The sequence below is a fragment of the Halobacterium sp. GSL-19 genome (assembly GCF_016917855.1).
GTDB classification, from domain to species: Archaea; Halobacteriota; Halobacteria; order Halobacteriales; family Halobacteriaceae; genus Halobacterium; species Halobacterium salinarum.
In genome coordinates this window covers 1940037-1987132 of record NZ_CP070377.1, presented here as the reverse complement: position 1 = coordinate 1987132, position 47096 = coordinate 1940037, and the positions used below count along the sequence as shown (strand labels likewise).

The 47096-nt window shown below is 66.9% G+C and carries 43 protein-coding genes and 2 tRNA genes; 29 read left to right on the top strand and 16 right to left on the bottom strand.

Annotation, left to right across the window (positions count from 1 at the left end; genetic code table 11):
• A complete protein-coding gene (gene csg, locus JT689_RS12280; protein WP_205251321.1) occupies positions 1–2559 on the bottom strand; it encodes an HVO_2072 family ArtA-dependent S-layer glycoprotein in 2559 nt (852 codons plus the stop codon).
• Between the two features lie 295 nt (positions 2560–2854).
• Here csg and JT689_RS12275 point away from each other — a divergent pair, with 295 nt between their 5' ends.
• The gene (locus JT689_RS12275) at positions 2855–4519 is read left to right on the top strand and encodes a hypothetical protein (protein ID WP_229373382.1); all 1665 of its coding nucleotides are present in this window, start codon (positions 2855–2857) and stop codon (positions 4517–4519) included.
• Positions 4520–4528: 9 nt separating this feature from the next.
• Here JT689_RS12275 and JT689_RS12270 read toward each other — a convergent pair whose 3' ends face one another.
• Entirely contained in the window at positions 4529–6385 is a 1857-nt protein-coding gene (locus JT689_RS12270; RefSeq protein WP_205251319.1) for a BGTF surface domain-containing protein, read from the bottom strand.
• Between the two features lie 296 nt (positions 6386–6681).
• Here JT689_RS12270 and JT689_RS12265 point away from each other — a divergent pair, with 296 nt between their 5' ends.
• Together JT689_RS12265 and JT689_RS12260 are read left to right on the top strand one after the other, a co-directional pair.
• On the top strand, positions 6682–7305 hold the full coding sequence (locus tag JT689_RS12265; protein WP_205251318.1) for a TetR/AcrR family transcriptional regulator: 624 nt from the start codon (positions 6682–6684) through the stop codon (positions 7303–7305).
• Positions 7306–7368: 63 nt separating this feature from the next.
• On the top strand, positions 7369–7779 hold the full coding sequence (locus JT689_RS12260) for a hypothetical protein (protein WP_205251317.1): 411 nt from the start codon (positions 7369–7371) through the stop codon (positions 7777–7779).
• A gap of 39 nt (positions 7780–7818) precedes the next feature.
• On the opposite strand, the gene JT689_RS12255 is transcribed toward JT689_RS12260, so the two are convergent.
• On the bottom strand, positions 7819–9048 hold the full coding sequence (locus JT689_RS12255; RefSeq protein WP_205251316.1) for a hypothetical protein: 1230 nt from the start codon (positions 9046–9048) through the stop codon (positions 7819–7821).
• Positions 9049–9295: 247 nt separating this feature from the next.
• On the opposite strand from JT689_RS12255, the gene artA reads away from it, so the two are divergent.
• Positions 9296–10216: an archaeosortase A gene (artA, locus tag JT689_RS12250; protein WP_205251315.1), complete on the top strand. Its 921-nt coding sequence runs from the start codon at positions 9296–9298 to the stop codon at positions 10214–10216.
• An 88-nt stretch (positions 10217–10304) separates the two neighbouring features.
• On the opposite strand, the gene JT689_RS12245 is transcribed toward artA, so the two are convergent.
• Positions 10305–10377: transfer RNA gene (locus JT689_RS12245), tRNA-Asp, on the bottom strand.
• A gap of 179 nt (positions 10378–10556) precedes the next feature.
• Between JT689_RS12245 and JT689_RS12240 the strand changes: the two genes are divergently transcribed.
• The 8 genes from JT689_RS12240 to JT689_RS12205 all read left to right on the top strand — a co-directional run bounded on the left by JT689_RS12240 (position 10557) and on the right by JT689_RS12205 (position 19932).
• Positions 10557–10784 carry a DNA-directed RNA polymerase subunit H gene (locus tag JT689_RS12240; RefSeq protein ID WP_010903999.1) on the top strand — a complete coding sequence of 76 codons (228 nt, stop codon included), beginning with the start codon at positions 10557–10559 and terminating at the stop codon, positions 10782–10784.
• On the top strand, positions 10785–12356 hold the full coding sequence (locus JT689_RS12235; RefSeq protein WP_010903998.1) for a DNA-directed RNA polymerase subunit B'': 1572 nt from the start codon (positions 10785–10787) through the stop codon (positions 12354–12356). It begins immediately after the preceding gene.
• Position 12357: 1 nt separating this feature from the next.
• Positions 12358–14184: a DNA-directed RNA polymerase subunit B gene (gene rpoB, locus JT689_RS12230; RefSeq protein WP_136361012.1), complete on the top strand. Its 1827-nt coding sequence runs from the start codon at positions 12358–12360 to the stop codon at positions 14182–14184.
• Entirely contained in the window at positions 14184–17099 is a 2916-nt protein-coding gene (locus tag JT689_RS12225) for a DNA-directed RNA polymerase subunit A' (RefSeq protein WP_205251314.1), read from the top strand. Before rpoB ends, JT689_RS12225 begins: the two co-directional genes overlap by 1 nt.
• Positions 17092–18285: a DNA-directed RNA polymerase subunit A'' gene (rpoA2, locus tag JT689_RS12220; RefSeq protein ID WP_136361011.1), complete on the top strand. Its 1194-nt coding sequence runs from the start codon at positions 17092–17094 to the stop codon at positions 18283–18285. The genes JT689_RS12225 and rpoA2 overlap by 8 nt, the downstream gene beginning before the upstream one ends.
• Complete coding sequence (locus JT689_RS12215; protein ID WP_010903994.1) at positions 18285–18704, top strand: NusA-like transcription termination signal-binding factor; 420 nt, start codon at positions 18285–18287, stop codon at positions 18702–18704. Before rpoA2 ends, JT689_RS12215 begins: the two co-directional genes overlap by 1 nt.
• A gap of 163 nt (positions 18705–18867) precedes the next feature.
• The gene (locus tag JT689_RS12210; protein WP_010903993.1) at positions 18868–19296 is read left to right on the top strand and encodes a 30S ribosomal protein S12; all 429 of its coding nucleotides are present in this window, start codon (positions 18868–18870) and stop codon (positions 19294–19296) included.
• Positions 19297–19299: 3 nt separating this feature from the next.
• Positions 19300–19932 carry a 30S ribosomal protein S7 gene (locus JT689_RS12205; RefSeq protein WP_010903992.1) on the top strand — a complete coding sequence of 211 codons (633 nt, stop codon included), beginning with the start codon at positions 19300–19302 and terminating at the stop codon, positions 19930–19932.
• A gap of 74 nt (positions 19933–20006) precedes the next feature.
• Here JT689_RS12205 and JT689_RS12200 read toward each other — a convergent pair whose 3' ends face one another.
• Entirely contained in the window at positions 20007–20771 is a 765-nt protein-coding gene (locus tag JT689_RS12200; protein WP_205251313.1) for a DUF5781 family protein, read from the bottom strand.
• 192 nt (positions 20772–20963) lie between these two features.
• Here JT689_RS12200 and JT689_RS12195 point away from each other — a divergent pair, with 192 nt between their 5' ends.
• From JT689_RS12195 to JT689_RS12170, 6 genes are all read left to right on the top strand, one after another.
• Positions 20964–23150, top strand: a complete 2187-nt coding sequence (locus JT689_RS12195; RefSeq protein WP_010903990.1) for an elongation factor EF-2 — start codon at positions 20964–20966, stop codon at positions 23148–23150.
• A gap of 233 nt (positions 23151–23383) precedes the next feature.
• Positions 23384–23908, top strand: coding sequence for an ACT domain-containing protein (locus JT689_RS12190; protein WP_205251312.1), 525 nt, complete (start codon positions 23384–23386; stop codon positions 23906–23908).
• Positions 23905–24858, top strand: coding sequence for a homoserine dehydrogenase (locus tag JT689_RS12185; RefSeq protein WP_205251311.1), 954 nt, complete (start codon positions 23905–23907; stop codon positions 24856–24858). Before JT689_RS12190 ends, JT689_RS12185 begins: the two co-directional genes overlap by 4 nt.
• Before the next feature lie 154 nt (positions 24859–25012).
• Positions 25013–26278, top strand: coding sequence for a translation elongation factor EF-1 subunit alpha (gene tuf / locus JT689_RS12180; RefSeq protein ID WP_010903986.1), 1266 nt, complete (start codon positions 25013–25015; stop codon positions 26276–26278).
• Between the two features lie 3 nt (positions 26279–26281).
• Positions 26282–26590 (top strand): 30S ribosomal protein S10, encoded by a 309-nt coding sequence (gene rpsJ / locus JT689_RS12175; RefSeq protein ID WP_010903985.1) that lies wholly within the window; start codon positions 26282–26284, stop codon positions 26588–26590.
• Positions 26591–26678: 88 nt separating this feature from the next.
• Positions 26679–26750 (top strand) — tRNA-Ala (locus JT689_RS12170).
• A gap of 119 nt (positions 26751–26869) precedes the next feature.
• Here the strand turns inward: JT689_RS12170 and JT689_RS12165 are convergent.
• Together JT689_RS12165 and JT689_RS12160 are read right to left on the bottom strand one after the other, a co-directional pair.
• Positions 26870–28159, bottom strand: a complete 1290-nt coding sequence (locus JT689_RS12165) for a ribonuclease R family protein (RefSeq protein WP_010903984.1) — start codon at positions 28157–28159, stop codon at positions 26870–26872.
• 42 nt (positions 28160–28201) lie between these two features.
• Entirely contained in the window at positions 28202–28477 is a 276-nt protein-coding gene (locus JT689_RS12160) for a hypothetical protein (RefSeq protein WP_010903983.1), read from the bottom strand.
• Positions 28478–28559: 82 nt separating this feature from the next.
• On the opposite strand from JT689_RS12160, the gene JT689_RS12155 reads away from it, so the two are divergent.
• Positions 28560–29039, top strand: a complete 480-nt coding sequence (locus tag JT689_RS12155; RefSeq protein ID WP_010903982.1) for an RNA-binding protein — start codon at positions 28560–28562, stop codon at positions 29037–29039.
• Between the two features lie 22 nt (positions 29040–29061).
• Here JT689_RS12155 and JT689_RS12150 read toward each other — a convergent pair whose 3' ends face one another.
• The gene (locus JT689_RS12150) at positions 29062–29790 is read right to left on the bottom strand and encodes a DUF1028 domain-containing protein (RefSeq protein ID WP_205251310.1); all 729 of its coding nucleotides are present in this window, start codon (positions 29788–29790) and stop codon (positions 29062–29064) included.
• A 152-nt stretch (positions 29791–29942) separates the two neighbouring features.
• Here JT689_RS12150 and sepF point away from each other — a divergent pair, with 152 nt between their 5' ends.
• Entirely contained in the window at positions 29943–30299 is a 357-nt protein-coding gene (gene sepF, locus JT689_RS12145; RefSeq protein WP_010903980.1) for a cell division protein SepF, read from the top strand.
• Between the two features lie 108 nt (positions 30300–30407).
• On the opposite strand, the gene JT689_RS12140 is transcribed toward sepF, so the two are convergent.
• Together JT689_RS12140 and JT689_RS12135 are read right to left on the bottom strand one after the other, a co-directional pair.
• Positions 30408–30800, bottom strand: coding sequence for a DUF5611 family protein (locus JT689_RS12140; RefSeq protein ID WP_010903979.1), 393 nt, complete (start codon positions 30798–30800; stop codon positions 30408–30410).
• A 44-nt stretch (positions 30801–30844) separates the two neighbouring features.
• Complete coding sequence (locus JT689_RS12135) at positions 30845–31786, bottom strand: hypothetical protein (protein ID WP_205251309.1); 942 nt, start codon at positions 31784–31786, stop codon at positions 30845–30847.
• An 81-nt stretch (positions 31787–31867) separates the two neighbouring features.
• Here JT689_RS12135 and JT689_RS12130 point away from each other — a divergent pair, with 81 nt between their 5' ends.
• From JT689_RS12130 to JT689_RS12120, 3 genes are all read left to right on the top strand, one after another.
• A complete protein-coding gene (locus JT689_RS12130; protein ID WP_010903977.1) occupies positions 31868–32167 on the top strand; it encodes a DUF6432 family protein in 300 nt (99 codons plus the stop codon).
• A 44-nt stretch (positions 32168–32211) separates the two neighbouring features.
• Positions 32212–33246 (top strand): aminomethyltransferase family protein, encoded by a 1035-nt coding sequence (locus JT689_RS12125; protein WP_205251308.1) that lies wholly within the window; start codon positions 32212–32214, stop codon positions 33244–33246.
• A 68-nt stretch (positions 33247–33314) separates the two neighbouring features.
• Positions 33315–34688, top strand: coding sequence for a UDP-N-acetylglucosamine 2-epimerase (locus JT689_RS12120; protein ID WP_205251307.1), 1374 nt, complete (start codon positions 33315–33317; stop codon positions 34686–34688).
• A 7-nt stretch (positions 34689–34695) separates the two neighbouring features.
• On the opposite strand, the gene JT689_RS12115 is transcribed toward JT689_RS12120, so the two are convergent.
• The 3 genes from JT689_RS12115 to uvrA form a co-directional block, all read right to left on the bottom strand.
• The gene (locus JT689_RS12115) at positions 34696–35775 is read right to left on the bottom strand and encodes a geranylgeranyl reductase family protein (RefSeq protein ID WP_205251306.1); all 1080 of its coding nucleotides are present in this window, start codon (positions 35773–35775) and stop codon (positions 34696–34698) included.
• A gap of 66 nt (positions 35776–35841) precedes the next feature.
• Positions 35842–36759: a hypothetical protein gene (locus tag JT689_RS12110; RefSeq protein ID WP_205251305.1), complete on the bottom strand. Its 918-nt coding sequence runs from the start codon at positions 36757–36759 to the stop codon at positions 35842–35844.
• 71 nt (positions 36760–36830) lie between these two features.
• Positions 36831–39779, bottom strand: coding sequence for an excinuclease ABC subunit UvrA (gene uvrA / locus JT689_RS12105; RefSeq protein WP_205251304.1), 2949 nt, complete (start codon positions 39777–39779; stop codon positions 36831–36833).
• An 89-nt stretch (positions 39780–39868) separates the two neighbouring features.
• On the opposite strand from uvrA, the gene JT689_RS12100 reads away from it, so the two are divergent.
• Positions 39869–40441: a hypothetical protein gene (locus tag JT689_RS12100; RefSeq protein WP_136361002.1), complete on the top strand. Its 573-nt coding sequence runs from the start codon at positions 39869–39871 to the stop codon at positions 40439–40441.
• Positions 40442–40495: 54 nt separating this feature from the next.
• A complete protein-coding gene (locus tag JT689_RS12095) occupies positions 40496–40693 on the top strand; it encodes a hypothetical protein (RefSeq protein WP_010903970.1) in 198 nt (65 codons plus the stop codon).
• Between the two features lie 15 nt (positions 40694–40708).
• On the opposite strand, the gene JT689_RS12090 is transcribed toward JT689_RS12095, so the two are convergent.
• Positions 40709–41449: an SDR family oxidoreductase gene (locus JT689_RS12090; RefSeq protein WP_136361001.1), complete on the bottom strand. Its 741-nt coding sequence runs from the start codon at positions 41447–41449 to the stop codon at positions 40709–40711.
• Between the two features lie 113 nt (positions 41450–41562).
• On the opposite strand from JT689_RS12090, the gene JT689_RS12085 reads away from it, so the two are divergent.
• From JT689_RS12085 to JT689_RS12075, 3 genes are all read left to right on the top strand, one after another.
• Positions 41563–42168 carry an AIM24 family protein gene (locus JT689_RS12085; RefSeq protein ID WP_010903968.1) on the top strand — a complete coding sequence of 202 codons (606 nt, stop codon included), beginning with the start codon at positions 41563–41565 and terminating at the stop codon, positions 42166–42168.
• 66 nt (positions 42169–42234) lie between these two features.
• Entirely contained in the window at positions 42235–43215 is a 981-nt protein-coding gene (locus JT689_RS12080) for an ROK family protein (protein WP_136361000.1), read from the top strand.
• Positions 43216–43292: 77 nt separating this feature from the next.
• Positions 43293–43664 (top strand): NifU family protein, encoded by a 372-nt coding sequence (locus JT689_RS12075; protein WP_010903966.1) that lies wholly within the window; start codon positions 43293–43295, stop codon positions 43662–43664.
• An 8-nt stretch (positions 43665–43672) separates the two neighbouring features.
• Here JT689_RS12075 and JT689_RS12070 read toward each other — a convergent pair whose 3' ends face one another.
• Complete coding sequence (locus tag JT689_RS12070) at positions 43673–45088, bottom strand: ribonuclease E/G (protein ID WP_205251303.1); 1416 nt, start codon at positions 45086–45088, stop codon at positions 43673–43675.
• 279 nt (positions 45089–45367) lie between these two features.
• On the opposite strand from JT689_RS12070, the gene JT689_RS12065 reads away from it, so the two are divergent.
• Positions 45368–46507 (top strand): PrsW family intramembrane metalloprotease, encoded by a 1140-nt coding sequence (locus tag JT689_RS12065; protein WP_168731176.1) that lies wholly within the window; start codon positions 45368–45370, stop codon positions 46505–46507.
• Here the strand turns inward: JT689_RS12065 and JT689_RS12060 are convergent.
• On the bottom strand, positions 46456–47091 hold the full coding sequence (locus JT689_RS12060; RefSeq protein ID WP_168731194.1) for a riboflavin synthase: 636 nt from the start codon (positions 47089–47091) through the stop codon (positions 46456–46458). The two genes, JT689_RS12065 and JT689_RS12060, sit on opposite strands and share 52 nt — an antisense overlap.
• Positions 47092–47096: the final 5 nt, after the last annotated feature.

The following is a 47096-nucleotide window of genomic DNA, read 5'->3' as shown; positions in this document are numbered from 1 at the left end:
TCAGTTCTGGCGGAGTGCCAGCAGCGCCGCACCGAGGACCGCGACGAGCGCAACACCGACACCGAAGCCGGGGATGCTGCCGCCTGACTCGCCATCGGAAGTGCCCTCCGAGCCGTTCTCGGTGGTGTCCTCCTGCGTGGTAGTCATCTCGGTGGTCGTCTCGGTGGTCGTCTCGGTCATCGTCGTCGTCATCGTCTGGTTGTCCTCGGGCTGATCGACGGTCGTCTGATCAGGCTCCTCGAGTTCCTCGACGATTTCGACGTTCTGACGGTCGGTGTTGTCACCGTCGTCAGCTTCGACCGTGTAGTTGCCCGGCTCGACGTTCGAGAGCGGGACATCAACCGACCACTGGCCGTCGCTGTTCCACTCCTCAGTGCTGTTGATCTCGACGGACGTGTCTCCCTGAAGGAGTTCAACCGTGATGGTGTTGTCGTCGGCCTTCCGGTTGGTGTCCCCCATGATGGTGAGCGTGCCGCCCGCTTCGCCACCCTCAATGGATTCGATCGTGGTCAGTCCGTCAACGAGACGGAACTCCTGCGTGACCATGAGGTCGTCGCTGGCGGTGTCGTCGACCGTGTTCGCGAGGATGCGGTCGCGGATCTGGTTGCCAGTCGGCGAACCCTGCTTGTACTTTTCGATTTTGTCCTCAAGCTTGGTCATCCCACCGAGGTCCTCGCCGAAGGTACCGTCACGGCCGGATGAGAGGATGTGCGCGGAGGCAGTTCCCTGATTGAGCTCGCCGAGGGGGATGTCTTCTTCGTCGAACGTGCCGTCGCTGTCAACGGACACTTTCTTGAATTCGACCTGTCCACGGCTGCCGACAAAGATAGCGGCAACGTTGTCCTTGCCGGGGGCGGTCCCCTCCACGTCGATCTGTTCGTCTTCCTGGGCGATCTGCCCGTTGTACGTCTCGAAGGACGCGGTAAGATCCGTTTCAGTCACACGGATCGAGGACGTGCTGCTGACGCCCTGGTTGAAATCGGACGTGTCGATCTTCTCTTGGATCTTCCCCTCAGAGTTGACGGCGTCGCGCTTGTCGATGATGCCGAGGCGGTACGTACCGGGGAGACCAAGGATGTCGTCACCGCCCTTGTCGCCCGCGGAGAGCGTGATGTCTTCCTCCTCGAACGTGTCGTCGCTATCGACTTCGATCGATTTCTCGTCGTCGATGGTGACGAGTTCGAAGTCGTTGTTGTCGCGAGCGTACAGCACGACGTCGTCGGTCCCCTCGTTGGCGGTTCCGTTGATGTCGACTTCCGAGCCGACAACGTACGCGCCGGTCGGGCTGTCGAGGGTGATGTCGCCCTGCGTGACGTCGAAGTCAGTGTCGTCGTCGGTCGACAGATTGTTCAGAGCGTCGACGCCGTCTGTCCCGTCGAGTGATTCGCTGTTGACGTAGTTCTCGCCGTCAGTTCCGGATGCGGGGTAAAGATCGAGATCGGCGCTGGAGTCATCGAGGTACTGCGTCTCGATGGATCCGACGCCGTTTCCGTCGTCGATCTCGACGATGGCGTACGCGTAGTCGACGTCCGAGATCGAGGTGTTTTCATAGTCGGTTGCAACGTCGTTGGTACTGCTGTTGTCGACGACGAGACCGCTGTCGACAGTGTCACCAACGCTGCGCATGACCTTCGCGGCTTCCTCGGAGTTGATGTTGTCGCGGAAGTCGCTGCTGTCGATGGTGACAGCGTGATAGTTGCCTTCCGGACTGTTCTCGATGGTGTACTTGAGGTTCGATCCCTGCACGACTTCGTCCTCGGCGAGGTTCAGCGATGCCTTGTTCGAGGAGGAAATCGTCACGGAGACGGACTCGGTGGCGTCACCGAAGTCCAGGTCCTCGACACCTTCAACCGAGAACGTGTAGTCGCCCGCGTCAACGTTGTTCGGGTCGATGTCGAAGCGAAGCGTGTTGGGCCCGTTGTTTCCGGTGCCATCTTCGTACGCGCCGCCCGACTGGTCGGCAGCGAGGATCTCGTCCGTAACGTCGAGACCGTCCTCGTCTTCGACGGTCAGCTCGAGGTCCTCGGCAGCGTAGTAGTTGTAGTCAACGGCGATCGAGGACTCGTCCTGCTGTGTGTTCAGGACACCGCCGGTGACGTCGTTGTCCGCGTTGTTGCGGACTTCGAGCATCGTCACCGATGGACTCTGGACCGTAACGCCGAAGTCAGCCTCGGCGTTGTCTGGACCATTGCTATCGTAGGAACCGGTCGACTGGTCCTCGGGGATCGGAATCTGGAGAGGAACGCCCTCGTCAGACCCGCCAGTGCGGGAGAGGGTCGCCGGACTGACCTCTTTCTCGTTGTCCAGCTTCCGGAAGGTAACGTCCTCTTCGCCCTGGAAGATGGTCGCGCCACTGGCGACACTTCCTTCGGTTTTACCGTCTTCTGAGGCGGTACTATACGTGTAGTTTGTATTTTCGTTGAACCGCTGATAATCGTTCAGGTCGCTTGCATTCGCCGCAGCAGCCCCGCCCGTGAACGCGACGCCGGCTCCGATTACGGAACCGACCATCAGCGCCGTCAGGAGGACTGCGCGGAGTTTGCCTGTTGTGTCTGTCATTTTTACTGAGTGACTGAGCTACGGTGTCAGTCCAACCAGACGACCGCATCCACCTGATTCCGCCGAAACGGTGAATCGTGGGTTTCTGCAGCCGCCATTTCGGGTAGGGGTGCTCCAGACTATACCCGGCCACTGGTAAATGCTTTCTGCCTTTTCGCGCGTCAGCCGCCGTCAGAACACCGATTTGGGTGTGTATTGCTCACATGAAACGTGGATGGCGGAGCGGCGACATCACGCACGGTGCCGTCCGGCGAAAACGGGGGTTAAAGATGCCCCAGTTCGAACCGAAGCCGCAATGAGCGGGAGTGGGCCACGGAAGTGCCTCGTCGTCGGCGTCTGTGTTCTCATCGCCGGGCTCGTCGTACCAGCGGGCGGGCCAGCCGTCGCGGCGAGCGACGGCGCGGGTAACAACATCCATGCGGGGGCTCCGTTCGCCACCGATCAGGCGCTGAACCTCACCACGAACCTCACTGTTGCGGGCACACCGCTGCCCGATGGTGGATCGGTGACGACTGCCGACAACCCCCGGCTGGCGATGAACGTGATCAGCAACGCCACCATCGAGGTGATCTCGGTGCGCATCAACGACAACACGCGGCGGTCGTACGTCCCGAACGCCACTGCGTTCAACGAATCCACGAGGCTGGACCTGGATGCGGGAACGCACGACCTGACCACGGTCGTCAGGACTGCGAACGGGACCACGACGTACACCGGGACGATCACCGAAGACCCGAACGCGCCACTCGTCACGTTCGAGGCCCCGATGTCGGCCGGGTTCGTCGGCCCGGACAACGAGTACGAGCCCCTCGGTAACAACTACACCGTCAATCAGGCCACCGTCACCCTAGAGGGGACGATCCAGGACCAGTCGGCCGTGGAGTACATGGAGATCACGCGGTACTACAACTACCGCCCGGGGGGAAGATACCGACCGGACGCGGAGGCGGACGCCAAGCGCGAGATCGAGATTCGAGATCCGGGGGACTCGTTCTCCCAGGAGCTGCGCCTCGGACCGGGGCGTCCGAGCGTCGGCAGCGGCGCCAACCGGCTTCAGATCGAAGTCGCAGACGAATACGGGAACGTCAGGCAGTACCACACCCAGATCACGGTCAACGATACGGCCGCACCCGAGATCAACGTCTTGGATCGGCGGCCAGTCGCAACGCGCTCGGCGGTGGAGGTCACCGCTGAGGTGACCGACAGCGTGGGAATCTCAACGATTGGCGTTCGTGACGGCCCGGTAACTGGTGCCGGCCAGGATTTCCTGTTCACGCAACGCCAGCCGTTGCAGCGCCCGTTCTCGAAGACGGTGACGACGACCGTCCCGATCCTCGACGGTACGAAGGCGATCACACTCATCGCCACCGACCAGGCCAACCACAGGACCACCCGCGAGCTCGCGGTGAACTACAGCGAGCTGGTCACGCCGGCGATCCAGTTCGACAACTCACTCACCGGAACGGCGGGGGCGCAGCGCGTCCAGGCGGTCGGGCGAGTCTACGACGGGCAGATCTCACGCGTGCGCGTTGAGTCGCTCACGCCGGACGGTGAAACGATCGACATCAACTCGGTGTACAGCGGTGGTGTCACCGAGAACGTCAGCTTCCAGGAGTTGCTGGATGCAGAGGCGTACCCGGCCGCCGTGCGCGTGCGCGTGCTTGACGTGACGGGGACCGAGCACACGAAGACCATCGAGTTGTCCCAGTCAGAACCGGTCGACGAAGTGGTGGTGGAAGGAGCGGGAACGGAAACCGAAACGGCCGGTGGCGAGGGCGATCAGGCCGACAGGACAACGCTCAGGAACATCGAATCCAGTCCGGCGGTGTCGCCGGGCACCGCCGATCAGTCGGGGCCGTTGGGAACGCTGACCGGGTTGGTGAGCGAGTACGCGCTCCCGATCGTGGGGCTGCTGTTGGTCGTGATTCTCTTGTTGGTCGTCCAGCAACGCCGCGGGTAGCGGGCAACGTTACTCGCGGCGGCGCAGGCCCACACCAGCGAACACGATGACAACCGCCACGAGTGCGCCCACGGCCGTGAACCCCGGCGTTGGACCGCCGGTTTCGCGCGACGTGGTCGTCGTTTCGGACTGCGTCTCGGGCGTCGTCGTGGCTGCCGTGGTCGTGCGTGTCGGGTCGGTGACCGTCGCCGTCGTGTGCGCAACCGTATCGTCGGCAACGAACATCGTCAGTGTCACCGTCTCCCCGACGGTTGGAACCGGGAGATCGACAGTGCCGGTAAACGTGCCGTTGGCGGCCACGGTCGCAGTGGACCGCTGAATGTAGCCGAACGATCCGTTCGATTCGGCGAACGAGACGCGAACCGTCGCCTCGGTTCCCGGCGCGAGGTTCGTCACACCCGAGACGCGTGTCGGCTGTGCGCGTGTGAGCAGCCGCCCGTCACCACTGTCGGCTCGGAGATCGAAGCGCGTGCGTGGCGTCACGACCTGGAAGTCGTCGCTGGCGGTCTCGTTGGTGCCGGGAGCCAGATACGGGAACGCCGGGATCGTTATGTCTCCGCCAGCGCCACCCAGGAGGCTGCGGTAATACGTCTGGATGTTGTTGTCCCCACGGTCGAACTGGAACGCGTCGGCGGGGTCGGTCTCGTAGGTGAGCGACGCCGAGAGGCTCTGGAAGTCGGTCCCGCTGGATGGTTGGAAGTCAGCAACCGCCTGTGGATCGACAACGACGTACAGTCGCCCGCGTGACGCGTTGGCGTACACTGAGGCCGCGGCCGGATCCGCACTAGACAGGTCGAGGATTTCGAGCGGGGACTCGATGCCGGGCGGTGAGTCCGGGCCCTTGACCACAGGGCTGTTGGTGGCCTCGACCGCGAACTGGACGCCTTCGCCGGTTCGGGCTTCGAGTGTGGAGAGGGTACTCGGGGCGACACCCGAGGCGAGCGCGTCCGGCCCGCCCGCGATGGCCGCCAGATGGCCGTAGATCCCGGTCGCGTTGGCCGCGATCACAACCCGATCGGTCGTCGTGGGCGGTCGCTGGTCGGTCATCGACGCCGCGAGCGCGGTCGCGTTCGGAGCCGCGTCTGCCGCGCCGGCGGGGGCCGTGTTCACCGTGATGTTGTGGACGCCCGGGGTTGTCAGTGAGACCGTCGCGGTGTCGAATCCGCCGTCGGCCGGTGACGACGTGAGTGCGGTCGTCGCGCCGTCGGTGCGTGCCTGCGCGCTGATGGTTCGGTTGGTGGTCGCCGTCACGGTGTACGTGCCGGGCTGGAGGGGGCGAGTGAGTTGGGCTGTCGGCCGCTCGCGGTCGGCGCTCCGGATCAGCCCCACCGCGGCCAGGTAGTCGGCGAATCCGTCGACCTGGGTGCCGTCGGGGCCGACGAACCGCGGCCCGGGATCGCCGTCGAGGCGTCCGTGAACGCCGCTTGTGACGGTGTCACCACCGCTGTAATAGACGTTCTCGGTGTTCGTCGGGCTGAGACTCGTACTGGTCCCGAGCGTCCTGGTGTTGATTCCGAGGGTGATCGTGCCGTCGGCGTCAGTGTCGACGGCGCGAACGACATCAAGGAAACCGGCATCGGCGCCGCCGACGTGAATATAGACGGGGTGATCGTTGGGAATGCGGTCGGGCAGTGTCAGTGAGAGCGAAACGATGTCTCCCGCGGGCCGTGTGTGCTCGGTGTGTTGCCAGCCAGCGTCGTCGGTGCTGTTCGAAGGCGATTCCGGGGGCGCGCCGGCGGCCGCTGTCGGGGCGTGATCCGTGGCCGCAGCCACTGTCACAGCGGCCGGCGTGCAGACGACAGCCACGACGAGAATGGAAACGGCGGTCGCGCGCAGTGTCGTCGTGAGCGAGGGAGTGCGTGTCATGGATGAGAGCGTCTCCAGGTGCGCCACCCGATCTAGTGCGGTGGTTCGCGGCCCTGTTATTTGATCGTGTCCATCTGTGGAGCCGCAGCGGACGGGCGCAGTCGTCCGTGAGAGGGGATATCTAGAGGACGCAGTCGGGTGGGTAAATACTTTGGGCGCCCGGAACCCCGCCGACAGTCGGCCACAACGACCGGACGGCAACCCGACAGAGAACAGGCCTGACAGCGACGAGGGCAGGAGCGAACGTGGGGGTCGGTAATCAGCACCTTCAAAATACTACTCTCGTAACTATCAGTATGAACGGCGATAGTCCCTTTGCGGGGCCTCCAGAAGGCACACGCGAGGAGATCCTCCGGGCGGCGTTTCTCGTGCTCCAGCGGGACGGCTACGCTGGGCTGTCGATGAATCGGATCGCCGAGGAGGTCGGCCTGCAGAAGGCGTCGGTCTACCATCACTACGCGGAGAAAGACACGCTGTTGCTCGCGCTCGTCGATTACGTCGTCGAGGAGCTTCGGTACCGGATCGTTCAGTCCGACGACGAGGACCCCCGCCAGCAGCTGCGACGGTTCATCGACGAGGTGGTGTTCGGACACCACGCCGGATCGGACGCCACGGCGTTGTCGCCGCCGACGGATGGGACGATCCGGGCGTTCATTCAGATCCGCGCGCAGGCAGTCCACGACGACGACTACCGCGAACAGATCACGACGATCGACCGGATCCAACAGGAGCACATCGCGGAGATCATCCAGCGTGGCGTGGACGCGGGAGAGTTCCGCGACGTCGATCCGACGCAAGTGGCGTCGTTCATCTCGACGCTGTTGACCGGCGTGTTCACACGCCGAGTCACGATGACGACTGACCTGACGCCGGTGCGGGAAGCGACCCACGCGTATCTCGAAGCGGTGTTAGTGGCGTAACCCTGCTCGTGCGTGCTACGTGGCGCACAAACTATTACATAGAACGGGCAACACGTTGTGGGTATGTCACAGCAATCACGCACGGCGAGCCGGGAGGCGGCGTCGATCATCGCACTCCCGACACACGCGGTCGGCTACCTCGCACTGCTGGCGGCGATCGTCACAGGGGTCATCCATCTCCAGTTGGGCAATCAGATCGCTGGGTTGAACCAGCAGTTGGCGATCCTGTTCGTGTTGAACGGCGTCGGGTTCCTGGCTGGCGGCGCCGTCTACGTGAGCAGCTACTGGCGCGAGGCGCTGTATCTCGTGGCGGCGGCGTACGCGCTCACCACGATCGTCTCGTTGTTCGTGTTCCAGGGGTTCAGCGTGGACGCCTTCTACATGGGCAACACACTCAATACGACGGCCGTGATTTCGAAGGTAGCCGAAGCTGTGCTGGCGGCGTGTGCCGTGTTCTTGTACGCGACGGAGTAGCGGGACACGGAACAGGACGGCAGAAAACAGGAGGAGCGGTTATTCGCCGTCGCGGAACCGGCGGAACCCGATCACGCCAAGCCCGCCCAGCGACCCCAACACGAGAAGCGCGGCGACAGAGCCGGACAGCGAAGTGATGGAGCCGGGCGTCAGCGAGAACTGCTGTGCCGACTGGTTCGGCTGGGTCGTGGCTGGTGCGACCGACATCGAGGAGCTGGAGACCTGGACGGACTGCGAGCTGTCGTAGGACTCCCCGCCGACCTGGTACTCAGTGTGAAGCGAGAGCGTGGTGTCGGCGTCCAGCGTAGTGGGAACAGTCACCGTCTGTGAGTGGGCGGCGTCGACGGTCCCGAACGCGGCCGCGGGTGCCGGACCGACGTCGTCGGTGCCGACCGTGGTCACGTCGTTGACGGCTGCGTTACCGAGGTTGATGAGGCGATACTGGAGGAACTTCGAGTCGTTCTCTTCGATGACTGTTGCGTCGACGCGGACGTCGGTTCGGAGCGCATCGACGTCGATGGATTTCGACGTGTTGACTGCGGCGTCGCTGGTTTCAAGCGATGCCTTGAGGTCGATCGTCCCGGTGCGTTCGGGCCGGATATCGAATTCGAACTGGGTGATGTTCTCGGTGCCGAGCACCGGCTTCAGGCGCGTCTCAGTGTCGAGGTTCTGGTTGGTCGCTTCGAGGTCGAGCGACAGGTCCGTGAGCGGGTCCTCTTCGCCGTTCGAGACCGTGACGGTGACCGGCGTGTCGGTGCCCGCGACCGCGGACTGCGCGTCGATCTGGAGGCGAGGTTCGGGTGGTGACGACGAGGACGGCTCCGAGACCGAGACGTACACGGGGTACTCGACGGAATCGATGCTGCGGGTGATCCCGTCACTGTCGGTCTGGACACCGCGAACGGTGACTGTGAGTTCTTTGTCACCAGCTGAGTCGAAGGACGTGCGAAGCGGCACGTCGATCGACTCGCCGCCGGCGATCGTTCCCAAATCGCTGACCTTTGCCAGGTTCCCGCCGTCACCGGAGAGGGTCACTTGCGTGATCTCGAACGATCCGTCGCTGGAACTGGAGTGGCGCACGGTCGGCGTGACGGTGATGGTGTCACCGGTCGTCGGTTCGTCGTCGGAGACGGCAACGTCTGAAACGGTGACTTTCAGACCGTTGTCTGCGGACACGACGCCAGCAGCCGCGACGGCCGACAGGCAGACGACGGCGGTCATAATTAACGCTTTCAGCGCGCGGGAATCCATGTGGTTGTTTCCCATCATAATCCCGGACAACAACCTAACAATATATAAAGATTTGCTTTATTGAGTTTATTTTAGCTTGGAATTATCGAGGGTTCCTCGTGATCGCCTAGCAGAAGTCGTATCACCGAGATATGAACGCCTGTAGAAAAAGCCATATATCAGCCGTATGCTGTCGATGGCCAACACCGAGACGACCGCAGCGACTGGCCACCCACAGACACCAACACGCCTATGGACGGGGCGTGTTTCGCTCGGACCAGCAACCATGACTGCAGCGACAGACGCGCTCGCATGGGTTGTCGTCGCGGCGTTCGCAACGAGCGCCCTGATCGACGCGGCCAGCGATGACCACGAGGCGTTGCGGCGGTACGCCGCCGTCGGCGCGTGGGCCGTGTTCGGGCTGTTCTGGGGCCTGCTCATCGAACACTTCCTGTTCGTGCAGCAGTCACTCATCGAGGGCGCACTCGCTGCAGCGGCCGTGCCCGCGTGCCTCTACACGGCGTACCTCGTGGCCAGCGGCCGGAAGTCGCTGGCGACACTGACCCGCGCGATCGCGGTCATGGGGCTGCTCTACATTCCGTTCCAGACGATCGAGCCGCTGCGGCGGTGGGCGATCCTCACGACGACACACCACGCCGCGTGGATCATGGGCCAGCTCGGCTACCACCCGGCGATCGAGGTCGCCACGAGCTACCACGGCTACCCTGCGAAGTTCGCGTTCCACGGGACGAGCGTCGTGACCGGCGAACCCTGGGGGTTCCCGACGACGGTGCTACTGGCGTGTACGGGGATCGGAAGCATGAGCATCGTCGGCGGGCTCGTGGCGGCCGTCGACGCGCCGATGCGGCGCAGGCTGCGCGCACTGGGGGTGGCGATTCCGCTGATCTACGGGATGAACCTGGTGCGTGTCGTGTTCATCGCGATCGCACACGGCAACCAGTGGTTCGGCGGGGATGTTATCGAAGGCGTGGTGTTTGCGTTGTTCCCGACGGACAACCCCAACCGGGTGTCGTATCTGTTCGCGGATCGCGTGCTTGCGCAGTCGCTGTCTGTCGTGGTGCTCGTCGTGTTGACGCTGGCGCTGCTGCGTATCGTGCCGGAGCTGGGCGGCGTCATCGAGGACGTGGCGTTCGTTCTCACCGGCAACGAATACGATATCACGGGCCGGTTCGCCGGCGACCGCTAGCCCGGCCTGGTCCCGTCGGTTGGCGTGGATCGAGACAGGAGGCGTTGGGAACGGACGCGGCGCTGTTCGAGTAGCGGAACGGAGAAAGCGCCCGGAGCGGGATTTGAACCCGCGTCACAACCGTGACAGGGTTGTATGATGGGCCACTACACCATCCGGGCTGGCTGCACTCATTCGTATCCGGGGTATAGTATTAAGACTTTCCAATCGCGGGCTGTGTGTGTATCGCTGTCGTGTCGCCGTTCGCGCGCCCCGTGGTTGACAAGGCTTAAATGCTGTGGGCAGCAACTGGCCTGTAGTATCTCGTGAGAGTCAGTTCTCCCCCCACGCAGGTGCACCCATGGTAGACGTAAGCCAACACGAACTCGTACCCGAGCACACCGTTCTCGATGAGGAGACACTCGACGGAGTGCTTGCGGACTACGACATCGACCGCACGGAGCTTCCGAAGATCAAATACAAGGATCCAGCGCTGCCCGACAACGCCGAAATCGGGGACGTCGTGGAGATCGTTCGGGACTCGCGAACCACAGACGAAGCCGTCGTGTACCGACTGGTGATCGAATAGATGCTACAGGAAGACAAACGCGAACTGTCCGAATCGTACTTCTCGAAAGAACGCCTCGCCGAACACCACTTCCGCTCGTACAACGCGTTCCTCGAACACGGCATGCAGGATGTCGTCACCGAGAAAGAACGCATCGAGACGGACATCGGCGACAAAGAGGACGAAGAGCCGGTGTGGGTTGAGCTCGGTGACGTTCGAGCCGTCACGCCCCGCGTCAGGGAGGCCGACGGCAGCGAGGAGCTGCTGTACCCACAGGAAGCGCGGCTGCGGAACATCACGTACTCGGCGCCCGTGTTCATGGAGATGAGCATCGTGCGTGGTGGCGAAGAAGAAGAGGAGCGTGTCCTCGACACGACCGAAACGAAGGTCGGTCGGATGCCCATCATGGTGGGCTCGGACAAATGCAACATTTCCGGGTTCAGCGACGAGGAACTCATCGAGATCGGTGAGGACCCGGCCGACCCCGGGGGGTATTTCATCATCAACGGCAGCGAGCGCGTGTTGATGACCAGCGAGGACCTCGCGCCGAACAAGATCCTCGCCGAGTACGACTCCAAGTACGGCGACGAAATTCAGGTGGCGAAGACGTTCAGCCAGCGCCGCGGTTACCGCGCGCTCGTGCTCGTCGAGCGCAACCGCGAGGGGCTGCTTGAGGTGTCGTTCCCGTCGGTCTCCGGGTCGATCAGCTTCGTAACGCTCGTGCGCGCGCTCGGGTTGGAGTCCGACGAGGAGATCGTGCACCGGGTCAGCGAGGACCCCGAGATCGTGAAGTTCATGCTGGAGAACCTGGAGGAAGCCGACGTCCAGACCCAGGAGGAAGCCATCGAGGACCTGGGCCAGCGCGTCGCCTCCGGGCAGGGCAAGAACTACCAGCTCAAGCGCGCGAACTACGTCATCGACCGCTATCTCCTCCCACACCTCCACGAGGACGGCGTCGAGGAAGAGGAGACACGCATCAACAAGGCGTACTACCTCTGCCGGATGGCCGAAGCGTGCTTCGAGTTGGCGCTCGGCCGCCGCGAGGCCGACGACAAGGACCACTACGCGAACAAGCGCCTGAAGGTCTCCGGAGACCTGATGAAAGACCTGTTCCGAACGGCGCTGAACAAGCTCGCGCGTGACGTGAAATACCAGTTGGAGCGCGCGAACATGCGGAACCGCGAACTCACGGTGAACACGGTGGTTCGGTCCGACGTGTTGACCGAGCGCCTCGAACACCCGATCGCGACCGGGAACTGGGTTGGTGGGCGGTCCGGCGTGAGTCAGCTCGTCGACCGCACCGACTTCATGGGTGTGCTCAGCCACCTGCGCCGCCTGCGCAGTCCGCTCAGCCGCTCCCAGCCGCACTTCGAAGCGCGGGACCTACACGCCACCCAGTGGGGGCGCATCTGTCCGTCCGAGACGCCGGAAGGCCCGAACTGTGGGCTGGTGAAGAACTTCGCGCAGGCGATGGAGCTCTCACAGGACGTCGACGACGAGCGGGACCTCAAACAGGAGCTGTCCTCGATGGGTGTGGAGGGAATCCCCGGCATCAGCATGGAAACGACATCGACGACGTCCGCGGACGACTAACATGAGTACGGAACGCGAAGCCAAAGTCTACGTCAACGGGAGTCTGGTTGGAACACACGAGAACCCCGAAGAGTTAGCAGAACAGATCCGGGAGGCGCGCCGCCGCGGTGAGGTCTCCGAGATGGTGAACGTCTCGGTCAGGGACCGCACCGGTGAGGTCATCGTGAACGCGGACGCTGGCCGGGCGCGCCGGCCGCTGCTGGTCGTGGAGAACGGCGAGCCGGTGGTCACCCAGGAGGAAGTGGAGGCCGTCAAGAACGGCGACATCGACTTCGAGGACCTCGTTGAGGCGGGGAAAGTCGAGTTCATCGACGCCGAGGAGGAAGAGGACATCCTCGTGGGCGTCGAGGAGGAAGAGCTCACGGCCGACCACACGCACCTCGAAATCGACCCGCAGCTCATCTTCGGGATCGGTGCGGGGATGATCCCGTACCCCGAGCACAACGCCAGCCCCCGGATTACGATGGGGGCGGGGATGATGAAACAGAGTCTGGGGCTGCCGGCGGCGAACTACCGCATCCGGCCGGACACCCGCCAACACCTCCTGCATTACCCGCAGAAGGCGATGGTGAACACCCAGACGACCGAGCAGATCGGCTACGACGACCGGCCGGCGGGCCAGAACTTCGTCGTCGCCGTGATGTCCTACGAGGGGTTCAACATCGAGGACGCCCTGGTCATGAACAAGGGGTCCGTGGAGCGCGCGCTCTCCCGGTCGCATTTCTTCCGCACGTACGAGGGCGAGGAGCGGCGCTACCCTGGCGGCCAGGAAGACCGCTTCGAGATCCCCGGCGACGACGTGCGGGGCGCACGCGGTGAGGACGCGTACACGCACCTCGACGACGACGGCCTGGTGAACCCCGAGACGAAAGTCGACGATTCGTCGGTGCTGTTGGGGAAGACGAGTCCGCCGCGGTTCCTCGAAGAACCCGAGGACATGGGCGGGCTGAGCCCGCAGAAGCGCCGCGAGACGTCGGTGACGATGCGGTCGGGCGAGGACGGCGTCGTCGACACGGTGACGCTGATGGAGGGCGAGGACGGCTCGAAGCTCGCGAAAGTCTCCGTGCGCGACGAGCGCATCCCGGAACTCGGCGACAAGTTCGCGAGCCGACACGGCCAGAAGGGCGTCGTCGGCCACCTCGCGCCCCAGGAGGACATGCCGTTCACGCAGGAAGGCGTGGTGCCGGACCTCGTGTTGAACCCCCACGCGTTGCCGTCGCGGATGACGGTCGGCCACGTGCTGGAGATGCTCGGCGGGAAGGCGGGGTCGCTGGACGGGCGGTCCGTCGACGGCACGCCGTTCACTGGCGAGGGCGAGGACGAGATCCGTGGCACGCTCGAAGACCGCGGCTTCAAATCCTCCGGCAAGGAGGTCATGTACTCCGGGGTGTCCGGGGAGAAAATCGAGGCCGAGATCTTCGTGGGGACGATCTTCTACCACAAGCTCTACCACATGGTGTCGAACAAGCTCCACGCCCGGTCGAAGGGGCCGGTGCAGGTGCTGACCCGACAACCCACCGAGGGTCGCGCCCGCGAGGGCGGACTGCGGGTCGGTGAGATGGAGCGTGACACCGTCATCGGGCACGGCGCGGCGATGGTGCTCAAAGAGCGCCTGCTCGATTCCTCGGACCGCGAGGAGATCCACGTGTGTGGGAACTGCGGCATGACGGCCGTGGAGAACTACGAGCAGCGCCGGGTGTACTGTCCGAACTGCGAGGAGGAGACCGACGTACACAGCATCGAGATGAGTTACGCATTCAAGCTTCTACTCGACGAGATGAAGGCGCTCGGCATCGCGCCGCGCCTGGAACTGGAGGAGGCAGTGTAATGAGTGCAGGACAAGCCCCCAAGGAAATCGGCGAAATCAGCTTCGGGCTGATGGACCCGGAGGAGTACCGCGACATGTCCGCCACGAAGGTCATCACGGCGGACACGTACGACGACGACGGCTTCCCGATCGACATGGGGCTGATGGACCCCCGGCTGGGCGTCATCGATCCGGGCCTGGAGTGCAAGACGTGTGGGCAGCGCTCGGGCGGCTGCAACGGCCACTTCGGCCACATCGAGCTCGCGGCCCCGGTGATTCACGTGGGGTTCTCGAAGCTCATCCGCCGGCTCCTGCGTGGGACGTGTCGGGAGTGCGCGAGCCTGCTGCTCACCGAGGAGGAGAAAGACGAGTACCGGGAGAACCTCGATCGGACGCGGAGCCTCCGCCAGGACGTCTCTGACGTGATGACGGCGGCGATCCGTGAGGCCCGCAAGAAAGACCACTGCCCGCACTGCGGGGAGGTCCAGTACGACGTCAAACACGAGAAGCCGACGACGTACTACGAGGTCCAGCAGGTGTTGGCGTCGGATTACAGCGAGCGCATCGCGGCGTCGATGCAGCCCGACGAGGAGGAGGACGACGCTGGCGTGAGCCCCCAGGAGCTCGCCGAGCAGACCGACATCGACATCAGCCGGATCAACGAGATCCTCTCCGGGGAGTTCCGGCCGCGCCGCGAGGACCGTGAGGCCATCGAGACGGCCATCGGCGCGGACCTCACCACCGAGGACATGAACAAGCTGATGCCGTCGGACATCCGGGACTGGTTCGAGGACATCCCCGGCGAGGACCTCGAAGCGCTGGGCGTGAACTCGGACCGCAGTCGGCCCGAGTGGATGATCCTGACGGTGCTACCGGTGCCGCCGGTGACGGCGCGACCGTCGATCACGCTTGACAACGGCCAGCGCAGCGAGGACGACCTCACGCACAAGCTGGTGGACATCATCCGCATCAACCAGCGGTTCATGGAGAACCGCGAGGCGGGTGCGCCACAGCTCATCATCGAGGACCTCTGGGAGCTGTTGCAGTACCACGTCACGACGTTCATGGACAACGAGATCAGCGGGACGCCGCCGGCGCGACACCGGTCCGGCCGCCCGCTGAAGACGCTATCCCAGCGCCTCAAGGGCAAAGAGGGGCGGTTCCGCGGCAGCCTCTCGGGGAAACGCGTGAACTTCTCCGCCCGGACCGTCATCTCGCCGGACCCCACGCTGTCGCTGAACGAGGTCGGGGTGCCGGATCGGGTGGCGACGGAGATGACACAGACGATGGTCGTCAACGAGCAGAACCTCGAGCGCGCCCGACGCTACGTCCGGAACGGCCCCGAGGGGCATCCGGGCGCGAACTACGTCACCCGGCCCGACGGCCGTCGCGTGCGCGTCACCGAGAAGGTGTGTGAGGAGCTCGCCGAGCGCGTCGAGCCCGGCTGGGAGGTCCAGCGCCACCTCATCGACGGCGACATCATCATCTTCAACCGGCAGCCGTCGCTGCACCGGATGTCGATCATGGCCCACGAGGTCGTGGTGATGCCGTACAAGACGTTCCGCCTGAATACGGTCGTCTGTCCGCCGTACAACGCCGACTTCGACGGCGACGAGATGAACATGCACGCCCTCCAGAACGAGGAGGCGCGGGCCGAGGCGCGCGTGCTGATGCGCGTCCAAGAGCAGATCCTCTCCCCGCGGTTCGGGGAGAACATCATCGGCGCGATCCAGGACCACATCTCCGGGACGTACCTGCTCACGAACGACAATCCGCGGTTCAACGAGACGCAGGCGTCGGACCTGCTCCGGCAGACCCGGATCGACGAGCTGCCGGCGGCCGCCGGCACCGACGAGGACGGCGACCAGTACTGGACCGGCCACCAGATCTTCTCGGAGTTGCTGCCCGACGACCTCTCGCTTGAGTTCACCGGCACGACCGGTGACACGGTCGTCATCGAGGACGGCCAGCTCTTGGAGGGCACCATCGCCGACGACGAGGTCGGGGAGTACGGCAGTGAGATCGTGGACACCATCACGAAAGTCCACGGGAACACGCGCGCCCGCATCTTCATCAACGAGGTCGCGTCGCTGGCGATGCGGTCGATCATGCACTTCGGGTTCTCGATCGGCATCGACGACGAGACGGTGTCGACGGAGGCCCGCGAGCGCATCGACGAGGCGATCCAGTCGGCGTACGACCGCGTGCAGGAACTCATCGAGACCTACGAGAACGGGGACCTAGAGAGCCTGCCCGGCCGCACGGTCGACGAGACCCTGGAGATGAAGATCATGCAGACGCTCGGAAAGGCTCGGGACTCCGCGGGGGACGTCGCCGAGGAGAACTTCGACGAGGACAACCCCGCGGTCGTGATGGCGAACTCCGGCGCGCGTGGGTCGATGTTGAACCTCACGCAGATGGCGGGGTGTGTCGGCCAGCAGGCGGTTCGTGGCGAGCGCATCAACCGCGGCTACGAGGACCGCACGCTCTCCCATTTCGCGCCCAACGACCTCTCCAGTGAGGCCCATGGCTTCGTGGAGAACTCCTACACCAGCGGGCTGACCCCGAAGGAGTTCTTCTTCCACGCGATGGGGGGCCGCGAGGGGCTGGTTGACACGGCAGTCCGGACGTCGAAGTCCGGCTACCTGCAGCGCCGGCTGATCAACGCGCTGTCGGAGCTGGAGACGCAGTACGACGGCACCGTGCGGGACACCAGCGACACGATCGTGCAGTTCGAGTTCGGGGAGGACGGCACCAGTCCGGTGCAGGTGTCCTCCAACGAGGAGGTCGACATCGACGTCGAGCACGTCGCCGACCGCATCCTGAACTCGGAGTTCGACAGCGACACCCAGAAGGCCGAGTTCCTGGAGGTCGAGGAGCCGCCGACGAACCTCTCCGAGCACGGCGCCGCCTGGGAGGTGGAATCGGATGACTGAGTTCGACGTGACGGACGGCGTCCACGACGTGATCGAGGACACCGAGTTGCCACGGCGGCTGAAAGACGAGGTGCTCGCGACCGCCGAGGAGCGCGGGGTCACGAAGTCCCAGGCGAACGAGATCGCCACCGCGGTTGAGGCCCAATATTTGGACACGCGCGTCGACCCGCTCGACCCAGTGGGGACGGTGAGCGCGCAGTCCATCGGGGAGCCGGGGACGCAGATGACCATGAACACGTTCCACTACGCGGGCGTCGCGGAGATGGACGTGACACAGGGGCTGCCGCGGCTCATCGAGCTCGTGGACGCCCGGAAGACGCCGGACACGCCGGTGATGGAGGTGTACTTGGAGGACGAGTACGCCGAGGAGCGCGAGCGCGCCCACGAGGTCGTCTGGAAGATCGAGGCTACGAAGATCCTCGCGCTGGGCGACATCTCCACGAACGTCGCGGACATGGTCGTTCGCATCGACCTCAACGAGGACACGCTCCAGGAGCGGTGGCCGCGGGTTGACTCCACGACGCAGATCGCGGGGGAGGTCGCGGAGACGATCGAGGGGAACCTCGGTGTGACGGTGACCCAGGACGGAACGATCCTGGAGTTCGGACCGAGCGAGCCGTCGTACCGGGAGCTCCTGCAGCTGGTCGAGCAGCTCCGGGACATCGTGTTCAAGGGCATCGAGGAGGTGTCCCGGGTCGTGATTCGGCGCGAAGAAACCGACCGCGGCGAGGAGTTCGTCCTCTACACCGAGGGGTCGGCGTTCAAGAAGGCGCTCAAGATCGAGGGCGTCGACGCCACGCGCACGTCGTGTAACAACATCCACGAGGTGCACAAGACCCTCGGCATCGAGGCCGCTCGGGAGGCGATCATCAACGAGACGATGACCACCCTCGAAGAGCAGGGCCTCGACGACGTGAACATCCGCCACCTGATGTTGGTCGCCGACATCATGACCAACGACGGCACCATCGAGTCGATCGGCCGCCACGGCATCTCGGGGAACAAGAACTCCGTGCTCGCGCGGGCCGCCTTCGAGGTGACGGTGAACCACCTCCTGGACGCGGCGATCCACGGCGAGAGCGACGACCTCGACGGCGTCATCGAGAACGTGATCGTCGGGAAGCCGGTTCGGCTCGGAACTGGTGACGTTGACCTCCGGATGGGCGCGACACAGACGTCGGACTGATGACCATCCGGCTCTCAGATGAGGCGCGCCAGCTCATCGCCGTCTTCGAGACGGAGACCGACGCGACGGCCGTCGATTGCCTGCCCGACGACGACCGGGTGGTGTACGTCGTCACTGCGGGCGAGATGGGGGCCGCCATCGGCGACGGCGGGAGCCGCGTCGACGCGCTTGAAGCGACGCTCGGGCGCAGCGTGGTGCTCGTCGAGGATGCCCCGACCGCCGAGGGGTTCGTGGCGAACGCGCTCTCGCCGGCGGCGGTCTACAACGTCACGGTCAGCGAGAACGACACGACGGTCGCGTACGCGGAAGTCGCCCACGAGGACAAGGGCGTCGCGATCGGTGCTGACGGCACGAACATCGAGACCGCCAAGGAGTTGGCCGCCCGCCACTTCGACATCGACGACATCCAGCTGACGTAGTCCCGTTCGCTGCGCTCTCTCGGGCGCTGGCAAGGGCTGCGCTGAAAGCACTCCGCTTTCCTGCCGCTCGCTTCGTCGCCGCCCGTGGACAGACGAGGGAGTAACACGACCGAGCGCAGGGCAAAAGGTCGGGCTTAAGTGCCTCCGCGGGATACTCGGCTGTATGACGAACGGCAAGTACGCCGCTCGCAAACTCAAGAAGGACCGCCAGCAGCGCCGGTGGTCCGATTCTGAGTACGCGCGGCGAGAGCGGGGCCTCGGTAAGAAGTCCGACCCCCTTGAGGGAGCCCCACAGGGGCGTGGCATCGTACTCGAGAAGGTCGGCATCGAAGCGAAGCAGCCGAACTCCGCGATCCGGAAGTGTGTTCGGGTGCAGCTCATCAAGAACGGCAAGCAGGTGACTGCGTTCTGCCCCGGTGACGGTGCGATCTCGTTCATCGACGAGCACGACGAGGTCACCATCGCCGGGATCGGTGGGGCGAAAGGTCGCGCGATGGGCGACCTCTCCGGTGTCAACTACAAGGTCGAGAAGGTCAACGGCGTGAGCCTCATCGAACTGGTTCGCGGGAACGCTGAGAAGCCGGTGCGATAACACATGAGCGACGAGCAACCAGCCGAAGACGAGACAGAGGAGGCAGCCGCCGAATCCGAGGACACCCAGGAGGTCGCGGCGAACGCGAAGCTGTTCGGGAAGTGGGACGTCGCGGAGATCCACTACGAGGACCCGAGCACGCGGCGCTACCTCGCAGTGACGCCGGTCGCGCACACGATGGGGCGACACGCCCAAAAGCAGTTCAAGAAAAGCGAGATCTCCATCGTGGAGCGGCTCGCCAACCGCTTGATGAAGACGGGCGCGAACGCCGGGAAGAAACAGCAGGCACTGAAGATCGTTCGTGACGCGTTCGACATCGTCCACGAGCGAACCGACGAGAACCCCATTCAGGTGCTCGTGAGCGCCGTCGAGAACGCGGCCCCGCGGGAGGAGACCGTGCGCCTGAAGTACGGCGGGATCTCGGTCCCCCAGGCCGTCGACACGGCACCGCAGCGCCGCGTCGATCAGGCACTGAAGTTCCTCGCGGACGGCGCGCATTCGGCGTCGTTCAAGACGCCCACCGACGCCGCGGAGGCGCTTGCCAATCAGCTCGCTGGCGCGGCGGACTACAACGTCCAGACGTACGCCATCGGCCAGAAAAAGGAGAAAGAACGCGTCGCAGCAGCGGCACGCTGACGCGGGCGGGTTTCGATTTTCGCCGAGTCGGGTGATTCCGCTTGGCGCGCTCTCGGGTGGACAGCGACGCGTGGTCAGTCGGCGGCGGGGCCCGTGGTGGTGGTCTGGGCGTCGGCGTACGTGCGGATCGTATCGACGAGGCCGCGCCGGCAGTCGCTCTCGTCGGGGTCGGGGCCGAGCGTGGCGAACCGGCGGCGGAACCCGTCGACGTCGATCTCGGGGGCGTCCTGGCCGGCCGCGTGTGCGAGGTCGTACAGCCGGTGGTCGCCGGGAATGGCGTCGTGGCGTTCCAGGAGTGCGAGTGCGAACGCGGCGTTGACCGCGGTCATCGAGGGGTCGGCGCCGGCGGTGAGTCGGTGGCCGGCCTGCTGGCGGTCGGCCGGCTGGTCGGCGATGGCGGCCGCGAGCTCGGATTCCAGGAACGAGCGGAGTTTGTCGGTGGGGCCGACCGAGAGCGTGATGTCGTCGGCGTAGATGTCTTTGACGTGGTTGGCGATCTGGTAGCAGTGGGTGAGCACGCGCTGTTCGACTTCGCGGCCGGTGAGCGCGAGAAACAGCACTTCGTCCATCGAGAGGGTGTGGCTGGGGTGGCCGCGTTCGTGGCGGTGCATGTGGGCGAACTCGTGGAGCGCGAGCTCGCGGGCCATCACGGAGGTTGCGGCCTGCTGGGAGATGTTGAGAACGTGGTGGTCGTCGTAGTGGCCGGCCCAGGTTCGCTCGTCGGGGTTCGGCCGGATGTGGACGTCGACCGGGAGGTCGAGGTCGTGGCTGGGTTCGAAGACGTCTCGGGCGCTGAAGAAGGGGGCAGCCGGGCCAGCGCCGGACACACGAATCTCCATGGTAATAGTTCACAGCGGAGTGGTGACAAAGACTCTTACGCCCCCAGCAGGCCCCGCGTCCTCCGAAGTCGGTGGTCGGCGGGCAACGACCGCCCGGAACCCGACGCGTTCCGGGGTGACACCACGCGTCTCGGGTGCCATGCGACCGGCAAAGCACTATCCTTTTGAACCCGCTGGCAGTATGAATGTCCAATGGGCCGACGAAAGAAGATTGTCGAACAGTGCGAACGGCTGATGGACAACCCGGAGCAGATCCGGAACATCGCCATCGCCGCGCACGTCGACCACGGAAAAACCACCCTCACTGACAACCTGCTCGCGGGGGCGGGGATGATCTCGGAGGACACCGCCGGCCAGCAGCTGGCGATGGACACCGAGGAGGACGAACAGGAACGGGGCATCACCATCGACGCCGCAAACGTCTCGATGACCCACGAGTACGAGGGCGACGACCACCTCATCAACCTCATCGACACGCCGGGCCACGTCGACTTCGGCGGTGACGTGACCCGCGCGATGCGCGCCGTCGACGGCGCGCTCGTCGTCGTGGACGCCGTCGAGGGCGCGATGCCCCAGACGGAGACAGTCGTTCGGCAGGCGCTCCGCGAGGGCGTCAAGCCGACGCTGTTCATCAACAAAGTCGATCGCCTCATCTCGGAGCTCCAGGAGGGCCCCGAGGAGATGCAGGAGCGCCTGCTCTCGGTGATCGGCGACGTCAACGAGCTCATCCGCGGGATGACCGAGGAGAAAGACGACATCGAGGACTGGACGGTGTCCGTCGAGGACGGCACCGTGGCGTTCGGGTCCGCGCTCTACAAGTGGGGCGTTTCGATGCCGTCGATGCAGCGCACCGGCATGGACTTCGGGGATATCATCGACCTGGAGCGCTCGGACAAGCGCGAGGAGCTGCACGAGCAGACGCCGCTGGCCGACGTCGTGCTCGACATGGTCGCCGAGCACTTCCCGAACCCCATCGACGCGCAGCCCCGCCGTATTCCGACCGTCTGGCGTGGTGACGCCGACTCCGAGATCGCGGAGTCGATGCGCCTCGTCGACGAGGACGGCGAAGTCGTCCTGATGGTGACCGACATCGGCGTCGACCCGCACGCCGGCGAGATTGCGGCTGGGCGCGTGTTCTCCGGCACCCTCGAGAAGGGCCAGGAGCTGTACGTGTCCGGGACGGCCGGCAAGAACCGCGTTCAGAGCGTCGGGATCTACATGGGCGGCGAGCGCGAGGAGGTCGACGAAGTCCCCGCAGGCAACATCGCCGCGGTCACCGGCCTCAAGGACGCCATCGCCGGTTCCACCGTCTCCAACGAGGAGATGACGCCGTTCGAGTCCATCGACCACATCTCCGAGCCGGTCATCACGAAGTCCATCGAGGCACAGAACATGGACGACCTCCCGAAGCTCATCGAGACGCTGCGACAAGTCTCGAAGGAGGACCCCACGATCTCCATCGAGATCAACGAGGACACCGGCGAGCACCTCATCTCGGGGCAGGGCGAACTCCACCTGGAAGTCCAGACCCAGCGCATCGAGCGCAACCAGGGCATCCCCGTCACGACTGGGGAGCCGATCGTCGTCTACCGTGAGACGCCGACCAGCGACTCCCAGGAAGTCGAGGGCGTCTCGCCGAACCGCCACAACAAGTTCTACATCACCGTCGAGCAGCTCAGCGACGACGTGCTCGAGGAGATCCGCCTGGGCGAGGTGTCGATGGACATGCCCGAACAGGAGCGCCGCGAGGTCCTCCAGGAGGCGGGCATGGACAAGGAGACGTCACAGGACGTCGAGAACATCATCGGGCGCAACATCTTCATCGACGACACGAAGGGGATTCAGCACCTCAACGAGACGATGGAGCTGGTCGTCGACGGCCTCACCGACTCCCTGGAGGACGGCCCGCTGGCGGCCGAACCCGTCGAGGGTGCGCTCATCCGTCTGCACGACGCGCGCCTCCACGAGGACGCCATCCACCGCGGTCCGGCGCAGGTAATCCCGGCGACTCGGGACGCCGTCCACCGCGCGCTCATCGACGCCGACATCCGGCTGCTGGAGCCGATTCAGGACGTCCGCATCGACGTCCCGTCCGAGCACATGGGCGCTGCGTCCGGCGAGGTGCAGGGTCGGCGCGGTCGCGTCGACGACATGTACCAGGAAGGCGACCTCATGGTCGTCGAGGGCATCGCACCGGTCGACGAGATGATCGGGTTCTCCAGTGACATCCGCTCGGCGACCGAGGGGCGGGCGTCCTGGAACACCGAGAACGCTGGGTTCCGCGTCATGGCGGACAACCTCCAGCGGGAGATCATCATGGAGATCCGCGAGCGCAAGGGCATGAAGACGGAGCTGCCCGAGAGCATCACGCACTTCTAATCCGTTCTCGCGGGGGGTTTCGATTTCGTGGCGCGTCGACGGCCGGTCGCGCGCTCGGCGACGCCGGCAGGAGTTGACTCGGCCGAAGCGTTATAACAGCCAGCAGTCCGACTGCAACTCATGTTCGCAGGCGGACGCGATCCGAGCTGCGGGGTCGGCACCGAGCGACTGCAGTCCGGCTCGTGGCCGACAACACGCGTCCGGCGGGGTGCCACGCAGGGGGTGGGGTGGCCGTGACCGCGCCCGCGGATCGGACCCACGTGCTCCGACTGGAGCTTGCCGACGAGCCCGGCGCGTTGCTGGCTGCGCTTGCGCCGATCGCGGACGCAGGGGGGAACCTGCTGTCGGTCCTCCACGAGCGCGGGTCGGTGACGCCGCGCGGCCGCATCCCCGTGGAGGTGACCGTGGAGTGTCAGCCCGACCAGTTCGAGACGGTGGTGGGGGCGTTGGAGGACGCGGGCGTCACCGTCATCGACGCCACCGCGGAGCGCTACGCGGACGCGGTGACGGTGCTGCTGGTGGGGGATCTGGTGGCCACTGATCTGTCCGAGCTGCTCGCGTCCGTCGAGGAGTGTGGGGCTGCGTCGGTAGTGGAGTTCACGTTGACCGACGAGCCAGGGGTGGGCCACGAGGCGAGTGCGCGCCTCCGGATGGGGGTGGCTGATGGTGCAGCCGAGCGCGCGCTGGCGGCCGTGCGAGCGGTGGCCGCCGAGGCGGGCGTCCGCGTGATCGAGCCACTGGTGGGTGATCGGCGATGAGACTTGCCGTCATGGGGGCGGGAGCGGTCGGGCGGGCGGTCGTCGACCAGGCCGCGTCCCACGGCCACACAGTGGTTGCGGTGGCCGATTCGACGAGCGCGGTCGTCGACGGTTCGGGGGTGGACGCGGCGGCGGTGTGTGCGCGCAAGCGCGACGCGGCGAGTGAGATCGGGACGGGAGCGCCGAGTGACGCGTTGACCGCCGACTACGACGTGCTCGTGGAGACGACGCCAACGACGCTGGGGGACGCCGAGCCCGGTTTCGGGCACGTCGAGCGCGCGCTGAGTGCGGACCGCCACGTCGTGCTCGCGAACAAGGGCCCGGTCGCCGAGCGCTACGCTGGGGTGTGCGAGCTGGCGGCGGCGAGCGCGGGCAGCCTCCGGTTCGAGGCGACTGTTGGGGGTGCGATCCCCGTGCTGGCGACCATCGAGCGCATCGGCGCCGACCGCGTGCGCGCTGTCCGTGGCGTCCTGAACGGGACCGCGAACTTCGTGTTGTCGCGGATGGCGGCGGCGGGACTGGGGTACGAGCACGTCCTGGCGGAGGCACAAGAGGTGGGGGTCGCGGAGGCGGATCCGACGTTTGACGTGGACGGCACGGATGCGGCGCTGAAGTGTGCGATCCTCGCGAACGTGATCGGCGACCGTGAGTACGACCTCGACAGCGTCAGCGTCGACGGGATCACGGGGGTGGCACCGTCGGCGCTGGAGCTGGCCGAGACCGACGGGCAGACGATACGGCTGATCGGGGAGGTGGGGCCGGATCACGTGCGGGTCGGGCCGCGGTTGGTGCCGGCCAACGGGACGCTTGCGGTGTCCGGGACCACGAACATCGTGCAGTTGGAGACCGAGCACGCGGGGCGGCTGAACCTGTCCGGGCAGGGTGCTGGCGGGGCGGCAACGGCGTCGGCGGTGCTTGCGGACGTCGATCACATCGCCGACCAACAGTAACGCCGGTTTCCTGACAAAAATTTCCAGCGGCGTGGTACTGCAAGGCATGGTATCAGCGACTGTCGCGGCTGATCCCTGGTCGCGTACCGAAATGGTTTTAATGCGAACTGACGAATAGACTTCACAGAGCGCGTCTTCAGCGCATTATCCGAATATGAGCGACAACCGCCACCAGAACCTGGCCGTCATCGGCCACGTCGACCACGGCAAGAGCACGATGGTCGGGCGCCTCCTCTACGAAACGGGGAGCGTACCCGAGCACGTCATCGAACAGCACAAAGAAGAGGCCGAGGAGAAGGGCAAGGGCGGCTTCGAGTTCGCCTACGTCATGGACAACCTCGCCGAGGAGCGCGAACGCGGTGTCACCATCGACATCGCCCACCAGGAGTTCACCACCGACGAGTACGAGTTCACTATCGTCGACTGTCCTGGCCACCGCGACTTCGTGAAGAACATGATTACGGGTGCGTCCCAGGCCGACAACGCCGTCCTCGTCGTCGCCGCTGACGACGGTGTCGCGCCCCAGACGCGAGAGCACGTCTTCCTCTCGCGAACGCTTGGCATCGACGAGCTCATCGTCGCTGTCAACAAGATGGACGTCGTCGACTACGACGAGTCCAAATACAACGAAGTGGTCTCCGGCGTCAAAGACCTCTTCGGGCAGGTCGGCTTCAACCCCGACGACGCGAAGTTCATCGCGACCTCCGCGTTCGAGGGCGACAACGTCTCGGACCACTCGGACAACACACCGTGGTACGACGGCCCCACCCTCCTGGAGGCCCTCAACGGGCTTCCGGTGCCACAGCCGCCGACGGACGCCGATCTCCGGCTCCCGATCCAGGACGTCTACACGATCTCCGGGATCGGTACCGTTCCCGTCGGACGCATCGAGACCGGTGTGATGAACACCGGCGACAACGTCAGCTTCCAGCCCAGCGACGTCGGTGGCGAGGTCAAGACCATCGAGATGCACCACGAGGAAGTGCCGAACGCGGAGCCCGGTGACAACGTCGGGTTCAACGTACGCGGCATCGGCAAGGACGACATTCGTCGCGGCGACGTCTGTGGTCCGGCCGACGACCCGCCGTCGGTCGCCGACACCTTCCAAGCGCAGGTCGTCGTGATGCAGCACCCGTCGGTCATCACCGCCGGGTACACGCCGGTCTTCCACGCGCACACCGCACAGGTCGCGTGTACCATCGAATCCATCGACAAGAAGATGGACCCGGCGTCCGGCGAGACCCAGGAGGAGAACCCGGACTTCATCCAGTCCGGCGACGCAGCGGTCGTCACCGTGCGCCCGCAAAAGCCACTCAGCCTCGAGCCGTCCTCGGAGATTCCGGAACTCGGCTCGTTCGCCGTGCGCGACATGGGTCAGACCATCGCGGCCGGGAAAGTTCTGGACGTCGACGAAGCCTAATCCATGCAGCAGGCACGCGTTCGTCTCGCCGGCGTCGATCCCGACGACCTCGACAACATCTGTGGCGAAGTCCAGGAGATCGCGGACAAAACCGGCGTGAAAGTCTCCGGTCCGGTCCCGCTGCCGACGAAGACCCTCGAAGTGCCGTCCCGGAAGTCCCCTGACGGCGAGGGGACCGCGACCTGGGAGCACTGGGAGATGCGCGTCCACAAGCGTCTCATCGACATCGACGCGGACGAGCGCGCGCTCCGCCAGCTGATGCGGATTCAGGTTCCCAACGACGTCAACATCGAGATCGTCCTCGAAGACTGAGCCGCCACCGTGGCCCCATGAGGGCCGTTTTCGGCTCGCATCGTCTTCGATGTTCGACCTCGCCGCGCGGTCGTTTCTGCGCGGTCGCGGGCTCGTAGATCAGCGGTAGATCGCTTCCTTCGCAAGGAAGAGGCCCTGGGTTCAAATCCCAGCGAGTCCACTCCTGTATTTGCCCGCAAAGCGACGCGTCGGTCCGTAGTGTCGTGGTGCCGAGTCGAGAGAGAACAGTTACGGCTGTGTCCGACCCCCTGGCTCGGTGTGAGGCACCGTCTGTGGTGGCTACGAGGAGGTCGTCGGTGAGTCGACGACCGTGACGCCGCGGTTGTTCACCGCGTCGGGGTCGAGGCCGACCTCTTCGAGGAAGTCGCGGTATTCGCGTTCGGCGGTTTCACCGGCTTGTTGTTTGTCGCTGGCGCGGTCACAGAGCGAGATGAGGGTTTCGGGAACGTCGTTCTGGTAGACGATCCAGTGGTTCACGAGGTCGCTCATGCGGCGGATGGGGCTGGTGAAGTGGCCGTAGATCTCGAAGTTGAGCGCGTGGTGGCCGCCGAAGGGGTCGTTCATGTATCGCGCGCGCGGCATCACCTTCATCACCGCCCACTGGATCTTGCCGAGCTGGCGCTCGGGGGCTTGTTCGAGGGTTGCGTTGACCGCCTTCCGGGGGTCGTCCCAGGCGTCGCCGGGGATGGAGACGCCGTTGAGTTCCTGGATCTCCTGGAGGGCGTCGTCCCACTCCTCGGGGGACGGCTGGGGGTGAACGCGGTAGACGGCTTCGACGCCGCGGTTCCACATGAGTTCGTGGGTGACCGCCTTGTTCGCCTTGAGCATCGACTCCTCGATGATGGTGTGGGCGCGGTCGCGGCGGGGGTTGAGCACGAGGCTCCCCTCGGCCTTGCGCTGCTCGTGCATCTGGTCGGCGAGATCGAACACCAGCGAGAGGTCGTCGTGGAGGGGCGCGGTTTCGTCGTCGAGGCGCTGTTCGGCGTCCTTGTAGGTGAGCCGTTCGTCGCTGTGAATGACGGACTTGTAGATCTCGATGGTCTGATACGAGAGGTCGTCCTTGTCGAGGTGCATCTCGACGGTGTGCGCGAGGCGGTCCTCGCCGGGCACCAGCGAACACACCGTTTCGGCGAGCACCGGCGGGAGCATGTGCATGGTGTACCCGGGGAGGTAGACAGTGTTCGCGCGGTCGATGGCTTCCGCCCACATCTCCGAGTCCGGGTGAACGTAGTGGGTGACGTCGGCGATGTGCACCCAGAGGACGTACTCGTCGTCGCGTTCCAGCACGGAGATCGCGTCGTCGAAGTCCTGGGCGTCGACGGGGTCGACGGTCCACGTGGGCAGCGGGCGCATGTCCGCGCGGTCCTCGATTTCGGCCTGGATCTCCGCTTGGACGTCTTCGGTGCGGGCTTCGGCTTCGGCGACGACGTCCGGCGGGAACTCGTCGTGGAGGTCGAACTTCTCGAAGAGGTCGTCGCGTTTGTTTTCGAGTTGGCGGGCGAGTTCGGGCGAGATTTCGACGGGACCCTGGTCCTCGATGGACCCCTGGGCGGGTTCAGAATCGCTCATGGCTACCAGTAGCCGGGTGGCGTAGTTAGTGGTGTCGCCACCCTACTCGCGTTCGGCGGTGTCTTCGCGTGTGGCGTCGAGGAACCGGGCGAGGAACTCGTCGTCGGGGACCCGACCCGCGCCGGCGTCGTCGAGGGCCGCTTCGAGGCCATCGCGGGCGTGTTTGGTGAGCCGACGGAAACAGGGTTTACAGAGGTATTCGAACTCCTTGTCCGTGCGCGTCCAGCGGTCGCCGTGTTTGTCGTACTCGCGGGCGTCGCTGCGTGCGGTGGTGTCGCCGCACGCGATACAGGTGACGGGATCGTGGTCGGCCCACATCACGCGGTTGTTCACCGGGCGGGCACTTATCCGTTGGGCAGACAGCGGTCGATTTATGGCTGGAGGCGCCCCGAGGACACGTATGGACGTGTCTTCACGGCACCACTTGCGAAGCGACGACATCGACGAGATCGGCGACGCGCTCCGAACGGGGTTGGGTGTCGAGTTGGATGGCGACGCCTACGAGCGCGTGACGTTCGCCGACGAGGAGTTCGAGATCGTGCTCGTGGACGGCGACCCCCTGGTGTGGTATCCCGACGGCGAGCCGTTCGTCACGGTCGCGGGCGCGAACCGCACCGACCCGTCGACGGGGGTCGTGACTGTGGACGCCGGTGCTGTGTCGTTCGTGAGCGACGGTGCAGACGTGATGCGACCCGGGATCACGGCGGCGTCGCCGGAGATCACTGCCGGCGACCTGGTCGTGATCCAGGAGGCAGCACACGGCAAGACGCTGGCCGTGGGGCGGGCGCTCGTCGACGGCACCGAGATGGACGGTGAGTCCGGGAAGGTCGTGTCGTCGCTGCATCACGTCGGCGACGAGCTGTTCGAGTTCTCGGTCTGACCGTCGGGGTGACCCGGGTCCGTCAGTCGGTTCCCGTCGCCGGGGCGTCCTCCTCGTCGGGGTCGTCGTACAGTTCGATGGCGTCCTCGTAGCCCGCTTTCGCGAGCCGGTACGTCTCCCGGAGGTCGACGATCGGATCCTCGCTGGCGTCGACCCGGAGGTCGTTCCAGTACGGTGACTCCGCGGCCCCCGTGTCGACGACCGTGACCGCCGCGCTCTGCACGGTGAGCGCCTCGCGTTTGTCGCCGCCAGCGGCCTGTCCCGCGCCCAGGGCGTCGATGAGGCGGCTGGCAAGCGGGTCGGCGTCTTCGGCGTCGGTTGCACCGTCGACTCGTTGGTCCTCGTACGCCGCGGCGGTGCGTTCAACGACCGCGTCGCCAGTGAGGAGGTTGCCGGCGACGGTGTAGTTCTCGCCGGCACGGTCGCCGTACCAGCCGTTGCAGTCGTCGCCGGAGAACGCGAACGACCCGGTGCGGCCGACGCCGTGAAGCTGTCGCTCGGAGCTGTTGTCGTCGGCGTTGAGGAGTGCCTGCAGCGCGTCTTCGACGCCGAGCCCGTCGGCGAGGTAGTCGACGCCCGCCGACCCCAGTCGGGGGTTGGTCACGCTCTGCGTGGCGACCGCGCCGTGCTCGTTGACGTGTGGACAGGGGACGCCGACCCCGGGGAGTCGGGTCGTCACGGCAACCCCGAAACGGTACTGCTGGTCGCCGTCGGCGGTGTAGGGTTCTCGAACGCAGATGCTGAACGTCACGCTCGGGGCGAGCGCCTGCAGCAGCAAAGACCTGATCGAACCGGCAGTCGACCCCACCGTGATCGGGGGTGAGGCGGCGCGAGCGTGCGCAACCGGGCGGTTCACCCCGTCTGACGCAAGAACTATGAACGCGGCGGGTTGGTGTCTACCGTATGGGATTCATGAATAAGATCCTCCGTGGGAACGGCAGCTCCACCGAGGATTACGTTGAGCTGGATGCGGACGACTTCAATGCGGACGCCGGCGAGGCGAGCGTGGCCGTGCACATCGCGGAGATCGACGGCCAGGAAGACGTCATCGCGATCAAGGACGCGGTGTACGACGGGGATCTCGTCGTCGCGGACATCACGCGCCTTCGCACGGAGGATCGGACCGTCGAACACGTCATCGACGAGCTGCGCCAGGTCGCCAGGGAGGTCGGCGGCGACATCGTGCAGAAAGGCGACGACCAGCTGATCGTCACGCCGAACGGGATCGGGATCAGCCGTGAGAAGCTCAACCGGCCCTGACTGCTCGACAGAGCCGGCGGCCGAGTGGTGCCGTACGGACCGCCGCGCCGATGCGTGTGGCGTCGGCGGCGGCTGTGACCACGGAGAGGACGGCAGAACGGCGGTCGACTAGACGGTGTCGGGTTTTTCGGCGTCGTCTTCGACGCTGCGCTTCATGGAGTCGCGGCGGGACTTGGCGTCTCGGCCCGTCGCCTCGAGCAGGAAGTCGTTTTTCGCGTCGACGGCGTCGGCGGCCGCGTCGGCGTTGCCTTCGGCGATCACGTCCTCGGCGGGCCGTTCCTCGAACTGGACGCCGAGCTTGTCTTTTTTCCCGGCGTATTCGACGGTTCCGGCGACGATGCGCTTGAACACGGGGTTGTCGGGGTCTTCGACGACGTAGAGGTCGCTGTCCTTGAACCGTTTCGTGTCGGTGACGTCGCCGAAATACTCCTCGACAGTCGCCAGCATATCAGACACGCGTTCGTCGAGATACTCCCCCCGCCGCATCTTGTACTCCTTCATGACCGCGAGAACGGCAGCGAGGGTTTTAGTCCCTTCGTGTGCCGTCAGCGGTCCTCACCGAGGTAGCCGCGCTTGCACTCCGGGCAGATGTCGCCGGCGCGCAGGCTGGCCCCGGCGGCGTACTGCTCGAAGCCACATTCCGGGCAGAACAGCGTGAAATCGAGGTCGTCATTGCCGTCGGTGTCGACGGTTCCGGGGCTTGTGAACTCGGTCTCGTCCATCGGGTCGGGGTCCGCCGTCGTTTCGAACTCGAAGGTGCTGGTGTCGGCGTCGGTCGCGGTCGGCGCGACGACATCGGCGTCACCGGCTGGGTCCGTGCCGCGGTCGGGGGTTGCGTCGAACCCCTCGTCCTCGCCGTCGGGCTCGGGCCACTCGCCGTGGTCGCGGTCCGCCGGCGTGTCGTCGGCTGCGGTCGTGGTCGCGTCGGCGGTCGCCTGGGACGTGTCCACGCCGGCGGCATCGTCGTCGGCGTCCGGGTCGGCGTCGACGAACTCGACGGCCTCGTCGTCCGGGTCGGCGGACGCCGCCGCTGTGGGGTTGTCCGGATCGACCTCGGGGTCGGCGGGCTCCGTCCACTGGTCGCGGCCGGGACTGTCCTCGTCGGCCGTGGTGTCGGCCGTGGACTCCTCCAGGATGACCGCGTCGTCGGCGCCGCTGCCGTCCGCCGGTGTGGTGTTGCTGGACGCCGATGCGTCGGTGGTCGTGTGATCGACGGCCTCGCTGGCGGTCGAGAACGCGGCGCTGCTGGTGCCATCGGCTGCCTGCGTGGCGTCGGTGTCGCCGTCCTCCGCGGAGTCAGGTGTCGACTGGGAGTCCGCAAGCGGCCGCACTTCGGTGTTCTCGCTTGTGACGTGTTCGGACCCACAGCGCTGGCATTCCCGGAGCTCGCGTTCTGTCACCACAACCTCGTTTCCGCGCTCCTCGCGGTCCCGCTCGACGAACGACTCACCGTAGTCGTGCCCGAGCAGGGAACACCTGATACCCATTGGGAGCGTCGTACCCAGCCCAACGGCAAAAGACTACCGTTCAGGGACACGGCTAAGACACCGGGGACCGTTCGATAACGTATGCCTGCGAAGCGCGAGTTTCGAGACCGCCCCCAGACGGAGGTTGCGGTCCTCGATGCGCTCGCTGAACGCCCCGGCGACGGGATGACCGTCTTCGAGTTGCGGACGGGCGTGGATGTCAGCATCGACGACATCGAGGCCGCGCTGGCGTCGCTGACGGCCGCGGGACTCGTGCACGCCGAGGAAGCGGAGGGCAGAACCAAGTTCAGAGTCGACGAGCGCGTTGTGGCCCGCCCGACTGACGACGCGACCGACGAGTCGTCGGTCCTGGACGCGATCCGGCGGCGGATCGGCCTCTGATCGATGCGGTGGGTTTACCCCCTGCGGGCGGCGAGATACTGGATATGACTGTGGTGAGGGCGGCCCACGAGGCGCACGGTGCGACGTTCCGCGAGGTGGCGGGGCGGGCGGTGCCCGTCGAGTACGGGCGGCCCGACCGCACGCATCGCGCCGTCAGGAACGCGGCCGGGGTGACCGAACACGCGTTCGACGTTGTCGTGGCGACCGGCGAGGACGCCCACGAGGTCGTTGCGGCCGGCGTGTCGGGTGGCGTACCGACCGAGGACGGGCGCGGCGCGTACGTGGTCGTCTGCGACGACGGGCGTGTGCGCGCGGACGGATACGTGTTTGCGACCGACGACCGGCTGTTGGCTCTCGTGCCGGCGGGCGAGGGCGACAGGGTTGCCAGCCGGTGGCGCGAGCGTGCCGGCAGCCGGGACGCCGCGGTCACGCTGTCGACCGGCGAGTTCGGGACGTTCGGCGTCCACGGCCCACAGGCCACTGAGAAGGTGGCGAGCGTGCTGCACCGGGCAAGCCCCCCCGAGGAGCGCCTGCGGTTCGTCCGCGGGGAGATGGAGGGCGGCGTGACGGTCGTGCGCGACGACGACCTCGCCGGCGAGGAGGGGTATCTGGTCGTGTGCGCCGCCGAAGACGCCGACGACGTGTTCGAGACGCTGCTGGTTCGCGGATTGAACGCCGTGCCGTTCGGCCGCGAGACGTGGGAGACGCTGACGCTGGAAGCCGGGGCGCCGCTGTTCGCGTCCGAGCTCGCCGGTCGAACGCTTGCCACGCTCGGGCTCGCGCGCCTCGACGGGAGTGACGCCGCGGCTGCCGGGAAGCCCCACCGCCGCCTGGTGGGGCTTGCGCCCGACGCACTGCCGGCCTCCGAGGCGGCCGTGTACGCCGACGGATCGCGGGTCGGCGAGGTGACGCGGGCGGCAGAGAGTCCGATGCGGGGCGACCCGCTGGCGTTCGCCGTGGTGAGCGAATGGCACGGCGAGCTTTCGGTCGCGGCGGACGGGGACCGGGTCGATGCAGCGGTGGTCGAGCCGCCGTTCGTCGACACCGGCGAGCGGTCGCGCCGACGGCCCGAGTACTAGGCGGCTGGCGGATCGGCGGCGCGCTCGGGAACACGACTGTTATTACCGTGTTCGGCGAACGCGCTGGCATGGACGCAGCCCCAACGATCTACGAGGACCGGCTGGCCGCCCAGATGGACCGCGGCGACTTCGTGCTCGCGGTCGTGACGGCGACCAAGCCGGATTTCTACAAGCAGGCCCCCGTCGTTGCCGCGGCCGAAGCCAACGATGTGCCGTGTTTCGTGATTCACACCGGCCAGCACTACGACGACGTGCTCGGGCACGGGCTCGAAGAGTACGGGATCGAGCCCCACATCGCGGCCGACCTGGGGATCAGGGGCGATCTGACCCAGAAGACCGCGGAGATGATGCTGGCGGTGAAAACGCTGGCCGAGCGCCTCGAGGCGTGGCCGGACACCACCGTGTTGCCGATGGTGCACGGTGACACGCACGCCGCCGGCGTCTTCCCGCAGGCGTGGATGTTCGCCACGAACCAGCAGGTCGCGCACAACGAGGCCGGGCTGCGGGGGATGGCGCCGGCGTACGAGACCACCGACGACCCGGCGGCCGTGATCCGCGAGCAGTGGCGCGGTGACTGGCACGTCGAGCGGACCGAGCCGTTCCCCGAGCAGTACGACACGTTCGTCGGTTCGGCGGCGTCGATCTACCAGTTCGCGCCCGTGGCGCTGAACCGCGAGCACCTCGAACGCGAGGGGTATCCGCGCAGCGTCGACGGCCACGAGCGGATGCCGGTGGTCGGGAACTCGGTCGTGGACGCCATCGAGATGAAACGCGATCACGACGGCGAGAGCGTGTTCGACGTGTATCCGGTGTTGGAAGCGCGCGACGACTGGCTGCGCGTGGACATCCACCGGCGCGCGAACCTCCTGCCCGAGCGGTTCACCGCCATCGTCGAGGGCGTCATCGAGCTGGTCGAGCGCGGCTACAACGTCAACTTCGTGGAGTTGAACGCCACCAAGCGGGCGTTGGAGAACTACGGCTACCGGGAGCGCCTCCAGCGGCTGGCCGACGAGCGGGAGAACTTCCTGTTCACGGGGCTGTGGAAGAAACACGCCCACGTCTACGAGTTCCTCGAATCCGGGCAGTGTTTCGCGGAGTTCACCGACTCCGGGAGCATGCAGGAGGAGCTCAACGAGATCGAGGCGGCGCTGTGTCTCACGGCGCGGTTCAGCACGGACCGCCCGGAGACGGTGTTCGACGCGAACACGAACCTCCTGGTGCCCCCGACAAGCGGCGCGTTCGTCGCGGACATGATCACCCACGTGGCGGAGACCGACGACGTCCGCGAGCGCATGCGGTCGGGGCAGGCACTCTACGGGGCCGACGTGGGCGAGGAGATCGTCGAGTTCCTGCGGGCGCGCGCCGACGACGGCGTCTTCGACTGGGCGCACGAGCGGCTCGGATTCGACGCGGGCAGCGAGCAGGCCTTCGACTACCTGTAGGGCTGTGTTACCGGAGCAGCGCCCGCGCCTGGTCGAGTGAGAACAGGCTGGTCGGTTTGTCCATGTCGACCGCGATCTCCCCGGAGAACAGCCGCAGGCCGGCGGACTGGATGGGCGTCGGCATCGAGTAGCCCGCCCGCACGAGGTGGCCGAGCGTGATCTCGCGTTCGAGGGCGTCCCGCCAGGCGCGCTCGTAGCCCGCGAGGGTGCCCGGGCGGTCGGGGTCGAGTTCGCGGGCGGCCGCGTCGGCGGCGGTCATCCCGTAGCGGATGCCGCCGCCGGTGAAGGGTTTGGTCTGCCCGGCGGCGTCGCCCAGCAGGAACCCGCGGTGGCTGGTGACGGTGTCCGGCGGGCCGATGGGGATGAGACCGGAACACCGGTGTTCGACGTCGACGCCGTAGTCGGCGACGAGGTCGTCGAAGCGACCGGCGACGTCCTCGCCGGGGGCGGCTGCGAGCCCGTATTCGACGCCGGCGTCGCCGCGGGGGATGCGCCACGCGAAGAACCCGGGGACGGTGAGGTGGACGTCCACGAAGTCCTGGTGGTCGGGGTCGGGGTCGAACGCGAGCGCGCCGTGCAGGAACTCGTCGGGGTCGGGCAGCGAGAGCGCGTCCCGAACGCGGGAGCGCGGGCCGTCGCTGCCGGCCACCATCTTCGCGGTGACGTCGATGGAGTCGTCGGGGCCGCGGGCGGTGACGGTGACCCGGTCGCGGTGTTCGGTGACGTCGGTGACCGTGTGGTGTTCGCGGACGTCAGCACCGGCGTCGCGGGCGGCCTCGGCCAGGACTTCGTCGAGGTGGACGCGGTCGATGGCGTTCGAGATCGGGGTGGATTTGTAGAACGGGTGGGCGGACGAGTCCGCGCCGCCGAGGTGGAAGCGCGCCCCCCGGATGTCGTTCTGGAACAGGGCGTCGTGGTGTTCGTCGGGGACGAACTCCCAGACGTCGAGGCTGACGTGGCCCGAGCACGCGAGCGGCGTGCCGAGGTCTCCTTGTTCGAACGCGATCACGTCGTAGCCCTGTTGGGCCGCGCGCCGGGCGAACCGCGCGCCGGCGGGGCCGACACCGACGACCACGAAGTCGTACATCATCGCGTGGTAGTCCGGTGGCCAGCAAAGGTCTTCTCCCTCGCGGCTGGCGGCTGCGTACGGCAGCTACACGGACGATGTGGTGCACGACGCCGACGGGTCACGGGCAACGGAGAGGCTGCCGGCGGCGTCGATCGACACCCGCGTTGCGGCGCTGGGGCAGTCGAAGTCGGCCGGCGTGACCCGAGCGGTCGCCGTGGCTTCCGTCCCGAGCACTCGCATCGAGGCGGTGTACGCGCGGCGGTCGCGCAGCCGAACGACCGCCGTGCTGTCGGGGGCGAGGGTGTAGACGCCGTCGAAGCGGGGTGTCGAGTCGGTGTCGACGCGGAGCCGCGTCGTCCACGACGCCGCGGTGGCGTTCCAGAGGCGCAACGCGTAGTCGCCGCCCGCACCGGCTGCGCCCACCGTCTCAGTCGCGGTGTCGCCGGCCGCCACGTCGTCGGTCACGACCCCCGGACACGCCATCCGCGTCGAGACGCGCGTGGACGAAAGCGTGGCGTCGTCCTGGACGGTGATGGCGGTGCTCGTGGCGTTGCAGGTGAACCCGCCCGGACGCAGGGTGGCTGTTTGCTCGCCGCGCAGCGTGGGGCCGGACACCCGCGCGGTGTAGGCGTCCAGGTCGGTGAGCGATGCGACCAGGCTCGCGTCCGCGGCGAGGGTCACCGGCTCGTCGAGCACGCGCTCGCCGCGCCGGGAGATCGTGAGCGTGCCGTCGTGTGGCTCGCTCGTGGGGTTGGTGAACGCGATGCGGGCCGGCCGCCGGAGCCCGCCCGCATCGAGGCTGCCGGTGCCGACGGTTCGGCGGGCGGTGTCGCCGGCCGCGACGCGCGTGCGGTCAGCCGAGGGCGGGGGCGACGCATCCGTGCCCGTCGATCGGGTGCGTGACGTGGCTGAGTGGTCGCGGTCGTCGCGCCGAGAGAGACAGCCCGCGGTTGCGGCCACAGCCCCGAGACAGAGCCGCGAGAGGAACGGTCGGCGGTGCATACACGGCCGTACGCGGGGCGGCGGTATTACGGCTTGGCGGGTTCAAACGCGCGTTTGAGTTCGCGGGCGGATCAGTCGTCGCTCAGCGCCGGTTTCTCGCGGCCGCTTCGCGGCCCCTCGCGGTCGACCGCCGGGAGCTTATCGCGGAGGTAGCGGCCGGTGTGGCTGTCGTCGGTGCGCGCGACCGCCTCCGGGGTTCCGGTGGCGACGACGTCGCCGCCGGCCGCGCCGCCCTCGGGGCCGAGGTCGACGACGTGGTCGGCGTTTTTCACGAGATCCAACTCGTGTTCGATGACGACGACGGTGTTGCCGCGGTCGGTGAGCCGCTGGAGCACCTCGATGAGCTTGCGCTCGTCGTGGCTGTGGAGCCCGGTGGTGGGTTCGTCGAGGAGGTACAGCGTGTCCCCCGAGGACTGCTTGCCCAGCTCCTCGGCGAGCTTGACGCGCTGGGCTTCCCCCCCGGAGAGCGTGGTGGACGGCTGGCCGAGGCGCATGTAGTCGAGGCCGACGTCTTCGAGCAACTGGAGGCGGCGGCCGAGCCGGCTGTCGGCCTCGAAGAAGTCGTGGGCTTCCTCGACGCTCATGTCGAGCACGTCGGCGATCGTCTTGCCCTTGAACGTGACGTCGAGCGTCTCGTCGTTGTAGCGGTCGCCGCCACACTCCTCGCAGGGCACGTGAACGTCCGAGAGGAAGTTCATGTCGATCTTCTGGGTTCCCTGGCCGCCACAGGCCTCACACCGGCCGCCTTTGACGTTGAACGAGAACCGCCCCTTCTTGTAGCCGCGCTGCGTGGCGAGTTTCGTCTGCGCGAACTTCTCCCGGATGTAGTCGAAGATGCCGGTGTAGGTGGCCGGGTTGCTGCGGGGCGTGCGGCCGATCGGGCTCTGGTCGATGAGCCGCACCGTCTCGACGTGTTCGGTGCCCTCGATGGCGTCGTGGTCGCCGGGGTCGACGCTCGTGTTGTCGTTCATCTCGCGGGCCAACCCCTTGTAGAGGATGTCGTGCATGAGCGTCGACTTCCCCGAGCCGGAGACGCCCGTGATGGCGGTGAACGCGCCGATCGGGAAGTCGACATCGAGGTTCCGGAGGTTGTGCTGGCGGGCACCCGTGACGGTGAGCGTGTCGTCGTAGTCGCGGCGCTCGTCGGGGACGGGGATCTGCTCGCGGCCCGCGAGGTAGTCGCCGGTGATGGAGTCGGTGGCGGCCATGACGTCGGCGACGCTGCCGTTGGCGACGACCTCGCCGCCGTGGCGGCCCGGCCCCGGCCCCATGTCGACAACGGTGTCGGCGCGGCGCATCGTCTCCTCGTCGTGCTCGACGACGATCAGCGTGTTCCCGAGATCCCGCAGCTCTTCGAGGGTGTTCAACAGCCGGTCGTTGTCGCGCTGGTGGAGTCCAATGGAGGGCTCGTCGAGGACGTACAGTACGCCGACCAGCCCGGACCCGATCTGGGTGGCGAGGCGGATGCGCTGGGATTCCCCTCCGGAGAGCGTCGACGCCTCGCGGTCCAGCGTGAGATACTCCAGGCCCACTTCCGTCATGAACCCGAGGCGGGCGCGGATCTCTTTGAGGATCTCGGCGGCGATCTTGGTGTCCCGGGCGTCCAGCTCGGCTTCCATCCCCTCGAACTGTGCGAGGGCGTCGCCGATGCTCATCCGGTTGACGTCGGTGATCGGGGTGCCGTCGACGAGGACGGCCCGCGAGGACGGCTTCAGGCGGGTGCCGTCGCAGGCCGGGCACGTCGTCACGGACATGTACGTCTCGATGTGGTCCCGGGTGGACTCCGAATCCGTCTCGACGTACCGGCGTTCGAGGTTCGGGATGACGCCCTCGAAGCGCTTCTCCTTGCGGCGGGTGCCGTTTTTCGTGGAGCGCTCGAAGACGACCTCGTCGCTGGTGCCGTAGAGGAACGCCTGCTGGACGGCGTCGTCTAGCTCGTCGAAGGGCGTGTCGACGCTGACCCCGAAATGCGCGGCGACGGCGTCCAGGCGCGTGCGGTAGTACGAGCGCTGGTAGCTCCACGCCTCGAAGACGTCTTTGATCGGCTTGGAGGTGTCGACGACGACGAGGTCCTCGCTGACCTCCTTGGTGTTCCCGATGCCCTCGCATTCGGGACACGCCCCGTGGGGGCTGTTGAACGAGAAGCTGCGCGTCTCGATCTCGCTGATGTCGATGCCGCAATGCGTGCACGCGAGGGCGTCGCTGAACTCCACGACGAGGCGGTCGTCGGCGGCGTCGTCGGCGAGGTCGCCGGTCGAGCGCGCCGTCGCGCCGCCGAGTTCGGTGTCGGGTCCGGCGTCCGGAACGACGACTTTGAGCACGCCGTCGGCTTCGTCGAGGGCGGTTTCGACGCTGTCAGTGATCCGGGAGCGGGCGTCCTCGGTGACGGTCACACGGTCGACCACCACGTCGACCGTGTGGTCGTAGTTCTCGTCGAGGTCGGGGTCGTCGTACGCGAGGTCGTAGGACTCGCCGTCGACTGCCACCCGCGAGTACCCCTCGTTGACGAGGTCCTCGAAGAGGTCCTCGAAGGCACCCTTCTGGTCGCGCACGACCGGTGCGAGCAGCTTCGCTTTCGTTCCTGCGGGGAGGTCGAAGATGCGCCGCACCATCTGCTGGGCGGACTGCTCGCCGACCTCGCGGCCACACTCCGGGCAGTGTGGCGTGCCGACGCGGGCGTACAGCAGTCGCAGGTAGTCGTGGAGCTCGGTGACGGTGCCGACCGTCGACCGGGGGTTGTTCGCGGCGTTCTTCTGGTCGATGGAGATCGCCGGGGAGAGCCCCTCGACGGACTCCACCTGTGGTTTGTCCATCTGCCCGAGGAAGTTGCGCGCGTACGCCGAGAGGCTCTCGATATACCGGCGCTGCCCTTCGGCGTAGATCGTTTCGAACGCGAGCGACGACTTCCCGGATCCGGACAGCCCCGTGACGACGTTCAGCGACTCGCGGGGAAGCTCCACGTCGAGGTCCGTGAGGTTGTGTTCTTCGGCGCCACGGACCTCGATGTACTCTTCGCTCATTGGGAGAGCACAGGGGACCGACCACGGAAGGTCTATCGGTCCCAGCGAACGCAGGGAAGGCTTTTCAGTGGGCCGAAACAGCACACGACATGGCCGACTACGACATTGCCGCCGTCGACCTCGACGGCGACAGCTTCGAGGTCAGGCAGGCGCTCGTGCGGAACAAGTACGACGTCCGGAACGCCGACGGCGAGGTGGTGCTGAAAGCGAAACAGAAGCTGTTCAAGCTCAAAGAGCAGTTCCCGTTTGTCACCGACGACGGTGACCCGGCGTTCACCGTGGCGGCGGGGGGCATACTCGACATCGGCGGCACGTACACCATCGTCGACGACACCACCGGCGAGGACGTGGTGGTGCTCGATGAGGACTACTCGCTGTTCGCGGAGAACTGGACGATCCGGGACCCCGACACCGGCGACGCGCTTGCCACCATCGAGTCACGGAGCACGGTGCTGTCGGCGCTCCGCCACCTCATCGGCGTGGTGAACCTCGTGCCGAACAAATACGACATCTACGACCCCGAGGGGCGGGCGGTCGGCGCCATCGAGGGGCAGTTCTCGGTGAAGGACACGTACACGGTCACCATCGACGACGCACGCACCATCCCCAAGGAGGGTGTCGTGGCCGCCGCCTGCGTGATCGACGCGCTCGAAAACCAGTGAGTGCCCGGCAGCGAGCACGGGGTTCTTCAGCGAGTGCGGGCAAACACCGAGGCGATGCCATCGGAGTCGCGCTCGCTGCTCGCACGGTCGCTGCCCGTGGTCGGCGTCGCCTACCTCGTGTTCCTCGCGATGCAGCCGCCGCCGGGTCGGTGGGTGGGGCTGGCGTGTCTGGCCGTCGTCGCGCCGTTCGCCGCCGGCTGGGCGCTGGGGCGGTTCGCCGGCGTCGGCCCGTGGAGCCAGCGGGGCGAGTAGCGGCCGGTTCGGCGGCTACACGTGCTCGGGCAGCCAGCCGCCGTCGACGTTGACGTTCTCGCCGGAGACGTAACCGCTGTCGGCGTCGCAGAAGAACCGGACGACGCTCGCGATGTCCTCGACGGTCGCCCACCGGCCACGTGGTGCGTCGGCGGGGAACTCGTCGGAGTTCTGGACGACGTACGGCGAGACGGCGTTGGCGGTGATGCCGTCGTCTTGGGTGTCGGCGGCGAGCATGCGGGTAAACATCAACAGCCCCTGTTTGGCCGCGAAGTACGGGAAGTTCGTGGGGTTGACCAGTCCCTTCTCGGCGGACGCGTAGCCGACGTTGACGATGCGACCCCACGACCGGGCGCGCATCCCCGGGAGCGCGCGCTTGGCGGTGAGGAAGGGCGCGGTGAGGTTGGTGTCGAGGACGGTGTGCCAGGTGTCGGCGTCGATCTCCGTCCAGTGCGTGGGCGCGAACGCGCCGACGTTGTTCACGAGCACGTCGACGGGACCGATGTCGGCTTCGACCGTGTCGAAGATGTGGTCGACGGCGTCGGGACTGGTGACATCGCCGCGGACCGTCGTGACTGCCGGTGCGCCGAGCGCCCGGGCTTCGGCGGCGGCCTCGTCGGCGGCGTCGGCGCTGGTGTGGTAATGGATGGCGACGGCGGCACCGCAGTCGGCGAGCGAGAGCGCGAGGCCGCGGCCGAGCCCGCGGGCGCTCCCGGTGACGAGCACAGTCCGGCCGGCGAGGTCGGGGGCGTGCATGTGCGCACCTGCGGGCGGCGGGCATATGCTTATGCTGGTCGCGGGCCACGACCGCGTATGATGCGTGTTCGGCGGCGGACGGGCGGTGGTCGCGGTCCCGGACCGAGGTGGCGATGATGGAGGCGTCGGTCGGCGACGGGATGGGGGGGCTGTTGGAGGTCACACTGGACGCCGAGGAGGCGGTGTTGGCCGCTGCGGGCGCGCTCGTGGATCACACGGGGGACGTGCGCATCGACCGGTCGCGGGCGGGGGCGATGCGGTCGGTCGCGAACACCGCCCGCGAGCGCGAGGTGACGCCGGTCCGGGTGCGCGCGGTCGGTGGCGGGGCAGTGGTGCGGTTCGCACCTGACTACCCGGGGGAGATCGCGGCCTGTGAGTTGGGCGCTGCCGGGGGGCGGGTGTCGGTGGCGTGGGACGGGTTCGTTGCGGCGCCGGTCGGCGTCAGCGTGGGTGCGCGCAGCATCGGGAACGCGCCGACGCGGGGCATGGGGCTGTTGATGACGCAGTTCACGGGCGAACGAACCGTGTACGTCGCCGGACGGGGGCGCGTGGAACGGGTGGCACTGGCCGAGGGGGACAGCCGCGTGGTCGCGGCCGCGAACGTCGTGGCGTTCGAGGACCGCGTGCGCGTGGCTGTCGAGCGCGTGTCCGCGATGGAGGACGCGGCGTCGGTGGGGCGGTTCCACGGGCCGGGCACGGTGTGGGTTGCGACCCGGTGAGCGGGCGGACACGATCCTGCGTGAAAACTGAGTGGTTAAGTGGTCGGAACCCGCCGCTACACGTGAATGCACTACGCGGGCGTCGACCTCGGGGCGACGAACGTGCGTGGGGCGGTCAGTGACGAATCGGGACGCATCGTCGGCGTCGACCGGCGGAAGACGCCCAGCGGCCCGACCGGGATCGCGGTCACGGAGACCGTGCTGGCAGTGATGCGCGCGGCGGCCGCGGACGCCGGCGTCGCGCCGACGGCGATCGAGGCCGCGGGCATCGGCAGCATCGGCCCCCTGGATCTCGCGAACGGTGCCATCGACTCCCCGGCGAACATGCCGGCGTCGGTGGAGACGATCCCGCTGGTCGGCCCGCTGGCGAACCTGCTGGGGGTCGACACGGAACGCGTGTTCCTGCACAACGACACGGTCGCCGGCGTCATCGGGGAGCGGTTCTACGCCGACCGCACGCCGGACGACATGGCGTATCTCACGATCTCCTCGGGGATCGGCGCGGGGATCGCCGTCGACGGAACCGTGATCGGGGGGTGGGACGGCAACGCCGGCGAGCTCGGGCATATGGTGGTGGACCCGCGCGGCCGGCGGACGTGTGGGTGTGGCCGGGACGGCCACTGGGAGGCGTACTGCTCGGGGAACAACATCCCCGAGTACGCGCGCCTGCTGGCCGACGACGCCGACGGCGTGGAGACGGCACTGCCCCTGGACAGCGGGGGGCTCACCGCCAAAGACGTCTTCGAGTGTGCGGCCGACGGCGACACGTTTGCCGCCCACGTCGTCGAGCAACTCGGGGTGTGGAACGGGATCGGCGTGACGAACCTCGTCCAGGCGTACGCTCCGCTGGTGGTGTACGTCGGCGGGGCGGTCGCGCTGCACAACCCCGAGCAGGTGCTTGGGCCGATCCGAGATTACATCCAGGAGCGCGTGTTCAGCAACGTCCCGGAGATCCGGCTGACGACGCTGGGCGACGACGTGGTGCTGAAGGGCGCGATCGCGTCGGCGCTCACGGGCGGGACCGGTGACAGCACTCACGCGCCGTGAGCGCGCGGTCTACCGGCGGGCGGCGTGAAAGAGCAGTAACCGAAGGTATACCATGCATCGAGCGTGTATCCGCGGGTATGAGCGAGACAGCGGCCGCGGGAGACCTCCACGAGCGCGTCGAAACCTGGCTCGTCGGTCAGATGCCGATCATCAGGAGCCACGGGGGGACCAGCGCCGTCAGGAAGGCCGACGCGACGGCCGGCGAAGTCGTCGTCGAGTTGGGCGGCGCGTGTTCCGGGTGTGGGATCAGCCCGCGGACGGCACAACGGATCAAAACCGACCTCGCGGCGGAGTTCGACGAGGTCGACGATGTCGTCGTGCGGTTCACCGACGGCGACGGCGGCGGCTGGGGCGGCGATCAGGCGGAGAGCTTCATGGGGATCGACCGCAACGAGGGCGGCCGCGGCGGTCGCGGCGAGGGCAGCCCCAGCTCCGACGCACACTTCTAAGGAGCGTGTTACTCAGCCACGGCTGACTGCACGCGCTCGGCGACCGACAGCGCGTTTTCCGCGAGTTCCTCGGAGACCAGGCCGTCGGCAACGCAGTCCTGCAGTTCCTCGCGGTCGACGATCTCGACGGCACCGTCGGCGTGTTTGATCACGTCCACGTGGAGGTCGACGTATCGGACGGCGTCCGGGAACACTTCCACGGGCGTGCAGACGTTGAGATACGTCCCCTTGCGTTCGCCGTCCTCGCTGCGGTAGACAGTCGGATACCACCAGTTGCCCTCGGTGAACCGGGTCGTGGCGGTGTCGCCTGCCTCGCGGGCGACACCCAGGGCGTCGTACGTGCCGCCGCCAGTCATCTCGCGCTCGACGGTGATGCGGGCGTTCTCCGCGGACCGATCGGTGACTTCGCCGCGGCCAAGCGAGATGAGCGCGCCGTCGGGTTTGCCGTGCTGGATCTCGATCGACGCGCCGACGCCGGGGCCGAACTGGTCCGTGACCGCGCCGAACGGGAACTCGTCGACGGACGCCCCCAGCGCCTCCGCGAAGTCGACGGCGTCGCTGGCGGCGTCGCTGCCGGCTTTGATGCGGTGGTGGCCCGGCATCGTCGCTGCCACCGTGCGGCGGTGGTCGTCGAGCGCACACCGGGTTTCGCGGCCGAACCACGCCCACAGCGTGGTGTCCGGAGCGGCCACGAGGCCGGGGGTATCGCCCCCGTCTGCGTCGGCGAGTGTGGCCTCCAGCCGGTCTGCCCGGGCGGCCAGCGTGTCGAGGGCGGTCCCGCGGGCGTCGAGGCTCGCGTCGGCGCCGTCGTACTCCCAGTAGACACCCCAGTTGTCGGGGATGTCGGGGTCGAGGAGCTCCGTCGCGCGGGCGAGCTCGGCGCGGTCGGTGGCGGCACCGGCGACGAGCGCGTCGACGCCGCGGTCGAGGCTCGCGAGCGCGCCCGAAACGGTGATCGTGGCCGTGGCCCTGGGGCGGTCGTCGTGCCAGGGCGGGGCTGGATCACGGATAGCGACCCGGAGGGTGTCGCCGTCGGTGACGTGGTCGTCGACGGCGCCGAACGGGAGGTAGGCCTCGCGGTCGTCGCCGAGGTCGAGGATCGCGCCGCCGCCGACGGTGTGGTCGACGGTGGCGTCGAAGACCGCGCCGCGAGGGACGGGATCGGGCCAGACGAAGGTGTCTCGGGGGAGGTCGGCGACGACGGCGCGGACGGCACGTGCGTGGTCGTCACCGTGGGCGGTGATGCCGACGCCCTGGCGGTCGGGCGTCATCCGGATGTCGGCGTGGGGTTCGGCGGCACCGAGGTCGGCGTCCGGGAACCGTGCCCGGATGGGCGGGGATGCGGCGACGACGTCGAGGCCCGCGTTCCGGAGCAACTGCGTGAGCGCGGTGGCGTAGATGCCGCGGACGCGAACCCGGGTCATTGGACGTGCGAGTGGGCGGCGGTGGTGGGCTGGTGGCGCTGCATACGCGGTGGTTGCGCCCGTACCGGTATCAGGGTTTCAGTCGTCGGCGGGCTGTGCGGGGGTCGTGTCGGAGTGGTCGCTGTCGGTTGGGGTGGTGTACAACAGGCCGCGGCTGTGACTGTATGCCATGGTTGTGGCGTCGATTTGGTAGCACACAAAACCTATCGTCGAGGCAAGTACTGACACACGTCGGGTCGGAAGGAACGATGAAGGACGTGGATGCGAAAGACGGGACACATGACCGCTGACCAGGACCCGGTGCAGCGGGCTGCCGACGACGACATGGACCTCTACGATGTCGTCACGTGGGAGCCCCGTAGTCGGCTCGACTACGCGGCTACGTGGCTCTACAACGCTCTCGGGACGGGGCTTCGCCCCGGGGTGTTGGTTGTCGCGGCGCTCATCATCGTCGCGCAGTTCGCCACGGCGACGGGGTTGGTGTTCTTCGACCGGCCCGTCGTCGGGGCCTACGTGTTGCTCTCGGTGGCGCCCGCGCTGGCCGTCGCCGGCTACATCTGGCTGGCCGACGCGACCGGCCAAGAGCCGATCGAGTTGCTCGTCGCCACGTTCGTGTTCGGGTTCCTGTTCGCGGGCTTTGCGGCCGCCATCAACGCGATGTCCTCGGTCGTGCTGTTCGGGTCGAGCGACCCCATGACGGGGAGCACGGCCGTGGCCACGTCCGCGCTGTTTTATTTCCTGGTCGTCGGCCCCGTCGAGGAGATCGTGAAGTGGCTGGCGGTGCGGCTGTACGTCTTCCGCAGCGACGAGTTCGACACCGTCGTCGACGGCGCGGTCTACGGTGCGATGGCGGGCCTGGGGTTCGCCACCGTCGAGAACGCGATCTACATCCTGCGGGAGGTCATGTCGGTCATGCAGACCGCGGGCGGCCAGCAGGCCACGGAGGTGGCGTTCCAGGTGGCGGCGCTGCGAACGCTCGCCGGCCCCGGCCACGTGATCTACTCGGCGTTCGCGGGCTACTACCTCGGCCTCGCGAAGTTCAACCCCGACGACGCCGGCCCCATCGTCGTGAAGGGGTTGGTGACCGCGACGTTCATTCACGCGACGTACAACACGGCGGTCACCAACCTCAAGCCGGTCGCGGAGTTCGTCGGGGTCGCCCAAGGGGTCGCGTTCCTGGTGTTCGTCATCGCCTACGACGGCGTCTTCCTGGCGGTCCTCGGCAAGAAGCTCCGGGCCTACCGGGCGGCGTACAACCACACCGGGGCGTCGGCGGTCGCGGCGCACGCCGCAACCTGGGACGGCGACGCGCTCGAGCCGGCGGTGCGGCGGATCGCGGACGACGGTGTGGGCGTCGACCCCGAGGATTACTCGGCTGCGTCCAGCGCGCCGCCGACCGAGTCCACGGAGGAGTCGTAGCTGGCCATCCGCTCGACGTACTTCGCGAGCACGTCGACCTCGACGTTCACGCGATCGCCGGGGCTGCGCTCGGACAGCGACGTGAGTTCGTAGGTCGTCGGGATGACGGCGACGGAGAACGTGCCGGCTTCGTCGTCGATGCCGGCGACAGTGAGACTGACGCCGTCCAGGGCGACCGATCCCTTCGGCGCGACGTACTGGGCGTGGCCGTCGGGGAGCGCGAACGTGAACGTCCAGTCCTCGCCGACCTGCTCGATGTCGACGACCTCGGTGGTGGTGTCGACGTGTCCCTGCACGACGTGGCCGTCGAGGCGGCCGTCGGCGGGCAGCGCGCGCTCCAGGTTCACGCGGTCGCCCGACGACACGGCGCTCAGCGTTGTCTTCGACAGCGTCTCGGCGGCGGTGAACACCGAAAACCAGTCCTCGCCCCAGTCTTCGACGGTGAGACAGACGCCGCCGACGCTGATGCTCTCGCCGTGGCTGAACGCGCCGAAACCCGTGACTGCGATGCGGAGGCGGCGACCGTCGTCGTCGTCGACGACACGCTCGACGGTGCCCGTCTCCTCGATGATTCCCGTGAACACGATTC

Coding starts and splice junctions, on each gene's coding strand:
- csg (WP_205251321.1), bottom strand. CDS start 2,559: ATGACAGACACAACAGGCAAACTCCGCGCAGTCCTCCTGACGGCGCTG.
- JT689_RS12275 (WP_229373382.1), top strand. CDS start 2,855: ATGAGCGGGAGTGGGCCACGGAAGTGCCTCGTCGTCGGCGTCTGTGTT.
- JT689_RS12270 (WP_205251319.1), bottom strand. CDS start 6,385: ATGACACGCACTCCCTCGCTCACGACGACACTGCGCGCGACCGCCGTT.
- JT689_RS12265 (WP_205251318.1), top strand. CDS start 6,682: ATGAACGGCGATAGTCCCTTTGCGGGGCCTCCAGAAGGCACACGCGAG.
- JT689_RS12260 (WP_205251317.1), top strand. CDS start 7,369: ATGTCACAGCAATCACGCACGGCGAGCCGGGAGGCGGCGTCGATCATC.
- JT689_RS12255 (WP_205251316.1), bottom strand. CDS start 9,048: ATGATGGGAAACAACCACATGGATTCCCGCGCGCTGAAAGCGTTAATT.
- artA (WP_205251315.1), top strand. CDS start 9,296: ATGACTGCAGCGACAGACGCGCTCGCATGGGTTGTCGTCGCGGCGTTC.
- JT689_RS12240 (WP_010903999.1), top strand. CDS start 10,557: ATGGTAGACGTAAGCCAACACGAACTCGTACCCGAGCACACCGTTCTC.
- JT689_RS12235 (WP_010903998.1), top strand. CDS start 10,785: ATGCTACAGGAAGACAAACGCGAACTGTCCGAATCGTACTTCTCGAAA.
- rpoB (WP_136361012.1), top strand. CDS start 12,358: ATGAGTACGGAACGCGAAGCCAAAGTCTACGTCAACGGGAGTCTGGTT.
- JT689_RS12225 (WP_205251314.1), top strand. CDS start 14,184: ATGAGTGCAGGACAAGCCCCCAAGGAAATCGGCGAAATCAGCTTCGGG.
- rpoA2 (WP_136361011.1), top strand. CDS start 17,092: ATGACTGAGTTCGACGTGACGGACGGCGTCCACGACGTGATCGAGGAC.
- JT689_RS12215 (WP_010903994.1), top strand. CDS start 18,285: ATGACCATCCGGCTCTCAGATGAGGCGCGCCAGCTCATCGCCGTCTTC.
- JT689_RS12210 (WP_010903993.1), top strand. CDS start 18,868: ATGACGAACGGCAAGTACGCCGCTCGCAAACTCAAGAAGGACCGCCAG.
- JT689_RS12205 (WP_010903992.1), top strand. CDS start 19,300: ATGAGCGACGAGCAACCAGCCGAAGACGAGACAGAGGAGGCAGCCGCC.
- JT689_RS12200 (WP_205251313.1), bottom strand. CDS start 20,771: ATGGAGATTCGTGTGTCCGGCGCTGGCCCGGCTGCCCCCTTCTTCAGC.
- JT689_RS12195 (WP_010903990.1), top strand. CDS start 20,964: ATGGGCCGACGAAAGAAGATTGTCGAACAGTGCGAACGGCTGATGGAC.
- JT689_RS12185 (WP_205251311.1), top strand. CDS start 23,905: ATGAGACTTGCCGTCATGGGGGCGGGAGCGGTCGGGCGGGCGGTCGTC.
- tuf (WP_010903986.1), top strand. CDS start 25,013: ATGAGCGACAACCGCCACCAGAACCTGGCCGTCATCGGCCACGTCGAC.
- rpsJ (WP_010903985.1), top strand. CDS start 26,282: ATGCAGCAGGCACGCGTTCGTCTCGCCGGCGTCGATCCCGACGACCTC.
- JT689_RS12165 (WP_010903984.1), bottom strand. CDS start 28,159: ATGAGCGATTCTGAACCCGCCCAGGGGTCCATCGAGGACCAGGGTCCC.
- JT689_RS12160 (WP_010903983.1), bottom strand. CDS start 28,477: ATGTGGGCCGACCACGATCCCGTCACCTGTATCGCGTGCGGCGACACC.
- JT689_RS12155 (WP_010903982.1), top strand. CDS start 28,560: ATGGACGTGTCTTCACGGCACCACTTGCGAAGCGACGACATCGACGAG.
- sepF (WP_010903980.1), top strand. CDS start 29,943: ATGGGATTCATGAATAAGATCCTCCGTGGGAACGGCAGCTCCACCGAG.
- JT689_RS12140 (WP_010903979.1), bottom strand. CDS start 30,800: ATGAAGGAGTACAAGATGCGGCGGGGGGAGTATCTCGACGAACGCGTG.
- JT689_RS12135 (WP_205251309.1), bottom strand. CDS start 31,786: ATGGGTATCAGGTGTTCCCTGCTCGGGCACGACTACGGTGAGTCGTTC.
- JT689_RS12130 (WP_010903977.1), top strand. CDS start 31,868: ATGCCTGCGAAGCGCGAGTTTCGAGACCGCCCCCAGACGGAGGTTGCG.
- JT689_RS12125 (WP_205251308.1), top strand. CDS start 32,212: ATGACTGTGGTGAGGGCGGCCCACGAGGCGCACGGTGCGACGTTCCGC.
- JT689_RS12120 (WP_205251307.1), top strand. CDS start 33,315: ATGGACGCAGCCCCAACGATCTACGAGGACCGGCTGGCCGCCCAGATG.
- JT689_RS12115 (WP_205251306.1), bottom strand. CDS start 35,775: ATGTACGACTTCGTGGTCGTCGGTGTCGGCCCCGCCGGCGCGCGGTTC.
- JT689_RS12110 (WP_205251305.1), bottom strand. CDS start 36,759: ATGCACCGCCGACCGTTCCTCTCGCGGCTCTGTCTCGGGGCTGTGGCC.
- uvrA (WP_205251304.1), bottom strand. CDS start 39,779: ATGAGCGAAGAGTACATCGAGGTCCGTGGCGCCGAAGAACACAACCTC.
- JT689_RS12100 (WP_136361002.1), top strand. CDS start 39,869: ATGGCCGACTACGACATTGCCGCCGTCGACCTCGACGGCGACAGCTTC.
- JT689_RS12095 (WP_010903970.1), top strand. CDS start 40,496: ATGCCATCGGAGTCGCGCTCGCTGCTCGCACGGTCGCTGCCCGTGGTC.
- JT689_RS12090 (WP_136361001.1), bottom strand. CDS start 41,449: ATGCACGCCCCCGACCTCGCCGGCCGGACTGTGCTCGTCACCGGGAGC.
- JT689_RS12085 (WP_010903968.1), top strand. CDS start 41,563: ATGATGGAGGCGTCGGTCGGCGACGGGATGGGGGGGCTGTTGGAGGTC.
- JT689_RS12080 (WP_136361000.1), top strand. CDS start 42,235: ATGCACTACGCGGGCGTCGACCTCGGGGCGACGAACGTGCGTGGGGCG.
- JT689_RS12075 (WP_010903966.1), top strand. CDS start 43,293: ATGAGCGAGACAGCGGCCGCGGGAGACCTCCACGAGCGCGTCGAAACC.
- JT689_RS12070 (WP_205251303.1), bottom strand. CDS start 45,088: ATGACCCGGGTTCGCGTCCGCGGCATCTACGCCACCGCGCTCACGCAG.
- JT689_RS12065 (WP_168731176.1), top strand. CDS start 45,368: ATGACCGCTGACCAGGACCCGGTGCAGCGGGCTGCCGACGACGACATG.